General features: G+C 55.0%; 56 protein-coding genes, 1 other RNA gene and 1 riboswitch (2 of these 58 only partly in view). Of the genes, 43 read left to right on the top strand and 14 right to left on the bottom strand.

Annotated elements, in window-relative coordinates:
* Positions 1-190, top strand: partial view of a M1 family metallopeptidase gene (locus C8P63_RS00535; protein WP_108021377.1) — the end only. It extends 1253 nt beyond the left edge of the window; the window shows 190 of its 1443 coding nt (coding positions 1254-1443); the start codon falls outside the window, past its left edge; the stop codon is at positions 188-190.
* 30 nt (positions 191-220) lie between these two features.
* Here C8P63_RS00535 and C8P63_RS00540 read toward each other — a convergent pair whose 3' ends face one another.
* Positions 221-424: a spore germination protein gene (locus C8P63_RS00540; protein WP_108021378.1), complete on the bottom strand. Its 204-nt coding sequence runs from the start codon at positions 422-424 to the stop codon at positions 221-223.
* Between the two features lie 208 nt (positions 425-632).
* On the opposite strand from C8P63_RS00540, the gene C8P63_RS00545 reads away from it, so the two are divergent.
* The 7 genes from C8P63_RS00545 to C8P63_RS00575 all read left to right on the top strand — a co-directional run bounded on the left by C8P63_RS00545 (position 633) and on the right by C8P63_RS00575 (position 5670).
* Positions 633-1412 carry an endonuclease/exonuclease/phosphatase family protein gene (locus C8P63_RS00545; protein WP_108021379.1) on the top strand — a complete coding sequence of 260 codons (780 nt, stop codon included), beginning with the start codon at positions 633-635 and terminating at the stop codon, positions 1410-1412.
* A gap of 14 nt (positions 1413-1426) precedes the next feature.
* The gene (locus C8P63_RS00550; protein WP_170109409.1) at positions 1427-2158 is read left to right on the top strand and encodes a tRNA (adenine(22)-N(1))-methyltransferase; all 732 of its coding nucleotides are present in this window, start codon (positions 1427-1429) and stop codon (positions 2156-2158) included.
* A complete protein-coding gene (locus tag C8P63_RS00555) occupies positions 2134-3243 on the top strand; it encodes a Nif3-like dinuclear metal center hexameric protein (RefSeq protein WP_108021381.1) in 1110 nt (369 codons plus the stop codon). The genes C8P63_RS00550 and C8P63_RS00555 overlap by 25 nt, the downstream gene beginning before the upstream one ends.
* Positions 3244-3313: 70 nt before the next feature.
* Positions 3314-3735: RNase P RNA component class A (gene rnpB, locus C8P63_RS00560), an RNA gene on the top strand.
* Positions 3736-3932: 197 nt separating this feature from the next.
* Complete coding sequence (locus C8P63_RS00565; RefSeq protein WP_108021382.1) at positions 3933-4751, top strand: GDSL-type esterase/lipase family protein; 819 nt, start codon at positions 3933-3935, stop codon at positions 4749-4751.
* Between the two features lie 59 nt (positions 4752-4810).
* On the top strand, positions 4811-5323 hold the full coding sequence (locus C8P63_RS00570) for a hypothetical protein (protein ID WP_108021383.1): 513 nt from the start codon (positions 4811-4813) through the stop codon (positions 5321-5323).
* 56 nt (positions 5324-5379) lie between these two features.
* Positions 5380-5670 (top strand): hypothetical protein, encoded by a 291-nt coding sequence (locus C8P63_RS00575; RefSeq protein WP_108021384.1) that lies wholly within the window; start codon positions 5380-5382, stop codon positions 5668-5670.
* A gap of 191 nt (positions 5671-5861) precedes the next feature.
* Here C8P63_RS00575 and C8P63_RS00580 read toward each other — a convergent pair whose 3' ends face one another.
* Complete coding sequence (locus C8P63_RS00580; RefSeq protein WP_170109410.1) at positions 5862-9473, bottom strand: heparinase II/III family protein; 3612 nt, start codon at positions 9471-9473, stop codon at positions 5862-5864.
* Between the two features lie 189 nt (positions 9474-9662).
* Between C8P63_RS00580 and C8P63_RS00585 the strand changes: the two genes are divergently transcribed.
* Entirely contained in the window at positions 9663-10793 is a 1131-nt protein-coding gene (locus C8P63_RS00585) for a mandelate racemase/muconate lactonizing enzyme family protein (RefSeq protein ID WP_245920608.1), read from the top strand.
* Between the two features lie 31 nt (positions 10794-10824).
* Here C8P63_RS00585 and C8P63_RS00590 read toward each other — a convergent pair whose 3' ends face one another.
* On the bottom strand, positions 10825-12189 hold the full coding sequence (locus tag C8P63_RS00590; RefSeq protein ID WP_245920609.1) for a helix-turn-helix domain-containing protein: 1365 nt from the start codon (positions 12187-12189) through the stop codon (positions 10825-10827).
* 153 nt (positions 12190-12342) lie between these two features.
* On the opposite strand from C8P63_RS00590, the gene C8P63_RS00595 reads away from it, so the two are divergent.
* The 13 genes from C8P63_RS00595 (at position 12343) to C8P63_RS00655 (ending at position 28378) form a co-directional block, all read left to right on the top strand.
* Positions 12343-13266: a Gfo/Idh/MocA family protein gene (locus C8P63_RS00595; RefSeq protein ID WP_108021387.1), complete on the top strand. Its 924-nt coding sequence runs from the start codon at positions 12343-12345 to the stop codon at positions 13264-13266.
* Complete coding sequence (locus tag C8P63_RS00600) at positions 13263-14963, top strand: polysaccharide deacetylase family protein (RefSeq protein ID WP_108021388.1); 1701 nt, start codon at positions 13263-13265, stop codon at positions 14961-14963. Before C8P63_RS00595 ends, C8P63_RS00600 begins: the two co-directional genes overlap by 4 nt.
* Positions 14964-15138: 175 nt before the next feature.
* The gene (locus C8P63_RS00605) at positions 15139-16374 is read left to right on the top strand and encodes a DegT/DnrJ/EryC1/StrS family aminotransferase (RefSeq protein ID WP_108021389.1); all 1236 of its coding nucleotides are present in this window, start codon (positions 15139-15141) and stop codon (positions 16372-16374) included.
* 28 nt (positions 16375-16402) lie between these two features.
* Positions 16403-17635, top strand: a complete 1233-nt coding sequence (locus tag C8P63_RS00610; RefSeq protein ID WP_108021390.1) for a DegT/DnrJ/EryC1/StrS family aminotransferase — start codon at positions 16403-16405, stop codon at positions 17633-17635.
* A complete protein-coding gene (locus C8P63_RS00615; RefSeq protein ID WP_108021391.1) occupies positions 17632-19527 on the top strand; it encodes a beta-N-acetylhexosaminidase in 1896 nt (631 codons plus the stop codon). Before C8P63_RS00610 ends, C8P63_RS00615 begins: the two co-directional genes overlap by 4 nt.
* A 124-nt stretch (positions 19528-19651) precedes the next feature.
* Positions 19652-21211 (top strand): extracellular solute-binding protein, encoded by a 1560-nt coding sequence (locus C8P63_RS00620; RefSeq protein WP_108021392.1) that lies wholly within the window; start codon positions 19652-19654, stop codon positions 21209-21211.
* Positions 21212-21306: 95 nt separating this feature from the next.
* Positions 21307-22323, top strand: a complete 1017-nt coding sequence (locus C8P63_RS00625) for an NAD-dependent epimerase/dehydratase family protein (RefSeq protein ID WP_108021393.1) — start codon at positions 21307-21309, stop codon at positions 22321-22323.
* A gap of 2 nt (positions 22324-22325) precedes the next feature.
* Positions 22326-23393: a dihydrodipicolinate synthase family protein gene (locus tag C8P63_RS00630; protein ID WP_108021568.1), complete on the top strand. Its 1068-nt coding sequence runs from the start codon at positions 22326-22328 to the stop codon at positions 23391-23393.
* Between the two features lie 16 nt (positions 23394-23409).
* A complete protein-coding gene (locus tag C8P63_RS00635) occupies positions 23410-24039 on the top strand; it encodes a YesL family protein (RefSeq protein WP_170109411.1) in 630 nt (209 codons plus the stop codon).
* Positions 24040-24056: 17 nt separating this feature from the next.
* Complete coding sequence (locus tag C8P63_RS00640) at positions 24057-24959, top strand: ROK family protein (RefSeq protein WP_170109412.1); 903 nt, start codon at positions 24057-24059, stop codon at positions 24957-24959.
* Positions 24960-24988: 29 nt separating this feature from the next.
* Positions 24989-25900, top strand: a complete 912-nt coding sequence (locus tag C8P63_RS00645) for an ABC transporter permease (protein WP_245920619.1) — start codon at positions 24989-24991, stop codon at positions 25898-25900.
* Positions 25901-25913: 13 nt separating this feature from the next.
* A complete protein-coding gene (locus tag C8P63_RS00650) occupies positions 25914-26789 on the top strand; it encodes a carbohydrate ABC transporter permease (protein WP_108021397.1) in 876 nt (291 codons plus the stop codon).
* A 23-nt stretch (positions 26790-26812) separates the two neighbouring features.
* Entirely contained in the window at positions 26813-28378 is a 1566-nt protein-coding gene (locus tag C8P63_RS00655) for an extracellular solute-binding protein (RefSeq protein WP_146172073.1), read from the top strand.
* A 41-nt stretch (positions 28379-28419) separates the two neighbouring features.
* On the opposite strand, the gene C8P63_RS00660 is transcribed toward C8P63_RS00655, so the two are convergent.
* The 5 genes from C8P63_RS00660 to C8P63_RS00680 form a co-directional block, all read right to left on the bottom strand.
* The gene (locus tag C8P63_RS00660) at positions 28420-29361 is read right to left on the bottom strand and encodes a 1-phosphofructokinase family hexose kinase (protein ID WP_108021399.1); all 942 of its coding nucleotides are present in this window, start codon (positions 29359-29361) and stop codon (positions 28420-28422) included.
* Complete coding sequence (locus C8P63_RS00665; protein ID WP_108021400.1) at positions 29358-30224, bottom strand: class II fructose-bisphosphate aldolase; 867 nt, start codon at positions 30222-30224, stop codon at positions 29358-29360. The genes C8P63_RS00660 and C8P63_RS00665 overlap by 4 nt, the downstream gene beginning before the upstream one ends.
* A gap of 3 nt (positions 30225-30227) precedes the next feature.
* Positions 30228-31286, bottom strand: a complete 1059-nt coding sequence (locus C8P63_RS00670; RefSeq protein WP_108021401.1) for an SIS domain-containing protein — start codon at positions 31284-31286, stop codon at positions 30228-30230.
* Between the two features lie 67 nt (positions 31287-31353).
* Positions 31354-32082, bottom strand: a complete 729-nt coding sequence (locus tag C8P63_RS00675; RefSeq protein ID WP_108021402.1) for a GntR family transcriptional regulator — start codon at positions 32080-32082, stop codon at positions 31354-31356.
* A 90-nt stretch (positions 32083-32172) separates the two neighbouring features.
* Positions 32173-33858, bottom strand: coding sequence for a hypothetical protein (locus C8P63_RS00680; protein WP_146172074.1), 1686 nt, complete (start codon positions 33856-33858; stop codon positions 32173-32175).
* Between the two features lie 164 nt (positions 33859-34022).
* Here C8P63_RS00680 and C8P63_RS00685 point away from each other — a divergent pair, with 164 nt between their 5' ends.
* The 11 genes from C8P63_RS00685 (at position 34023) to C8P63_RS00735 (ending at position 42190) form a co-directional block, all read left to right on the top strand.
* Positions 34023-35087, top strand: a complete 1065-nt coding sequence (locus tag C8P63_RS00685; RefSeq protein ID WP_108021404.1) for a M42 family metallopeptidase — start codon at positions 34023-34025, stop codon at positions 35085-35087.
* Between the two features lie 163 nt (positions 35088-35250).
* Positions 35251-35985, top strand: coding sequence for a cysteine hydrolase family protein (locus tag C8P63_RS00690; protein ID WP_170109413.1), 735 nt, complete (start codon positions 35251-35253; stop codon positions 35983-35985).
* Positions 35986-36009: 24 nt separating this feature from the next.
* Positions 36010-37107 (top strand): NADH-quinone oxidoreductase subunit D, encoded by a 1098-nt coding sequence (locus tag C8P63_RS00695; RefSeq protein WP_281258656.1) that lies wholly within the window; start codon positions 36010-36012, stop codon positions 37105-37107.
* 187 nt (positions 37108-37294) lie between these two features.
* Positions 37295-37900, top strand: coding sequence for a DedA family protein (locus C8P63_RS00700; protein ID WP_108021406.1), 606 nt, complete (start codon positions 37295-37297; stop codon positions 37898-37900).
* A gap of 121 nt (positions 37901-38021) precedes the next feature.
* Complete coding sequence (locus tag C8P63_RS00705) at positions 38022-38504, top strand: COG2426 family protein (RefSeq protein WP_108021407.1); 483 nt, start codon at positions 38022-38024, stop codon at positions 38502-38504.
* Between the two features lie 35 nt (positions 38505-38539).
* Complete coding sequence (locus C8P63_RS00710; RefSeq protein ID WP_108021408.1) at positions 38540-38896, top strand: DUF488 domain-containing protein; 357 nt, start codon at positions 38540-38542, stop codon at positions 38894-38896.
* 25 nt (positions 38897-38921) lie between these two features.
* Entirely contained in the window at positions 38922-39221 is a 300-nt protein-coding gene (locus C8P63_RS00715; RefSeq protein WP_108021409.1) for a 2Fe-2S iron-sulfur cluster-binding protein, read from the top strand.
* A 68-nt stretch (positions 39222-39289) separates the two neighbouring features.
* Positions 39290-39393, top strand: a riboswitch (TPP riboswitch).
* Between the two features lie 80 nt (positions 39394-39473).
* Positions 39474-40088, top strand: a complete 615-nt coding sequence (locus C8P63_RS00720) for a thiamine phosphate synthase (RefSeq protein ID WP_170109414.1) — start codon at positions 39474-39476, stop codon at positions 40086-40088.
* On the top strand, positions 40085-41212 hold the full coding sequence (gene thiO, locus C8P63_RS00725; RefSeq protein ID WP_108021410.1) for a glycine oxidase ThiO: 1128 nt from the start codon (positions 40085-40087) through the stop codon (positions 41210-41212). Before C8P63_RS00720 ends, thiO begins: the two co-directional genes overlap by 4 nt.
* Before the next feature lie 6 nt (positions 41213-41218).
* A complete protein-coding gene (gene thiS / locus C8P63_RS00730; RefSeq protein WP_108021411.1) occupies positions 41219-41422 on the top strand; it encodes a sulfur carrier protein ThiS in 204 nt (67 codons plus the stop codon).
* Between the two features lie 3 nt (positions 41423-41425).
* Positions 41426-42190: a thiazole synthase gene (locus C8P63_RS00735; RefSeq protein ID WP_108021412.1), complete on the top strand. Its 765-nt coding sequence runs from the start codon at positions 41426-41428 to the stop codon at positions 42188-42190.
* Between the two features lie 125 nt (positions 42191-42315).
* On the opposite strand, the gene C8P63_RS00740 is transcribed toward C8P63_RS00735, so the two are convergent.
* Positions 42316-43194, bottom strand: coding sequence for an ATP-grasp domain-containing protein (locus C8P63_RS00740; protein WP_108021413.1), 879 nt, complete (start codon positions 43192-43194; stop codon positions 42316-42318).
* 95 nt (positions 43195-43289) lie between these two features.
* Positions 43290-44462 (bottom strand): putative lipid II flippase FtsW, encoded by a 1173-nt coding sequence (gene ftsW / locus C8P63_RS00745; protein ID WP_108021571.1) that lies wholly within the window; start codon positions 44460-44462, stop codon positions 43290-43292.
* Between the two features lie 148 nt (positions 44463-44610).
* Between ftsW and rodA the strand changes: the two genes are divergently transcribed.
* The 3 genes from rodA to C8P63_RS00760 are packed head-to-tail and all read left to right on the top strand — an operon-like array spanning position 44611 to position 46358.
* A complete protein-coding gene (gene rodA / locus C8P63_RS00750) occupies positions 44611-45759 on the top strand; it encodes a rod shape-determining protein RodA (RefSeq protein WP_108021414.1) in 1149 nt (382 codons plus the stop codon).
* A 55-nt stretch (positions 45760-45814) separates the two neighbouring features.
* Positions 45815-46087, top strand: coding sequence for a hypothetical protein (locus tag C8P63_RS00755; RefSeq protein WP_108021415.1), 273 nt, complete (start codon positions 45815-45817; stop codon positions 46085-46087).
* Positions 46088-46145: 58 nt separating this feature from the next.
* Positions 46146-46358: a DUF1540 domain-containing protein gene (locus tag C8P63_RS00760; protein WP_108021416.1), complete on the top strand. Its 213-nt coding sequence runs from the start codon at positions 46146-46148 to the stop codon at positions 46356-46358.
* Between the two features lie 67 nt (positions 46359-46425).
* Here C8P63_RS00760 and C8P63_RS00765 read toward each other — a convergent pair whose 3' ends face one another.
* Positions 46426-47655: a cation:proton antiporter gene (locus tag C8P63_RS00765; protein ID WP_108021417.1), complete on the bottom strand. Its 1230-nt coding sequence runs from the start codon at positions 47653-47655 to the stop codon at positions 46426-46428.
* Between the two features lie 676 nt (positions 47656-48331).
* Between C8P63_RS00765 and C8P63_RS00770 the strand changes: the two genes are divergently transcribed.
* From C8P63_RS00770 to dacB, 5 genes are all read left to right on the top strand, one after another.
* Positions 48332-49015: a zinc metallopeptidase gene (locus C8P63_RS00770; protein WP_108021418.1), complete on the top strand. Its 684-nt coding sequence runs from the start codon at positions 48332-48334 to the stop codon at positions 49013-49015.
* A 108-nt stretch (positions 49016-49123) separates the two neighbouring features.
* Positions 49124-49627: a YhcN/YlaJ family sporulation lipoprotein gene (locus C8P63_RS00775; protein ID WP_170109415.1), complete on the top strand. Its 504-nt coding sequence runs from the start codon at positions 49124-49126 to the stop codon at positions 49625-49627.
* 168 nt (positions 49628-49795) lie between these two features.
* Positions 49796-50065, top strand: coding sequence for a DivIVA domain-containing protein (locus C8P63_RS00780; protein ID WP_108021420.1), 270 nt, complete (start codon positions 49796-49798; stop codon positions 50063-50065).
* Between the two features lie 18 nt (positions 50066-50083).
* Positions 50084-50467 (top strand): DUF1499 domain-containing protein, encoded by a 384-nt coding sequence (locus tag C8P63_RS00785; protein ID WP_108021421.1) that lies wholly within the window; start codon positions 50084-50086, stop codon positions 50465-50467.
* On the top strand, positions 50464-51786 hold the full coding sequence (gene dacB, locus C8P63_RS00790) for a D-alanyl-D-alanine carboxypeptidase/D-alanyl-D-alanine endopeptidase (RefSeq protein WP_108021422.1): 1323 nt from the start codon (positions 50464-50466) through the stop codon (positions 51784-51786). The genes C8P63_RS00785 and dacB overlap by 4 nt, the downstream gene beginning before the upstream one ends.
* A gap of 7 nt (positions 51787-51793) precedes the next feature.
* Here the strand turns inward: dacB and C8P63_RS00795 are convergent, their stop codons facing one another.
* Positions 51794-52702, bottom strand: coding sequence for a C40 family peptidase (locus tag C8P63_RS00795; protein ID WP_108021423.1), 909 nt, complete (start codon positions 52700-52702; stop codon positions 51794-51796).
* Between the two features lie 126 nt (positions 52703-52828).
* Between C8P63_RS00795 and C8P63_RS00800 the strand changes: the two genes are divergently transcribed.
* Positions 52829-54442 carry a peptide ABC transporter substrate-binding protein gene (locus C8P63_RS00800; protein ID WP_108021424.1) on the top strand — a complete coding sequence of 538 codons (1614 nt, stop codon included), beginning with the start codon at positions 52829-52831 and terminating at the stop codon, positions 54440-54442.
* Positions 54443-54484: 42 nt separating this feature from the next.
* On the opposite strand, the gene C8P63_RS00805 is transcribed toward C8P63_RS00800, so the two are convergent.
* Positions 54485-55066 (bottom strand): YqaA family protein, encoded by a 582-nt coding sequence (locus C8P63_RS00805; RefSeq protein ID WP_211308215.1) that lies wholly within the window; start codon positions 55064-55066, stop codon positions 54485-54487.
* 178 nt (positions 55067-55244) lie between these two features.
* Between C8P63_RS00805 and C8P63_RS00810 the strand changes: the two genes are divergently transcribed.
* Positions 55245-55814: a hypothetical protein gene (locus C8P63_RS00810; protein WP_108021425.1), complete on the top strand. Its 570-nt coding sequence runs from the start codon at positions 55245-55247 to the stop codon at positions 55812-55814.
* 138 nt (positions 55815-55952) lie between these two features.
* On the opposite strand, the gene selB is transcribed toward C8P63_RS00810, so the two are convergent.
* Positions 55953-56860, bottom strand: the final stretch of a protein-coding gene (gene selB / locus C8P63_RS00815; protein WP_108021426.1) for a selenocysteine-specific translation elongation factor. It continues 991 nt past the right edge of the window; only the last 908 of its 1899 coding nucleotides appear in the window; its start codon lies off the right edge, out of view — the gene reads right to left on this strand; the stop codon is at positions 55953-55955.

Consider the following 56860-nt stretch of genomic DNA (forward strand, 5'->3'; position numbering starts at 1 on the left):
GGTGGATAAACTGGGGAAAGACAAGGTGCTGGAAATCATGAGCACCTATTACGACCGTTACCGTTTTCAGACGGCCACCACCCGGGACTTTATCCGGGTGGCCAGCGAAGTGGCGGGTCAAGATCTCGAACCTTTTTTTGACCGATGGCTCTACTTCAAGAAGGACCGGGCACCGGAAAAGAAGAAATGAAAAGGGACCGGCTGCACCGGTCCTTTTTTCTTAAACCTGGTCCACCAGGTCGGGATCGATCAACTGGTTGCCCCCGCCCTGCACGTTTGTCGCGAAATCGCCGATCGGAACGGATCCCGCCATATCGATCACGTTGAAGGACTTTCCCACGTTGACACAATCACCGATGTTAATGTTTCCGGCTTGGGAAACCTTCAAAAGTTTGGCGTTGAAGATTTGATTGGAAACACCCATGGGGTGATTTCCTCCTCTTTTTTATCCACGATATGCGGAGGGCGCCCAAAGGTGCCGGTGCAGCAATTTCGGGAAACGGGGGTATAATGTTCGTTTGGGAAAAGGGGAAGCGTTAGGACAGCAGCCGGAGCGGCTTTGGGTAAATGCTGCCGCTCACTTTTTCAACGCTTATAGGGGTGATGGGGGCAGGAAAGGGAGGGGGTCAGGCATGAAAGTGATGACTTACAACATTCGTCATGGTCTGGGTGGGGACCTCAGGGTGGACCTGGAACGAATTGCTTGCGTCATCGAGGGGGAAAACCCCGATTTGGTGGGGTTGAATGAAGTGGATGTCTGCTTTCACAAAAGGAGCGGTTATGAGAACCAGTTATCCCGGCTGGCGGAGCGGTTGGGTATGGAAGCCGTTTTTGGCCCCGCGATTGAAAAGCCGGCCCGTGAGGGGGCGGCAGGCTACGGGAACGGCCTTCTGTTAAAGGGAGAGGTGTGCGATTTCCGGAACATCCGGTTTACCCAGCGGGGAGAAGAGCCCCGGTCTCTTTTGGTGGCGGATGTGATCCCGGCCGGATCGCCTTCGAAAATCCGGATGTTGGTGACCCACATGGGACTGACCCCGTGGATGCGGCGGCAACAGGGAACGATTCTGTTGGAACAGTTGGAGGAAACGGATTTGCCGGCGGTGGCTGCGGGAGATTGGAACGTCACCCCGGGCCGGTCCGCCGTCACCCGCTTGGCGCCCGCCCTCCGGGATGTTTTGGCGGTATGCGAAATCGATTCCGCCACCTTTCCCTGCCGCTTTCCACGCATAAGGCTCGACTACATCTTCTGCACCTCCCATTTCCGTCCCGTAAAAGCCGCGGTGGTGGCCACCCCGGGCTGTCCATCCGATCATCTTCCCGTTGTGTGCGAATTGGAATGGACGGATCCAAAAGGCAGGCCCCCTGTCAACCCTCCCGTCATCCGTTATAATAAAAAGGACAGGGACAGTTGAAAGGGGGGAGAAGGGTGGAAAATAGGGTGTCCGCCAGGATATCGGCGCTGGCCGACCGGATTCTTCCCGGGCGCACGGTGGCTGATATCGGTTCCGACCACGCGCAGCTCCTGGTGACCCTTGCGGAACGGGGAGCCCTGAAAAAGGGAATCGCGGGGGAACTTAACCGGGGACCTTACCAAAACGCAGCCGACCGCATCCGGGAGGCAGGATGGACGGAATCGATCGAGGTCCGTCAGGGAGACGGTCTGGAGGTGCTCCAACCGGGGGAAGCGGAAGTGATCGTGTTGGCGGGGATGGGAGGTGTCCTGATCACCTCGATCCTCTCCCGGGGGAAAGAAAAACTGTCCGGAACGGAGCAGTTGGTACTGCAACCCAACAACAACGGGGACCGGGTCCGGAAATGGCTGAAAGATCACGGGTGGGAAATTGTCGAAGAGGAGCTGCTCAAGGAGGGCGGTATCCTGTATGAGATCATTTCCGCCCGGCGGGGGGAGTCGGAACGCCCCTACAAGAACCTTCCCCTCCGGCCGGAGTTGCTGTTTCGGTTGGGACCCCTGCTCTGCCGCGACCGGCACCCCCTTCTGAGGGAAAGAGTAAGGGAAGAAGCGGCCGCTCTGAAACGAATCCTGAACAGCCTCCGCTCGGCCCGCACTCCCGAAGCGAAGGAGAAACAAGCCGAGGTGGCGGCCCGACTGGAAACATGGAAGGAGGCAGAATTATGGCTGTCACGGGAAACGAGCTGATCCAGGTGATGGAAACCTGGGCCCCTCAGTCCCTCGCCGTGGAGAACGACCGGATCGGACTGCAGGTGGGCACACGTGACTCGGAAGTGAGAGGGATCGTTCTCACACTGGATGTCACGGAAAAGGTGGTGGACGAGGCGATTCAACGGGGAGCCAACTGGATCGTCGCGCATCATGCGTTGATCTTCCGGCCGCTGAAGGACCTCAGGACCGACACACCGGCCGGCCGCATTTACGCCAAGCTTTTGAAGCACGATATCAACGTCTATATCGCCCATACCAACCTCGACGCCGCGTGGGACGGGGTCAACGATGTGCTTTGTGAGAAACTGGGTGTGAAGAATACCGGAGTGATGATCCCGACACACACCCGGAAACTGAAAAAATTGGTGATCTTTATTCCCAAAGACCACCATGAAGAAGTGCTCCGGGCCGTCGCCCGCGCCGGTGCCGGCTGGATCGGGAACTACAGTCACTGCACCTTCAACCTGGACGGAACGGGCACGTTCCGTCCCGAAGAAGGAACCAATCCGTATATCGGTAAGCAGGGCGAGTTGGAAAAGGTGGAGGAAATCCGTCTGGAAACCGTGATCACCGAAGACATCCAGAATACCGTCGTGGAAGCGATGTTCCAGGCTCATCCTTATGAAGAACCGGCTTACGACATCTATCCCCTGGATCTCCCCGGCAAAGCGGACGGAATCGGGCGTGTGGGAGAACTCCCTCAAGCGATGAAATTGAAAGAACTGGCTCGTCTATTGAAGGAAGCCTACCGAATTCCCGGACTTCGGATGGTGGGAGACGGGGAGCGGAAAGTGAGCCGGGTCGCCGTTCTCGGCGGATCCGGGGGCCGGTATTACCCCGAAGCTCTGAAACAGGGAGCCGATGTTTACATCACCGGGGATCTGGATCACCACACCGCCCTGGATGCCTGGGCCGATGGGCTGACGCTGTTGGATCCGGGACATCATGTGGAGCATCTTGTGCTGGAACGGATCGCCCAAAAGCTGCAGGAAGACAGCACCCTGAAAGAAGTCCCGGTTCAGGTGACCGAAGTGGATACCAATCCCTTCCAATTTATCTAGAGTTACCGTTAAATGGATATTGCAACGAAAGCATGTATCTGATATAATATACCTTGTCGCTTGTTTAGGGAAAGTAAACTAGGCAATCGCCGGTGGTGTACCGCAAGGTCCCACGGGAGGAAAGTCCGAGCTCCACAGGGCAGGGTGCCGGCTAACGGCCGGTGGAGGCAACTCTAAGGAAAGTGCCACAGAAATGCAGACCGCCGATGGGAACGTGACCGTTCCACAGGCAAGGGTGCAACGGTGCGGTAAGAGCGCACCAGCAGCATGGAGACATGCTGGCTAGGTAAACCCCACCCGGAGCAAGACCATAAAGGGATCGGCGCCTTGACGGGCGCAGCTGTGGCCCGCAGTGATCCCGGGTTGGTCGCTTGAGCGGTGCAGCAATGCATCGCCTAGACAGATGATTGCCACTCCAATCGGTGGGAGGCGTTCCGACAACGCCGCGTAACCACTTGGAGGACAGAACTCGGCTTATGGTTTGCTTTCCCATTATATATGTAAATGAATGAGGTCGATTGAAAAACGGCGTATCCACGCCGTTTTTTTGTGTCTTATTTTGTAATCAAAAGGTGATCTTGGTGTGATTTTGCTGTCGGGGTCACGTAATGTTTTCCTGTTAAGCTTGGAATAAATAAGAAGCGAAGCGGTGTTTGGAACACAGGACGGTAAAAGGAGGGGCCGCGCCCATGAAAAAGTGGATCCTGATCATCATCAGCCTCTCCCTGGTTGTACTCAGCATCCGCTATTATCCACTCATCCGGTTCATGGTGGCGGAAAAGCCAGAGGAACCGATCATGGTTTCCGACGTAAACATTCTCTCAAAGCTGAAAGAAGCAGCCAAGGAACAAGAAACGTTGAATTACCTGGTGCTCGGGGATTCCGTGGCCCGGGGTTTTGGCTCCGAAAAAACAGGGCCCCATGGCTACAGTTCCCTTGTGGTGAAAGGGCTGGGACAGGATGAGATTTCTTTGAATCTGGTCAACAAGGGGGTGGTGGGTCAAACCTCCACCAAACTGCGGAATTACATTCAAAAAAAGGATATCAGGGAGAGTATTGCAAACGCCGATCTCATTTCACTGACCATCGGCGGGAACGATTTGTTGAAAGTGGCTTTGAAGGAAAACAATCCCTTGCGTGTGATCTCCGATTTTAACCGCATTCAGGCACAATATAAAGAGAACCTTTCGGGGATTTTGAAGGAAATCCGTTCTCTGAACCATGAAGCGCCGATTTTGATCACTTCCCTGTACAATCCCGTCTCCAAGGGAGAACCTTTTTACCGGATTTCCAATCATCTGCTGAACCAGTGGAACGTCGGTTTGAAACAGATGGCTTACGGATATTCCCTCACCCTCGTGGTGGACGTGGCCGACCGGCTTCCAGCGGGTAGCAGAAATTGGCTCTCCGATCAGATCCATCCCAATGACCGGGGTTACCGTTTGATCGCCGACGGCATTCTGGACGAAATTCGTTCCAGCCGGCCCACCTCCGCCAGTGCCCGCTGAACACGGCCCAGGATCCTCTTGCATATCGATGTATCATCACTTCCAAAGGGGAATCCGGGATGGGCGGAGACGTGTGGACGATCCTGTTCACAGCCCTGGTCGGCGGATTGACGGGATTGTTGCTGAACGAAATAAAAGAAGCGGTTCAACGGAGAGGGAAGGTGGCCGGCATCCTTCTCTCCCGTCGTATCCGGTCATACACATGGGCCGATGAAGGCAAAGGAGCGTTGAAGACGGCTTCTTCCCGTTCGTCGGCCCTTGTGTTATTCATCGAAGCGGACATCCGTTGGTTCAACCGCTCAAAAGCGGCGGTGACGCTGGACCGGATTCTGCTCGAGTTGGAAGCCGGAAGCGAAGTTCAGCGTTTTACCTGTATGATTCAAGGGAACGGACATTCGTTTGCGGCCGGTCGCATCCCTCCGGGAGATGCCGTCGTCACTCGGTTGACGGCCCGGGTGAACCGCCGGGCGGATACGGCGTTTTTTTTCCAACGAAGTCCGGTTCGGATGCAGGTGAAGGCGGAGACCTCACGTGAAAAATCATGGACACTTTCCCTGGGCAACCTTGAATAAGGGAACCGGGAAACCGGCAGTCTAAAACCAACCACAAGGAATAAAGGATGAATTCGATGCCCTGCGATTTTTCCACCTACGAGGCTTATTTGGATCGTTACCGGACTTTTTGGTCCGAAGAAGGGGACGGCCGACCCGACCTGTTGTCGGAAGAAGGGTTTGAAACCACCTTCCGATTGCTCCAGGAAAGCTATCAAACCTACCGTGACATGATGAACCAGGGTATGGAAGAAGAAGCGGCCCATTATTACTCCAACGTCATCAACTTTTTGGAAAACGAACTGGCCATCGCCGACGGGTACGATAACTTTTTGGACGACGGGGATCCTGGTTCTCCCTCATTGTAAACCGGACAACGTATAAACTGGGTGAAGGTACGGAAAAACTATGGGCAAAGTAAACGTGAACATGGAGTGAATTCGGATGTGGTGGATCCTCGCTTATTTTTCCGGCGTTGTTTTGGGCGCCCTCGCGGACGTTTTGTCCTGAAAGAACAAAAAGACCCTGCTCAGAGGGTCACGTGATCAATGAATCCGTTTTAAGGGGTGGACCATTCGGCGGACAGAGGGATCCGCCAGGTCTGTCCTTCTTTGATGTTGTAAACAAATCCTTTGGACATGTTTTTCGGATCTTTGGTTTTACGGATCAGTGTGGAACTTCCGATGTCCAAGGTATAACGATTTCCCTGTAGATGCCGGATTCCTTTGATTTCATAGGCTGCGTTTCGTTCTCCATCGTTATCAATAAATATCGTTCGCCCGATCACGGATTCCGGAGAGTGGAGTTTGTCCTTCAGTTTCACCGTGATTTCGTTACGGATACTCAGCTCTTTGGTGAATGTGAGAATCGTGCCTTTTATACGGGCTTTTTTATTTTGTAACAGCGGCTTTCCGGCAGGGGATATGAACTTCCCATCGTTCAGATAGGCATAGACCGGCTTGCCGTTTTTTTCACTGTAAACGCCGAAAAAACCTTGAAAACGCAATTTTTCGCCAATGGTGTAGGTGACATCAGGATCCAGGGAATTGACGATGGTATCCACTCTGCCGTTTTTCAATTCCACTTTCAAGGCGCATGCTCGATGGTGGGTCACCTTTTTTCCGTCAACAGTCAGTTCCACCGGAGTAACCGAACGGATAAAACGTTCATCCTGGTATGCTTCAAGGAGTGACACAAATTGGCTTTTCAGGTTCTTTCCCTCCCGGTGTGCAATCAGATAGCGAAGTCGCTTGGGGTTTCCGGGCAACCGGGGAGGAATTCCGTCGGCCAAAGCGGCGTCATCCACTTGATTTAACAGGGTGAGGCGAAGATGAATGTTTTTTTCTTCCGGAAGAACGGACCACGTATCCCTTATCTTCCAATCGACGCTGAAAGGCCCGTTTGGATTTTGAGCCCGTTCCACATTGGTGAGGTAATGAAATCCGCTTCCGGCATATTCCCAGCCGGAGGGTTGATCCGGCTCTTTTTCCCCATAATGAACATCTTCACCGGCATAGGTTCCCCGCTTCTGTTCCGTGAGATTTAAGCCGTCAACGGTTGTTAGACCTTCCGCTCCGTGAAAACTGAAATGGTGATGGTCACCGCCTTGGATTCGGAAGAAATCGACTGCATAGGAATTTTGATCGTCGACGCGGATCATGGCCGTTGTTCGGCGATACTGCTCGGTTTGCGGGTAAACATGGGGTGCGTCCACATCAATGAGTTGGACGCGGGAGGAACTGTCGAAATGGTGAGGGATTGAGGAGAGGGAGTCATGTTGCTTGGTTTGATCGACGACCACGGTGTTATGACTGACGGTATTGCTGACCCATTCCGTCCGGTTTTTGAAGTTGTCGGGATAACCCAGATCGGGGCTGAGGTCCAGTCCGAAAGCATGGTAACCGATGTTTAATGTGTCCTTGTGTCCATGACGTCCCACCAAATTTTTGCCGTAGTACATCCAAAGTCCCCGTCGTTTCGAATTCCCCCCGGAGGAGGTTTTGCTGTCGGAGGCGGGCTTCAGAGCCATGCCGGTCAGGCCCAGTTTATACCCGGTCGCCCGGGGATTTTTCCCCCGGTTGATAAAGGTAAGCGTGTGTTCTCCCTTCTCCAGCTTTAAAGAACCGACAGATCGACTTCCTCCCTTGTTTCCCGATCCGTAAAAATCGTGTGTGCCGACCTGCTTCCCATCCACTTTGAGCTCATAAATGCCGTAAGAGCTGGCTGAAAGAGGCATCAGCTCCAGGACGTAGTTCCCCGTTTGCGGGGATTTGAACCGGAAGGAGATCCGATCGCCTCTCTTTCTGGATTCCAGCTGAATCGAACCCGTTTCGGCGTAATAGTCCTCCGGGATGTCAAAGGCTTCGGGATCCCGTTTGCCCCATTCATCCGTTTCCAGGTGAATGGGCCCTTGATGTTCGATAACCTCGGCAGTTGATTCCAGCCGTTTCAGATTGGAAAAGAAGAAAAAGGAAGTTTCTTGATGTGTTGAAGGGACATTTCCCCCGTCCCTCAATGCGGCGAACCCGAATCCGGGAAGATGGGTTTCTCTCTGTTTCAACGGCCCCTCTTCCTCGAGGACCTTCCGGATATCCCGGGACACCTGTTCCGGATCCGCATCGAAAAGACTTCCGTGGAGTCCATCGGTCGAGTTTCCATTCAAAAGGTAGGCCATTTGGGCGTAAACGGGCTTTCGGTATCGTGTGAATGCGTCCACATGTTCCTGAACCGTCCCGACAATACCGGGATTTCCCGTTCTAAAGGAATCCCCGATCTGGGGGGTGTACCGGTTACCCATCACCAGAGGGTAACGGGTGTCAAACATCTTTCGGAACTTGACGTTTTGGTACAAATCGGCCTTCGGATAACGGTCGTAGCCTTCCAGGATGTCAGCCACTCCCTGGATTTGCGTCAACCAATAACTGTTGTACTGGGTCGAGGGCTCGTCTCCGAATCCATCCCGATCCACCTGGTTCAACAAGGTCGCCATCACATTGCCCCCGGTTAAATGCCAATCCGGTTGGGATCGGAGTTCACCGGGTTGAAACACCCAGTCGATCCATTCCTCCGAAGTTCCCGGCTCGTCCAAGACCACCGCGGCCATGGCAAGTGTCCGCTGGTGCATACCGAAGTTTCCCCGAATCTGAGCGTTCTTTACGGCCGGATAGATCTCGCGCAGCAATCCGTCCTCAATGTTTTTACGGATGGCGGAGACGGTGTTTTTGGGATTATCCATATGATATTTCTGAGCCTTTGCGTTCAAAAAAGGGATCACGTCCGCTTCTTCCATCCCGGGGAAGAAGGCGTCATAAGCGGACAGGTAGTGGATTGCAGCTGTTGCTTCCCAAATGCTTCCCCGAACCTTTCCTTTCCCGGTTCCGCCGTGGGAATGGAGAAAACCGTCTTCCCATTTGTAGACGGATACATCCATTTCAGGGTAGACATCCGCAATCCGGTCCAGCAGAATGGTGCCCGCCTGTGCATATTTCACATCCCCTGTGTACAGATAGGCGTCGCGGAACGCCCGAAGCGCCTTGTCCACCACTCCGCCGTGCCAAACGTGCCAGTGGTTGTAATACGCGACAAAGGTCCAGCGGTTGCCGTCCTCATCCACCCAACCCGTGCCGTCGTCGACGCCCCAATATTTACCTTTTTCAGGATAGAGCTCATTCACCAAATATCTCTTGTCCGCTTTTTCGGGGTCGAAATTGCCATGCTCGTCCAACCCGCTTTTGTAATAAGATGCAAAGTCATTGGTGGGGAATTTGTAACCGCTGCTGGGGTCTGTCAGTTTCCAGGGTTCATTCAGGGGATCCGCCTGCCATCCGCGGTAACCGTACTTTTCGTTGAATTCCTTGCCGGTGATGGGAGACCCCAGTTCCAAATTGACGGCGAAGCTACGGGGGAGGTTTTGAGTGGTCACCGCATTCCACAGATTCTCCACTCCGAAATCCAGATACTTTTCCGCATCCAAGACGGCATGATTCTTGATTTCTTTGGCCCAATCGTATTTTTTCACGTTTTTCCTGGCGTTGGCCACTTTTTTCGGAGTGTAGAACGTGCTTCGGGTCTTTACATTTTTCCATTCGGGATCGGCCCTCGCGGGAAGCGTCCCGAAAAGGGCGGCGCTCAATGTCAACAACGCGACGAGAAGGAGGATGGAACCTTTCATCGGACTTCCCCTTCCTGAAAAATTTTCACTATTTTGACACAAGATTATAATCCTCAATCTGGTAAGACAAGTCTTTTTATCGTCCAAAATCCTTGGCGGCATTCTTGTGGAAATTCTCCTTTTTGAGACGTGCGGTTCCCTCTATAATAATTTTTAACCTGAAACCAAAAACAGGGAGGGGTGTGAACATTGATAATTGCCCATGTTGACGTGTTTCCGCTGAATCTTCCCATGAAACGGAGTTTGTCCACATCGGGAGGGAAGGTGGGAGACAAGGCCCGAGGTGCTCCCCATGTCTATGTCCGGGTCCGGGACCGGGAGGGAGTGGAAGGGTGGGGAGAGGCACGGCCCAGTCACCGCTGGAGTTACGAGACAGTCGAATCGGTTGTTTCCACGATCCGAAATTATTTTGCCCCGCGGCTGATCGGCATGAAAGTGCAGGATTTGCAATCCGTTCATCGCATGATGAACGGTGAAATCAAAGGGGGAGTGAATACCGGACAACCGATTGCCAAAGCGGCGGTGGACACTGCCCTGCATGATCTGATCGGACGTCGGGAGAATAAAACCCTTCCCGGATTGTGGATGGCTCCCGATCGTGACTTCATCCATCTCTCGTGGTTAATCAGTACGACAGACCCCGATGAAGCGGCCATTCAGGCCGGGAAAGCAAAAGAGGAGGGTTATCGGGGGGTGGATGTCAAAATCGGATTGGATCCGGTCACCGATCAATCGGTATTGGAAGCGGTGAAAACGGCTGCGCCCGATCTGTTTTTCCGCGTTGATGCCAATCAGGCCTATACTCTCTCTCAGGCGATTTGCATGTCCCGATGGTTGGAAAAGTTGGGGGTGGATGTGTTTGAGCAACCCTTGGCCGCCAACAATCTGCCGGGGCACGCGGAATTGCGGAGAAAGACCCATCTGCCGGTCGCCTTGGATGAAAGCGTGTGGACATCCGCTGATTTCATTCAAGCGTTGCGCTTGGAAGCTTGTGACGCTGTGGTGATTAAATGCACCAAAATGGGGGGGGTGTATGGGGCAAAACGTTGCGGGGAGATGGTACGGGAAGCCGGGTTGGACCTGTTGGGGGGAGGGTTGACGGAGTCGGGTCTGGGATTGGCTTTCAGCGCCCATCTTTTCAATTACCTGGAAATCATGACTCCCGTGGATCTCAACGGCCCGTTTTTTCTGGCGGAGGATCCCCTCGCCGAAGGGCCGATCCTCTGCGAAGGTGGAGAGGTTCGTCTTCCCGGAGGATCGGGGGTTGGATGTGTGATTGACGTTGATCGTCTCAGCGAATTTCGAAAGGAAGTCACCTGAGAAATCGAAGAAGCATTTTGTCCGGGGATGGTTATACAGGGTCGGGGAACAAATTTCTCTTTTGCATCTGCTCTTTCACGAAGGACAGTCTGTAAATTTGGCGGGGCCGGCCTCTGGTCGTGACTTTTTCTTCTCCGACGATCTCCACCAGACCGGCATCAATCCACTGCAACAGGATTCGGTGAGTGCTGCGAACCGTGACACCCAGGATAGTGGAAAGTTCCTGGGCGGTGTAATCGGATTTCCCATGACGGGCGATCCGTCCGACCAACCGGCTCATATACACCGCCGACATACCCGCTTTTTCGGCTTCTTCCAGAAGTTCGTGATCCGTTACCGTCAGTTCATAAATCATGGGTTGGGTGGTTTCCACCGGACCGATGACACTCCGGTCTTCCCGGACGATGAAACAAATGTTTCCGCCGGCTTCCATCGACTGGCGAATGGCCAGCCGTGCGTGGGATCCGGCATCCGTCGCCGAGCGGCCGAAACCGATGCCGATACTCAGGGTGATACCAAGGGATCGGGGGGTTTTCTCCAGCAGGGGGATGTATTTGTAGCCCCGGGTCTCCCGCTCGAAGACTCCCCGTGTCGTGAAAAAAAGGTACTCCCCTCCCCCGGCGTTGATCAAATGGCCGTCCAATTGCTTGACATACTCCAGCAGTTGTCGGTGAATGTCCAATTCCATCCGTTGGATCTCATGTTCCGTGGTGAACCGGTTTGCCGCTTCCCGGTAATCGTCAATGTGAATGATCCCAACCACGATCTGCGACTCTTTGTTTCTGCGGGTTTCCGTCGACAGGAGGGCCCGCTCCAGAGTCACGATTAAATCCTGCTGCGTTGGAGTCACCCATTCGGAAGGGACGGACATTTCCCTCAGGATTTCCGAGACGGAATGGATCCCCGTCATGGCCACATATCCAGCATCCCGCAGAAAGTGATCCCGGTGAAAAGCCGCAATCTGATCCGATGACGCCGTGGAGGAATCCGGAACATAAACCAGGTCCATGGGGGTTTCTCCTAATTCCGAAAAAATCTGATTCACATAATTCGGGGAAATGGTGTCCACCGACAACCGTTGAAAGGAGTGGATATTCTTCAAACGAAAAATGGAACGGTATAATCCGGTACCCATCAAGGGGACATAGTGGGAAGGGGTCCGCGGATTCAGTTTTTCCCTGGCTTGTTTATAGCCTCGGTACTCGGAGAAAAGAAGCACCTCGGCTTCGTCCGTTACACTTTGAACCCCCTCCAACAACGCTTGGTCCGAGGAACAGGGGATCAGCCTGGGAATAAAGGAAGGGAAAAGTTTTAAGGCTTCTTCCGTGCGTCTCACCAAGGGTTTCGGTCCAATCACAGCGATGACGATTCCGTTTTCCGATGTGGAACGGCTCATAATATGCATTCTCCTTTGTTTCGGAAGATGGGTACTTGTGTATCAGTTTACCTGGATTTAAAGACAATTAACAGACTTGTCTAAAAATAGTGCATATTTTATAATGAGTTGTAAATATCTGTGAATTCAGGCCGTAAGGGGGTCCGTCAATCCATGAGAATCGGGATGATCGGTCTGGATACATCCCATTGCAGTGCCTTTACCCGATTGCTGAACGATTCAGGAGCAGCCTTTCATGTCCCCGGCGGAAAAGTGACGGTGGCTTATCCCGGTGGTTCCCCCGATTTTGAGTTGAGTCGATCCCGCGTGAAGACGATCACGGAGGAGCTGGAAAAAGGTTTCGGGGTTGAAATGAGGGCCAGCTGTGAAGAGGTGGCGGAAAACGCGGATGCCATCCTTCTTACTTCCGTGGATGGTCGGGTGCATGCGGAACAGTTTGAAAGGATTGCCCCGTACGGACGACCGGTTTACATCGACAAGCCCTTGGCGGTTACTGCCCGGGACGCGGCCGGAATCATGTCCATCGCCCAGCGATACGGTGTCCCGGTCATGAGCACCTCGGCACTCCGTTACGCGGATCCTTTGGTAACGGAGTTCAAACGATCGAACGGGAGTATCTTCGGTGTGGACTGCCATGGTCCGATGCAATTGGAGGAAACGCAGCCCGGATTCTTCTGGTACGGCATACACGGCGTGGAGATGCTGTATGCCGCCTTGGGTGGGGGTTGTGTCCGGGTCACAGTCGTTTCCGGTGAAGAGCAGGATGTTGTCGTGGGTGAGTGGGGGGATGGACGAATCGGCACATACCGGGGGAACCGGATGGGGAACGCGGAATTTGGCGCGGTGATTCACCGCCCGTCCGGTTCCGGCCGGATCAACGTCTCCCGGAGTGAAAAACCGTATTATGCCGGATTGTTGGAACAGGTAATGGTGTTTTTCAAGACCCGGAAGAGTCCGGTGGATATAGAGGAAACGACGGAAATCATCCGATTTTTGGAATCGGCGAACGAAAGCCGAAAAACCGGAAAGCCGGTTTTCCTCCGACAAGAGGAACCCGGGAAAGGAGATCACAGGTGAAAGCGGTACGGATTGGTGTGTATCGGGATCGGGGAACGGAAAAGGAGACCTGGTGCCGGGGAGAGAATGTGTTTACCCGCTACATCGAGGAAATTCTCTCCCATGCGGGGATCACCTTCGACCGTTTGAACGAAATCTCCCAAATGGAACAACAGCCGCCGGATGTATTGTTTGTGACCGCTGCAGGGGAACCGGCATGGGAGGCCGTGTTGCGTTTGGCGGATCAAGGGGGGGAAGTGATGATCTTCGGCGGAGGGCCGGATCTGGCCCGGCGGTTGGGAGCCGCAGCGGGTCCGGCCTTTGGTCCGGGTTATGCCGAGGTGTCTGGGTTGAAAACTCCTCTTCTGCGTTTTCTGAAGGGGGTTCCCTGGCATTTGCCTTCCGACTCGTCTGCGGCGGAAGAGGGATGCTTACGGGCCGGTTCACCGGACGGCAAGCATTCCGGAACCCTGATTACCCGGTTTTCCGTCGGAGCAGGATGGGTGACACGTTGGGCGATTGATGTTCCAACGACGGTGGTTCATTTACAACAAGGGAAGAATCCGGTGACAGCGGACGGTCATCCCGCCCCGGATGGAACAGCCGACTTGGATGAAGGCATCTTGAAAGCGGATGACGGGTTTGCCCTGGATTGGGAATGGGATCGCTCCGACACTGAGACCGGAGAGCGATACTTTGCACACCCTTACGCCGATCTATGGAGGGAAACCCTTCTTCGGGATCTGTTCAACCGTGTCAGGGTGCGGGGATGGACGCTTCCCTTCATTGATCGTTGGCCCGGTGGGGTTTCCCAGGTGGCGATGATCTCTCTGGACAGTGACTCAAACCTGGATGAGTCGGCGGAAACCACTTTGAAACTTTTGGATGAATGCGGGGTTTGTGCCACTTGGTGCATGATGGAACCGGGCTACCATCCTTCCGTTTATTCCTGTGCGGTGGGGGAGGGACACGAAATGGCCCTCCATTACAACGCCTTTGATCGCGACGGGGGTTCCTGGGGGGAGAAAGCATTCGCCGAGCAGCTCCGCTGGCTGAAAGAGGCAATCGGATGTGAACGGGTGGTTTCCAATAAAAATCATTACACCCGCTTTGAAGGTTGGGGGGAGCTTTTCCGGTGGTGTGAAAAGTACGGCATGGAGTCCGACCAGACGAGGGGGCCCAGCAAAAAGGGAAATATCGGCTTTTTGTTCGGTACGTGCCACCCCTATTTTCCCATTGCGCGGGGGGATGAAGAGAACCGGTTTTACGATGTTCTGGAAATCGGCTTTCTCACCCAGGATTTGAACCTGGACCGCCTGGCGGACACCAGCGTGATCGTGCCTTTTTTGCAAGCCGTGGAACAAGTCCGGGGCGTGTCCCATTTTCTTTTCCACCCGATCCATCTCCACCGGGAAGAGGCGGTTCGAAATGCCCTTCGCACCGTGGTTCGGGAAGCAGAAAACCGGGGGTTCCGTTTTTGGACCGGTCAGGCGATCAACGGTTGGGAGCGGAGTCGGAGGAAACAGCGGATTACCGGTGTGGATGATCAAAGGCGACCGGTGATGACCGGGGTTCCTCCCCGGGACAGCGTGGTGATGGTCCCTCTTCTACGGGATGAGGAACCGCATGAAGAACCGGTGGAGATGAGATTTGGGGTTCCATGCCGAAAATGGTTGTCCCATCAGGTCCTGGTGGAGAGGACTCTGCCGTTTCCCTAGAAGCGTTGTGAATGGATGGTCAGGCTCAGAAGTAGGGAAGCGTTCACCCGAAACAGCGACTTTGCTGTCCTGCCCGGCGGAGAATAAGCCAGGGCGTTCAGGGGCCAAAGCTTCTCTGTGTTGCATCCTCAGGCGTTTGCCCCTGCCCGCAGAGAGATCTGAAAGGAGGAGGGCGATGGGAAACGAACAACTGGCGATTCACGGGGGGCCGAAGGTAAAGACAAAGCCTTTCGGCACCGGGAAACGGTTCGGAGACGAGGAGATCCGGGAGTTGAAGGAAGCCCTGGACCAAAACACGCTGTTTTATCATTCGGGAAACAAAGTGAAAACCTTTCTCGAACGTTTTAATGAGCTTTACGGAATCCGATACAGCGTGGCCGCATCCTCCGGTACGGCTGCGATCCATGTGGCTCTCGGTGCTGCCGGTGTCAGTGTGGGGGACGAAGTGATCACCAGTCCGATCACTGATCAGGGGACGTTGATCGGCATTCTTTACCAAAATGCGATTCCGGTTTTTGCCGATTTGGATCCGCGTACCTACAACATGGATCCCAAATCCATTGTCGATCGGATCACACCAAAAACCAAAGCGATTTTGGTGGTTCATCTGGCGGGAAATCCCGCCGATATGGATGCCGTGATGGACATCGCCCGACGATACAAACTGAAGGTGGTGGAAGACTGCGCCCAGAGTTACATGACCCGTTACAAAGGGCGTTGCGTGGGTACCATCGGGGACTACGGCTGTTTCAGCACCAATGATTTCAAACACATCAGCACCGGGGACGGAGGACTGGTAACCGTCAATTCGGGGAAGGAAGAGGATTTCCGGGTGGTTCACGCCTTTGCGGATAAAAACTACCAACGGCTCCAAGGTGAAGTGTTTCGGGAACTGAATTATTTGGCACCCAACTACCGTATGACCGAACTCCAGGGGGCGGTGGGCATCGCCCAGTTGAAAAAGCTGCCCGAAATATGTGAAAAGCGCCATCAATACGGAGAAAGGATGACAGAGGGAATTCGGGATCTTCCGGGAATTCTTCCTCCGAAAGTGACGGAAGGGGGGTGGTCATCCTATTGGTTTTACATGTTGCGGTTGGATGGGTCCCGTCTGAATTGCACGAGGGAAGTATTTTCAAGTGCACTCGGGGCGGAAGGTATCCCGAACCATCCCGGTTACATCCCTGAGGTCGTCTATCGGCAGCCGCTGTTCCAAAAAAGGCAAGCCTATCCGGGGAGTGATTTCCCTTTCTGTCTTTCCGAAACTTCCTATCAACCGGGGATTTGTCCCGAAGCGGAACAAATTTTGGCCACCGCCGTCCGCCTTCCGATCAGTGAGTTTTTCACGGAATCCGATATTGAAGACATGGTCCGCGGGATCCGAAAAGTGGCGCTTCATTACGCCAAGTGAACCGCTGGACGGAAGGAGGTCTCCCGACATGGAGAAACTGGCGATTCACGGGGGGGATCCGGTTCGGACGGAACCCTTTCCCCGCTGGCCGGTCTGGGGAGAAGAGGAGAAAGAGCTGTTGCTGGAGGTTCTTCATTCCGGGAAGTGGGGAGGAACCGGCCGGGTTTTGACGGGGGAAGGCACCTCCAAACTGGAGGAGCTGGAAAAGCGATTGACAGCATTTCAAGGCGCCCGCCACGGCATAACCACAGTGAATGGCACCATGGCCATCACGGTGGCGCTGCAAGCAGCAGGTATTGAGCCCGGCGATGAAGTCATCATGCCCCCTTACACCTTTATTGCCACCGCAACGGCGGCTCTTCTCTTCGGAGCGATTCCGGTATTTGCCGATGTGGAGGAAGAGACGCTTCTCCTCGATCCCGCAAAAGTGGAAGAGGCGGTCACCCCCCGTACGAAGGCCGTCATACCGGTTCATTTGGCCGGGGCTTCGGCCGATATGACCCGGTTAAAGGAAACGGCCCGCCGGTACGGTCTGTCGATCATTGAAGATTCCGCCCAGGCGGTGGGGACCCGCTGGGAGGACAAAGGGGTGGGGGCCCTTGGGAATTTGGGCACGTTCAGCTTCCAGTCGGGCAAGAATCTGACTGCCGGTGAAGGGGGATTCATTCTCACCAATGATGAGAGGTTGGCGCAGAAAGCATGGTCGCTGGCCAATGTGGGTCGGGTGAAAGCGGGGGGCTGGTATCAACATGAGCGGATCGGATGGAACCTCCGGATGACTGAATGGCAGGCTGCCATTCTTCTGGCACAGATGAATCGGCTGCCGGAACAGTTGAAAAAAAGGGAACAAAACGCCCGCATATTGGATCGCTTGCTCGGCAAAATCAGCGGGATCGAACCGGTGAAAACGGATCCGAGGGTGACCCGACACGCGCGCCATCTGTATTTGTTCCGGATTCAATCTTCGGTCATCCCCATGAATAAAGAAGAGTTCCTCCGGGCGGTTCAGGCGGAAGGGATTCCCTTGTCACCAGGCTACGTCTCACTGAACCGCCATCCCGCCGTCCTTCGTTCGATCCGGAAATGGACCGGGGAACATCGGGTGAATCCCTGTCCGGTTGCGGAGAGGATGGCGGACCGGGAAGCGTTTTGGCTGGGACAGAATATTCTCCTTGCCGATGAACGAGCCATGTTTCAGATCGCACGGGCCATTGAGAAAGTCATCGCCTACCTCGGTTCTCGAAAGGAGGTGAAAGGATGAAGGTTTTTCTTTCAGGGGATTTGAAAGGACTGGAAGGCGGACTGAAAGAGTTGGAGAACGACCTCTCTTTTGTGAGAGATCCCTCGGGAATTCCGATCCAGGTGAGCCGGATAAAAGAAAACCGGTTGCGTGTGACACTGGGGAAAGATGGAGGGGAAATCCACTATCACCAGCCGATCCATTTCTTCCGGGGCGTGGGATGGGTGTTGGAGGCAATGACGGACCGCCGGACCATCGCGGTGGAGGAAGAACCCCAGTTCACCATGAACGGGGCGATGTTTGATTGTTCCCGCAATGCCGTGTTCCGACCGGAAACCCTGAAAACGGTCATCCGGATGATGGCCTTGATGGGTTTAAACATGCTGATGCTGTATACGGAAGATACTTACACCGCAAAGGGGGAATCTTACTTCGGTTACATGCGCGGCCGCTACACCCCGGAAGAGTTGAAGGAACTGGATCATTATGCGTCTCTCTTCGGAATTGAGATGATTCCCTGCATCCAGACCCTGGCTCATCTCGCCTCTTTTTTGCACTGGGATCGGGCGAATGAATTGCGGGATACAGAGGATGTGCTGCTGGCAAATTCGGAGGCAACCTATCGGTTTATCGACCGTTTGATTTCTTCCGTCGCCGGTTGTTACAGGAGCAAACGAATTCATATCGGAATGGATGAGGCTTTTGGCCTTGGAAGAGGACGTTTTCTGGATCGTTTTGGTTATCAACGGCCCTTTGACATCATGGCCCGACACTTGAACAAGGTGGTCGAGATCACGGATCGTTATGGTCTGTCACCGATGATCTGGTCGGATATGATGTTTCGGATGGGCTCAAAGGATCACCGTTATTACGACCTGGATGCGGTGATCCCTGAAGAGGCGTTAAAGATGATGCCCGATGGGCTCCAATACGTTTACTGGGATTATTATCATACGGATGCCGATTTTTACAGAAAATTTATCAATCAACATCGAGCGTTGGGTTCCATCCCCGTTTTTGCCGGCGGGATCTGGACATGGGCCGGCCCTGCCATCCATTATGAAAAAACCTTCAAGACAACCGATGCGGCCCTGTCCGCCTGCAAGGCGGAAGGGGTTCGGGAGGTCTTTGCCACTCTTTGGGGAGATGACGGGGCGGAAACCAACATGCTGAACGGGTTGTTGGGCCTTCAACTGTTTGCGGAGCATGGGTATGCACGGAAGCCGGAAGCCGGTCAGTTGCGGAGACGGTTTGCCTCCTGCACCGGGGGGAACTATGAAGCGTTTCTAAGGCTCGGGAAGTTTGACACGTTGCCCGAAGCGGATCAATCCGGATTGATCCCGGACAATCCATCCAAATTTCTGCTGTGGCAGGATCCGCTCCTCGGGTTGTTTGATCGGCATGTCGAAGGAACCCGGGCGAAAGAGTTTTACACCCGGTTGCATCGGGAATTTCAAGAAGATTTTCGCAACGGGGACCGGTGGCGGGAATTGTTTGAAGTGCCCCTTTATCTCAGCTCTGTCCTCATGCGGAAAAGTAATCTCGGGCTTCGCATCAAAAAAGCCTATGACCAACAGGATGTCCACTTATTAAAACGGATCGCGGGGGAAGAGATCCCGGTTTTGGCCCGTGAGGTGGAGAATCTGAGAAATGCCCATCGAAAACAGTGGATGGAAACCTTCAAGCCTTTCGGATGGGAAGTGCTGGACCTCCGTTACGGGGGATTGTTATCGCGGTTGGATACCGCAGGACAACGCCTGCTGGACTTTTGTGGCGGAAAAATCAAACGGGTGGAGGAGTTGGAAGAAGACCGCCTCGGCTTCGACGGCTTCCAGAAAACGGATCAACCCGGTATGGGAAAGGCGGTTCTTTATTCCCGGATTGCTTCGGCCTCCGTCATGGGATTTCGTTGAGCGCAGGGAAGGGATTTAAAGACCATATAAAGACTTGTCCAGATTTAACTGTTAATTATAATGGAAGAGACAAATGATACAGAAATTTCAGATTAAAATACTTTTGATTCAGGGAGGGTGTCTGATGAAAGCTTGGAGGAAGGGTTGGATCCTGTTTTTGGTGGTCATTCTGGCCGGAGGTTTGCTGGCCTGTTCTTCAAAAGAAGCAACGGATACGGATTCCAAGGATAAAAAGTACACGATCACATCCCTGGACTTTTTGTACACCGATATCCCGCCTAAAGACGGGAAAGGGATCAAGATGATTGAGAAACGCTTCAATGTGGATTATAAGCGGGAGTACGGGATCTACACGGACTACAAAGAAAAGCTGACCTCCCGGGTGGCTTCCGGGGATATTCCCGATGTGATGGGCTTCACAATGGAAGAAGACAAGGCCAACTACTTTAAATGGGCGAAACAGGGGGCATTTTTACCCCTGAACGAGTATATTGACGAGTACCCCAGCCTGAAGAGGGTTCCCAAAGAAGTGTGGAATTCCGTTTCCATTGACGGAAAAATCTATGCCATCCCGAGGTACTTCCCCAAAAACTACCTGAACTCTCCGATTATCCGAAAGGACTGGCTGGATAAATTGGGGCTTGAAATGCCCACCAATTACGATGAGCTGAAGAAGGTGGCGATCGCTTTTGCCAAGGAAGATCCGGATGGCAACGGAAAGGATGACACGTATGGGCTGGTTCTGGGCGAAAAGGGCTATCCTTTCTATCATTTCGGCACCTACTGGGATGCGGATGCCTGGTACCACAAAAACGACAATGGGGAGTATATTCCCGGTGTCATCTCCGAAGCCCGGAAACAATCGATTGAAACAATGGCAGAACTGTACAAAGAGGGGGCGATTCAAAAGGAGTTCATTCTGCTGAAACCCAATGAAGCCAACACCAAGGTGTTTTACGCCGGCAAGGCCGGAATTTTCATCGGATCTCCCCGCGGGATGGCTGAAGATTACATGAAAGCGTTGAAAAAGATCGACTCCAAAGCGGAATTGGCTGCCATACCGCCATTCGAAGCACCGGACGGGTCCAGGGGCTACACTTCGGGGTCAGGTTATTACACGGTGAATACCCTCTCCGCAAAACTGGCGGATGATCCGGGAAAAGTGCGCCGGATTCTTGAGATGATCGATTTCGGTCGCAAATTTTATCCCCTGGAAGAGCGTACCCCCCAAAACAAGGATTTTGACTGGCTGTACGGTCATGAAGGTAAAGGTTACGAGATGGCGGACGGAAACGCCATTCCCGAATCGGGAACCAAGGGTCTCGCTCCCTGGCACTATCTTCTGGATAACAAGATGTGGGCCCCCAATGACGAGGCGAATGAATACTCCAAGACATACAAGGATCCCACACTGAAAAATCTGGTCAAAGATTTGGAAAAGATGCATACGGAGATCGAGCATTATAACAATCCCGTGCATCAAGTTTTTTCTCCGACGCTGGTGAACAAGGGACGGGAGATCACCGACCGGTTGTTAAACGAACAAGCGAAAATGATCACCGGCGACCGACCGCTCTCCGATTGGGATCAAGTGGTTCAAGAGTATCTGAAGGACGGGGGGGCGCAGATGATTGAAGAAGTGAACCGGGGAATCAAAGAGAAAAACATTCAACCCGGTTGGTAATCGAATGTGTGCTGGTTTTTTCTCCCGGAGATCGTTTTCTCCGGGAGAATTCAAATCAATCGTGTTCATCGGTGTAAGGCGAAAGGGGCTTACGAATGGTTACTGTGGAAGAGTTGGAGAGAGTATTGACGGAACCATCGGAGAAGCTGATCCGGGATCTTGCGGAGTTGGAGGGGGATCTGCTGGTTTTGGGAGCGGGTGGGAAAATGGGACCCAGCTTGGTCCGGTTGGCTAAAAATGCGTTTCGGGCGGCCGGCAGGAAGAACCGGGTGATAGCCGTTTCCCGCTTTTCTTCCACTACGTTGCGTCAGGAGCTTGAATCCCACGGGGTGGAAACCATATCCGCCGATCTCATGGTGGAGAAAGAACTGCAGAGGCTTCCCCTATCCAAAAATGTGATCTTCATGGCCGGTCGAAAATTCGGGACAAAAGGACAGGAACATCAAACGTGGGCGATGAATGCTTACCTTCCGGGAAGAGTGGCCCAAAAGTATGTCGGTTCCCGTATGGTCGCTTTTTCCACCGGCAACGTTTATCCCCTCATTCCGCTCGCTTACGGCGGTGCTTCGGAAGAGCATGCGGTGGATCCGATCGGGGAATACGCCCAATCCTGCCTGGGAAGGGAAAGGATATTTGAACACTTCTCCCGGAAACACGGCATTCCAATGGTCTTTTTCCGATTGAATTACGCCATCGATCTGCGTTACGGGGTATTGTTGGAAATCGCACGGTCGGTGAAAAACGGACAGCCGATCGATCTCCGGATGGGAAATGTCAACGTGATCTGGCAAGGAGATGCCAATGAGATGGCGCTCCGCTCCCTCCTTCATTGTGAATGTCCCCCCAAGATTCTCAATGTGACGGGGCCCGAGAGCGTCTCCGTCCGCTGGGTGGCCGAACGGTTTGGAGCCCGGTTCGGAAAGAAACCCTTGTTTGTGAACGAAGAGGAACGCAGCGCCCTCTTAAGCAACGCATCCGCCGCTCATCAATTGTTCGGCTATCCGAACATCTCATTGCGGCAGATGATCGACTGGACCATCCGTTGGATCGAGTCAGGGGGAATCACGCTGAATAAACCGACCCATTTTCAAGAGAGGGAGGGAGTGTTTTGAACATGAAAGCACCGGCCCTTCCCGCAAAGGTTCAACAGGCCCTGCAAGACGGAGCGGTGATCCCGGCCCATCCGCTGGCCCTGGATGCCGACCGGCGCCTGGATGAAGGTCGGCAGCGCGGATTGACCCGTTACTATCTGGACAGCGGCGCCGGCGGGATTGCAGTCGGGGTCCACACAACCCAGTTTGCCATTCGTCACCCGGATGTGGATCTGTTGGAGACGGTTTTGAAATTGGCGGCCGAAGAGACCCGGCGGTGGGGGTGCAAACGCCCGGTGATTCTTGTGGCCGGAATTTGCGGCCCGACGGAACAGGCGGTCCGAGAAGCGGAGTTGGCCCGCCGGTTGGGGTATCATTTGGGTCTTTTGAGTATGGGGGGGCTGGACGGCTGGGACGAGGAAGCTTTATTGGAAAGGGCCCGACGGGTGGGAGAAGTGATCCCTTTGTTCGGGTTTTATCTGCAACCGGCCGTGGGTGGACGGGTGCTTTCCTTTGATTTTTGGAGAGAATTGGCTGAGAACAGGGCGTTGCAGGCGATCAAAATCGCTCCTTTTGATCGGTACCGGACCTTGGATGTCGTCCGGGCGGTCTGTCACTCTTCCCGCCGGAACCAAATCGCACTGTACACGGGAAACGATGACAATATTGTCCCGGATCTATTGACCGTCTATCGCTTTCGCGTAAAAGGAGAAACCGTGGAAAAGCGGATCGTCGGTGGTCTGCTGGGACAGTGGGCGGTCTGGACACACCGGGCGGTGAAACTGCTGGACCGGATAAAAAAACTGCGTGAGACAGGAGAACCGGTCCCATTGGATCTTTTGACGCTCGGGGGAGAATTGACAGACGCGAATGCCGCCATCTTTGATTCCATCCACCATTTTCGTGGCTGCCTCCCCGGAATTCATGAGGTGCTTCGGCGGCAAGGGTTCCTGGAAGGTCGTTGGTGCCTGGATCCGGACGAAGAGTTGTCCACGGGGCAACGGGAAGAGATCGAACGGGTGATCCGGGATTACCCGTACTTGAGTGATGATGGGTTTGTCCGGAGCCGGATTCACAGTTGGCTATCCTGAAAATCGGAGGGATGGAATGGAAATCCAAGGCTGGGCAGGACGGCTGATGCAGGTGGGAGATTGGATGATGCGACTCTGTTATGTCAACCTCCTTTGGTTTGGGTTCACCCTGTTGGGCCTGGGGGCCCTGGGCTTGTTTCCCGCGACGGGCGCAATGTATTCCGTCATCCGGAAATGGGCGATGGGTGAAGAAGGCCTCCCCGTCTTCAAAATTTTCCGGGAAACGTTTTGTCGGGATTTCTGGCAACTGAACGGATTGATGGCCGGGTTTGCTTTGATGGGGTTGGGTTTGGTACTGGACTTCCGGTTGGTTCGGATGTGGGAGGTTCCGGGCTGGGCCCATCTCCTTCTGTTCTTCGTTCTCGTCATCTATTTGATTTCCCTTTTGCAACTGTTTCCTCTGTTTGTCCATTTTCGCATGAAGCTTCCGGGTTATTTCGTGCAGTCGTTTCTCATCACCCTTCATTTTCCTTTGATTTCATTTCTGTTGGGGTTCACCGCCTTGCTTTGTTATGGCCTGTTTCAGCTGCTTCCGGGGTTGCTCCCTTTGATCGGGGGCAGTCTTCCGGCGTATCTGTTCCACAAAATCGCCCATCGAATGTTCAGCACGCTGGAAAAAAGAGAGCTCTCCCCGGATCAGGGATGAAAGGAGGAAGGGAAACGATGGCCGTGGCTGTCGGGGTGGATATCGGGGGAACGAAAGTGGCCTGTGGTCGGGTGGATGATAATGGCCAATGTTTGGACTATGCGGAGCTGCCCAGCATGCCACACGATGAAGAAAAGATGTTTCTTCAAGTGACGGAGTGTATCCGGGAGGTTTGGCCGACAACGGGTGCCAGCCAGAAGCCGCCGGTCGGAATCGGTGTGGGGGTTCCCGGGAAGGTGGATGCCGCGAGGGGAGTCGCGGTGATGCAAAACAACCTCCCATGGGTCAACTTCCCGCTCCGTAAACGGCTTCGGGAGCGGTTTTCCGTGGATGTCATTCTGGACAACGATGTCTGTATGGCCGCTTATGGGGAATGGATCGAACGGGGGGGAGAGCGGGAAGAAACCTTTGTTTATTTCACGGTCAGCACCGGGATCGCATGTTGCACCATCCACAAGGGGGAATACCTTCGTGGAGCGGGCTTTGCCGGGGAGATCGGACTCGTTCCTTTTTCGGGAGGGGACCGACTGGAAAGAAAGGCAGCGGGCCCGGCCATCGGAGGGGGCGGGTTGTCCCCGCGTGAAGTGATGGAAGCTTACCGGAACGGGGACACCCGGGTGTTGCAACGGGTGGAAGACGTATTGGAAGAATGGGCCCGGGGGGTGTATGCGTTGGTTTCCATCCTGGATCCTCATCATCTGGTGTTGGGAGGCGGGGTGATGAACCGGAACCCCTTTTTGCTGAATGAAATCCGGGGAAAAATGGATCCTCTTCTGCTCCCGGTGCAGAAGAGTGTTTTAAATCGGCTGTCCCTCAGCCGTTTGGGAGCGAAAGCCGGCTGTGTCGGAGCGGGTTTAAGGATGCTTAACTGGAGTTCCGATTCCGGGAAAGGGGTGTCCATATGGAACCAAAGCCGGTGACGGGTCGGCTGGTTCGGTTTTCCGTCCGAATGAAAAGGCGCACGCAAAGAATCAGGCGACCCCCTCATGACCGGTATTTGTATCTGTTGATTCTCCCGGGTTTGCTGTATTTTCTGCTCTACAAATACCTTCCAATGTTGGGTCTGGTGATGTCTTTTCAGGATTACAGTCCGTTCCTCGGTTTTTGGGACAGTCCCTGGGTGGGGTGGAAACATTTCCGGACCATGTTTGCTGAACCGGAAGCCCTCCGCGTCATCCTGAATACATTGGAAATCTCGTTTTTGCAGATTCTGTTTGCTTTTCCCTTGCCCATCATCCTGGCCATCATGATCAACGAGGTTCGGCTGACGCTTTACAAACGGTTGATTCAGTCTTTGGTTTATTTACCCCATTTTCTTTCGTGGGTGGTGGTGGTCGGCATTTTCGTGGTGTTTCTGAAGAGCGATGGAATCGTCAACAACCTCTTGAAAATGGCCAGTATCCAACCCATACCCTTTCTTACTTCTCCCGAGTGGTTTAAACCGTTAATCGTCTTTCAGGTCATCTGGAAGGAGTCGGGATGGGGAACCATCCTCATTCTGGCGGCGTTGGCGGGGGTGAATCCCCAACTGTACGAGGCGGCGGTGATGGACGGGGCCAACCGTTGGCAGCAGATTTGGCATATCACGCTGCCGGCCATTCGCAGCACCATCGTCATTCTCTTGATTTTGCGTTTGGGATCGGTGATGGACACCGGTTTTGAGCAGATTTTTCTCATGTTGAACCCTTTCACCATGGAAGTGGGAAATGTGTTGGACACCTATGTTTACTTTAAGGGGATTCAGCAGGGAGATATCAGCTTTGCGACCGCGGTGGGGATGTTTAAGGGAGTTGTGGGATTGATTCTGGTGGTGATTGCCAACCGGTTGGCAAGGAAGTATGGCGAAGGCGGCATTTACTGAAAGGAGGGAGAAGATGAAATACCGGGGTGTTACCGGTCGCATAGCAGATGGAATCAATGCCGTGGCTCTTCTTTTGATCGCTTTCTCGATGCTGTTTCCGTTTTTCTACATTTTTGCTGTCTCCTTTTCCAGTCTGGAAGACGTCATCCGCAGCGATCTTCTGCTTTGGCCGACGGAGTGGGTGACCGATGCCTACGAATATGTCTTGAACTCCGATCAGTTTGTCCGTTCCTTCTTTGTCACCGTTTATGTGACGGTCGTGGGAACCTTTGTCAACATCCTGTTCACAGCCACCATGGCTTACGGGTTGTCCCGCCCGGTCCCGGGACGGAGGATCATCCTGTTTATGGTGGTGTTCACCCTTCTTTTTCAGGCGGGGATGATTCCCACCTACATGGTCGTGAAAGAGACGGGATTGATCGACACCCTGTGGTCCTTGATCCTGCCGGTGGCCATCAATCCTTTCAACCTGATCGTGATGAGACAATTTTTCTTAAACATCCCGGAAGAACTTCATGAAGCGGCCATCATCGACGGGGCCAATCACCTGCAAATCTTCTCCCGGATCATCCTTCCGTTGTCCAAACCGGCTCTTGCCGCCTTCAGTCTGTTTTACGCCGTCACCCATTGGAACAACTACTTTTCTGCCATTCTGTACATTAACGATCCGGCCAAGTGGCCGCTTCAGGTGGTTTTGAGGCAGATTGTGATCGTCAATGAACCGGATGCTGCATTGCGGGGGGCGCAACGCATGATGGAAAACCCCCCTCCACCGGAAACGGTGCAGATGGCGGCGATTTTGTTGACCACCTTGCCCATTCTGTTTGTTTATCCGTTTCTGCAAAAATATTTCGTCAAGGGGGTTATGTTGGGGTCGGTGAAGGAGTGAACACGAAAAAGGGGGTCCGTGTTGTGAAAGCCTCATTTAAAAAAATCGTCCGTTTCATGACAGCGGTCGTTTTGTCTGTCAGCCTGTTCGCTTGCTCTTCCCCCGAAGCGGGAGAGACAGACTCCAAGGATCGGAAATACACCATCACGTCCATTGATTTTCTGTATTCCGATATCCCTCCGAAGGATGGAAAAGGGATTGAGAGGATCAACAAACGGTTCAATGTGGACTACAAAAGAGATTACGGGATTTATACGGAGTACAAGGAAAAGTTGACGACCCGGATGGCTTCGGGGGAGATCCCCGATGTGATCGGTTTTGAATCCCAGATGGACCGATCCAATTTTTTTAAATGGGCAAATCAGGGGGCTTTCCTTCCCCTCAATGATTACATTGACGAGTATCCCACCCTGAAATCGGTCCCTCCCGAGGTATGGAACGCAGTCACCGTGAATGGAAAGATTTACGCCATCCCCAAGTACTTTCCCGAACATTACCTGAACACGCCGGTGATTCGGAAGGACTGGTTGGATCATCTGGATCTGAAAATGCCCACCAACTATAAAGAATTGGAGGAAGTGGCCATCGCGTTCACCAAAGACGATCCGGACGGCAACGGGAAAGACGACACATACGGAATAGTGGTGGGGGAGCACTTGTGGCCCCATTACAACTTTGGGGCTTACTGGGACCCCAATGCCTGGTACCACAAAAACGGGAAAGGTCAGTTGATCCCTGGAGTCATCTCGGAGCAACAAAAAGAGACCATTCAACGGATGAGGAATTGGTATAAGGAAGGAGCCATCAATAAAGACTTTGTCCTCACCAACCCCAACGAAGCCAACACCAAAGAATTTTACGCCGGAAAAGCAGGAATTATTGTCCGGGGACCGGTTGAGATGAGGGAAGCCAATATGGAAGCTCTCCAAAAAATCCATCCTGAGGCCGAGTTGGCGCCGATCCCTCCGTTCAAAGCACCTGACGGATCACAAGGCTACACGGCCGGTTCCGGTTATTACATGATGAACGCGTTGTCAGCGGAACTGAAGGATGATCCCGGAAAAGTAAAAAGAATTCTGGATATCATTGATTTCGGTCGACGTTTTTACCCGTGGGAAAACAGGAATCCCGAAAACGAAGATTTTGATTGGCTGTACGGGAGGGAAGGGGAGGGGTATGAGATGAAGAACGGCACCCCAACCCTGACGGATCCCGTTAAAGGAAGGGCGCCCTACCACTATATGCTGGACAATAAGATGTGGGCTCCCAGTAACGAGGCAAATCATTTTTGGAAGACGTACCAAAACAAAGCTTACCAAAATCTTGCCCTCGAATTGGAAAAGATGCATAAAGAAACCCGGCATTATTCCAATCCGGTTCACCAGGTCTATTCCGAAACCGATGCCCGGAAAGGGCTGGAGATCACCCGGAAGTTGTTCGACGAACAAGCGAAGATCATCACCGGAGACCGACCGGTGTCCGACTGGAACAAGATTGTGAAAGCGTACTTGGACGGCGGCGGACAATCGATCATCGATGAGGTCAACCAAGAGGTGAAAGAAAAGAACATCGGACCGGAATGGAAATGAAAGAAACAAAAAGCCTGCCGCTTCCGGCAGGCTTTTGCAGTCTAATCGGCGGTTTTTCCGGTGGTGATGCAAACCGCTTTCATCCATGCTTTCACATCCTCCGGCCGGATGTCTCCCGCCTGGGCATGCCTGGCGTTGGAAGCGGCTGTTGCCGATGCGAGGCGGAGGACATCGGGAAGATCCTGATCCCGGTACAACCCCCCAACCAACCCGGCCAGGAACGCATCCCCCGAACCGACCGTGTTGACCGCACGGATGGAGGGGGAATGGATCCTAAGCGAATCCCCTGCGGTGGTTGCCAAGGCCCCCCGGGCACCAAGGGTGACGACGGCCAGGGAGATTCCCATCCGGTTCCAGGTTTTTAAGTGGGCACGGAGGTCCTCCTCATCGGGGTGGGCCAAACCGGTTATTCCCTGAAATTCCCTCAGATTGGGTTTGACAATGTCGGGGAGTGCTTGCATCCCGTGTCGGAGAGCTTCGCCGCTGGTATCCAAGGCCGTCCTGGCCCCGCCTTTTCTGGCCAATCGGATTCCCTCCGCATAGGCGTCCGGGGGCAGCCCCGGAGGGAGACTGCCGCAAAAAAGGACAAAACGGCTTTCACTTGCGAGTTCGGATAACACTTTTTTAAATTCCAGCCAGCGGGAAGACGAAACCGGGGGTCCCGGTTCCAAAAACTCCGTTTGTGTGGCGTTCTCATCATCAAGGATCGTCAAGCAATGCCGTGTTTCTTCTTCAACGGAAAGGTACTCATGAGGAATATTCAGTGCCGTCAGTTGTTTTCGGATCCACTCCCCGTTCGCCCCTCCCGCAAATCCTGTGACCCGGACCGGACAGTCCAGCAGCTTCAGTACGCGGGCGACATTGTTTCCTTTCCCGCCGGGTCGACGTTGAACTTCACGGACCCGGTGAACTTTTCCTTCCATCATGCGGGATACCGAATAGGTTTTGTCAACGGCGGGGTTCAGGCTGACCACGGTGATCATACCGGTCCATCCTGTTTGTTTTTTACCGCTGCCGGTTGCATCCAGGAGATTTTTTGCCGGATCACTTCTCTGAGCCTTTCACGTGCGGCCCCAAAGATTTTTCGTGGATCGTTCTCTTCGGGATGTTGGGTGAGGTAGTCTCGTAAAGAATCGGAAAAGGACTGCTTCAGTTCAGTGGAAAAGTTGATTTTGGCAATTCCGGATTGTATGGAACGGCGAATGTCCTCCATCGGGACACCGGAAGCCCCGTGCATGACAAGAGGAACCCCGGTTTGTCGAGAGATGGCCTTCAGCCTGGTCAAATCGAGACGGACTCCCCGTCGGTAAACACCGTGAGCGGTACCGAAGGCGGGAGCCAGAAAATCCGTTCCGGTGGTTTCCACAAACTCTTTGGCCTGGATGGGATCCGTATAGGAGGAGTGAGCCTGAGGTGTCTCGTTTGCGGCTCCGATGGCCCCGAGTTCCGATTCCACCGGGACCCCCACCGCATGGGCCATCTCCACCACCCTTCGAACCAAAGCGACATTCTCCCTGTAAGGCAGATGGGATCCGTCAATCATGACCGAGGTGTAACCCATCCGCAGGCACCGGGCGACAGTGGCATAGGAATTCCCGTGATCCAGGTGAAGGGCGACGGGGACGGAAACTCGCTTGGCGGCGGTTCGCACCAAAGCGGTAACGTAATCGATTCCCACCTTCTCCAGGGTGGCAGGGGTGGTCTGAAGAATCACGGGAGAGCGCATGTCGTCGGCAGCATCCACTACTGAACGGATGATATCCAAGTGGTGAGCGGGAAAGGCGGGGACGGCGAAGCCGTTTCGCCGGGCATCTTCCAACATTTCTTTTGTGGAAACCAGTGGCATTCGTCACTCCCCCTTTTTGCCCAAGCGGACCACTTGCCCCAGGTTGCGGGGTTGATCCGGGTTCAACTTCAATTGGAGGGTTTGGTAGTAAGCGAGAAATTGAAAGAAGGGGAGATAGAGGATGGACCGGCATCCGTCTTCCAGTCCCGGGGGAAGGTCGACTCTTTGCCCCGGATCCAGGGAATCCGTCGGCTCCCCCACCACCTTCACATCCGAACCTTGTTTGCGCAAATCCGGAATCAGATCGGCATCGTATTCCCTCGACGTCCGACCGCTCAAGAGAAACACCCGGCAATCTTCATTCAGCACGGAGATGGGGCCATGTCGAAATTCCAACGGGTTGTAAGCCTCACAAAACAACTGGGTCATCTCTTTCATTTTCAACATCGCTTCACAGGCCAGTCCGTAATATTCTCCCAGTCCGAGATAAATCAGATGGTTGCGGGATTCATCCAAGGCTGTTTGACGAGCTTGCTCTTCTGCTGTCAGGAGTTGTTTTTGCCCCAACCTGGGAAGCTTTTGCATATCCTCGAGGACGTTTTGGTTCTCTGACAAGAAAGCGGCGAAGAGTTGAAGGGCGAGGAGCATATTGGTAAAGGAACCGGTCATCACTACACTCTTTTCCCGCGTGTGGGGAAGGGGAATGGAGAAATCGGCCACTTCGGTCAATCGGCTGGAAGGTTCACAGGTGACGGCGAGGCATCGGGCCAACTTTCTGCGGCGCACTTCTTCCACGGCCCGGACCACCTCGGTCGTTTCCCCTGAACGGGAAGAAGCGATCAACAAAGGAGCGGGATGGGGGCGAATGACGGACGAGGGTTGCAGCATCACTTCCGAAGCGGGGACGGCATGGGCGGGAATACCCGTCTGCACCTGAAAGAAACGGGCGGCGGTCAAGGAGAGATAATAGGAGGTTCCGCATCCCGTAAACAGGACGGATTTCGGCTGATTCTCCCTGATAAAACGGAGAATCGGATCCTTTGTCTCCGACATAAAATCAAGGGAAGTCCTCCAAGTTTCCGGCTGACGCCGGATTTCCTCATAGGTGGCGTATGGTTGCAAGAAAAACCCTTCTTTTCAGAAAATTTATCCAACCACAATATACCATCGATGGGTTGATGGGTCAAGATCAAAACAGTTCAGTGAAAAACCGGCACCGGTCCCCACGGACCACGGAACGGCAAAATTCCACGGGACCCCCCTTGGAATCATAGGCGATCCGGTCCAGCAACAGGGCCGGATACCCCGCAGAGACTTGAAGCAACTTGCTTTCATATTCTCCGATCAGGACCGGTTCAAATATCTCTTTTGCACGGGTAACTGTGATCCCGTGCTCGCTTTCAAGAAAGTCGTACAAAGATTGATGTTTCAACTTCTCCCGATCCAACCGGGGAATCTTCTTTTTGGGCAGGTAAGACGTCTCCAGAATGATCGGCTCCTCCCCGGAACAGCGAAGCCGTTTCAATACCCAGGCTTCACCGGGGGTTTTCATTTTCAGGTGTTTCATCATGCTGTGTCTCACCACAGTTAACGACAGATCCAGGACATGGTCCACGGGATGAAGCCCCTTCGCCTTCAGAATCCGGCTAAAGCTGTAAAATCCGGTCAGGGATTGCTCGATTTTCGGCTGAGCGACAAAGGTTCCCTTTCCCTGCTGCCGATAGAGCAAGCCTTCCCGGACCAAATCATCCAAAGCCTTGATCACGGTGTTCCGGCTCACCCCGTAAGTGGATCGCAGCTGATGTTCGGATGGAATGCGGTCGCCCGGGGTCCATGTGCCCGATTCAATATTCTCCTTCAGAATTTCTTTCAGTTGGTGATAAAGCGGCACGACACTGTGAGGGTTCAACTGACTCATGTCCGACCTCCTCCGAAACGTCCTTTTCACATCATATCAGAAAAAAATGAACCCGGCGTGCGATCGCCGGAATTTTCTGTTCTCAACAGGTCAGGGGTGGATCACCAGGAGGTGATCCAGTTTTTTGGCCTGTTGAAGGATCCGGTTCCGTTGTTTCGGATCCAGGGTGGAGTCGGATTCCAGCCGGCGGATCAGGCGGTCGAGACGGTGACCGGATTGCTCGTTCCGGTTTTCCACCACCGACTGAAACAGTTGTTCCGCATCTTTTCGCAGCGGATCACTTCCGCTCCCTTTGATGTCCTCCCAAAGATGGTACAGCGCGAACATTTCCATGGCGGTCAGGTAGACACGCAGACGCCGTTTGGGGTCAAATACCAGGGTTTCGCCGATGATACCCGGATGGTTGGACCGGTAGGACCATCCCGCGTCTTCTTCAAATCCCGGGTTGGTGACCTCAAAGCCCTTCGGTTCCAACTGGTCAAAGCCGGTAAAGAACCACACCGGGGTCCCTTCTTTTTTCCGTTGAAGGCGGAGGGTGAGGACCGCCACTGTTTTTCCTTTCAGATAGGGGGCCAGATTCAGGTGCTCTTTTTCCCATGTTTCCGGCCGCCGGGACCGGACATCTTTTTCCCAAACCACTTTGTCGTCGATGAGAACCTGTTTGACATATTGGCCCTTTTTCAGGTTCCGGGGGTGAACGCTCAGGTGGTGAAGGTCGAGGGAATATTGATCCGATCCGTCGGTCCGGATCTGCTGTTGGATCTCCCCCTGATCGCCGGGGGAGGGGGTGTGACCGGGAGGAACGAACAGACACCCGTAACCGAAACCGCTGTAAGCGGTTCGGTCCTTTCTTTCGGGAAACCATTCCTTCTGAAGGACATAGGTGATTAAACCTTGGATGTCTCCTTTTCGAAGATGGTCCAAGCCCACCCGCATACTCGTCTGAACATATCGAACGGAAGGGTTGGAGGGGGTGGCGGAGAGTTTGCTCGCGTGGATCATCAGAATAAAAGGAAGTCCCTCTTTCTTCAACATGTCGGAGGTGTGCCGGATTTGTTTTTTCAGTTCCCGGGTCCGCTGCGTGTTGCGAAATTTTCCATCCCTGAAGGTCATCACCACTCCGTCCATCAGGGAACGATACTTTTGCAACAGCTCGGGACGGATGGCGGAGTAATAGATCTGGGGGAAGAACTTCAGTCGGGGGTTCATCTCTCTTCCGGCCTTCCTCATGGCGGACACGTATTCCGGGGAGAAAAACGACAGGTTGTGGTTGAAGTCGTCCATCACCACGCCTTTCAGGTTGGGATGGGACTGGGACAGCTTACCGATGGCGCGGAACCAGGCGATATAGTCGGTTCCGAAGGGTTCCGACTGCTTTGAACGGGCTTCCGATGGGGGGACGAGGTAGACCCAGACATCGATTCCCGCCTTTCTGGCCGCGGGGAGGAATTCCTTCCGGAGATCGTCCCAGTCGGTGGAAGCATGCCAAACCAGGTAAACGTAAGTATTGACGCCCAGTTCCTTCAGTTTGCGAACCATCCGGGTCGTGTCCACATGGCGGATCCCGTCCTTCCGGGGTCGGGGTTCCCGCAACTCCCCTGCATAATCCCCGAGAACGGAAGGGAAGGATTCTCCGGCGTACGCGGTTTTCCATCCGGTGAGCCCGACCTCCGTCAAAATCGGTCCAAATAAAGACAGACACAGGGAGGCGAGAAGCACAGGAGTCAGCAAGAGCCTCCACCGTGGATGCCTCTCTTGATGCTTTCGATGATTCATTCCCGGCTTCCCCTTTCTCTCTGTGATGGCCGGCCGTCCACTCTTCGGGTAGTTTGAAGAGGGAAAGGGTGAATTATGTACCGGTAAATAAAAAGGAAGAACGGCAAACATAATACAGGGAGAACACACGGCCGGATGTGGCCAAAGGAGTGTGAATGTCTCCCATGGAATTGTTGAAAGAGTTGACTGAAGCCAATGGTGTTCCCGGTTACGAAGGCGAAATCCGAAGCATTCTGCGCAGGGAACTGGAGCAGCAGAACACCCGGATCCTGACCGACGGGGTGGGAAGCATTTTCGGTGAAAAAACCGGCACCTCGGGTCAGCCGAGAATCCTTTTGGCCGGTCACATGGATGAAGTCGGGTTTATGGTGACGAAAATCCACAAGGACGGCTACCTGTACTTCACCCCTCTGGGCGGTTGGTGGGATCAGGTACTGCTTTCCCAGCGGGTCACGGTGATGACGGAAAAGCGAAACTTTACGGGTGTGATCGGCTCCAAACCGCCGCACCTTCTGAAAAGTGACGAGCGAAGCAAAGTGTATCCGATGCGGGAAATGTTCATCGATGTGGGGGCCAGGGACGCGGACCAGGTGAAGAAATGGGGGATCAAGGTGGGAGATCCGGTGGTGCCGATCTGCCCCTTCGAAGTCCTGCCGGATTATGACACCATCCTGGCCAAAGCTCTGGACAACCGTTTCGGTTGTTATCTCGCCCTGGAAGTGCTGAAAAAACTGAAGGACGAACCCCATCCCAACACTGTGGTGGCGGGGGCGACGGTTCAGGAAGAAGTGGGGCTCCGCGGAGCGGCCACCACGCCTTATGTGGCCGAACCCGATATCGCCTTCGCCCTTGACGTGGGCATCGCCCAGGATGGTCCGGGCAGTGATCGGGCCAATAAACCCCATCTTGGCGGCGGCCCGTTGATCACCTTCCTGGACGCCACGATGATTCCCAACATCCGCCTGCGGAATCTGGTCATCGATACGGCGGAGGAGCACCAGATACCTTATCAGGTGGAAACGATGACCGGCGGGGGCACCGACGCCGGAAAGTTCCACCTTCACCGACGGGGGGTTCCTTCCTTGGTGGTCGGTGTGGCGGCCCGTTACATCCACAGCCATGTCTCCATGATCAGTAAAAAGGACGTGGAGCATGCGGTCCGTCTCCTCGTGGAAGTGGTGAAGCGACTGGACAGCCAAGCGTTGGAATCTTTCGGTTTTAACGAATGAATCAAACGCCTGCCGCCTTCGGGCGGCTTTTTTACGGCTGTTCCGATTCCGCGCCGGGGCGGTGAAAGAGAGAGTGTGACCTTGAAGAAGTTGGCCCGGATGGAAAGAGAATCGCTTTCATGGTAAGATGAAGGTCGAAAAATCCAACAGGGAGAGGAACCGGATGGATCGTCGGGACGCTTTTCTGAATGATGTGGAGGAAGATCTGGCCGGGTTGCCTTCCATATCCGCTTCGGCGCTGGTGGAAGAGGCCGGAGGGACGGACCGGCTGTACCTTGTTTTTGTCGACATCCTGAAGGGGTTTTGTGAAGAAGGCCCCCTCGCCTCGGAACGGGTGGCGGAAATGGTGGACCCGGTTCGCCGTCTGGCAGGGACGCTGGTCGAAAAAGGCCTTCCTGGACGCAACCTGGTATTTTTGCAGGACGAACATGCCCGGGAGGCCGCGGAGTTCAGCGCTTTTCCGCCCCATTGCATCCGGGGGACGTCCGAGGCGGAGACCGTGAAGGCACTGCAACCTTTTCTCCGGATGGAGGGAGCCCGGCTGTTCCGCAAGAACGCGACCAACGCCCTGTTCGGGAGGGACGGATCCGGGAGGCGTTTTTTTGAATTTTTGGAAGAGGGCTTTCGCCAAGGTCCCGCCACCTTCGTGGTGACGGGAGACTGTACGGATCTTTGCATCTACCAGAACGCCATGGGGATCCGTCTTCTGGCCAATGAACATAACGCCGATGTCCGGGTGGTGGTGTCAAAGGAACATGTCCGGACCTACGACACTCCCGTGGAGACGGCACGGGAAGCTGGAATTCCCGCCCATGACGGGGAACTGATGGACGCACTGTTTCTGTATCACATGAAGCTGAACGGCATTGAAGTAGTGCAAACGATTACGGCGGGCTGAAGGGTCAAGGGGGGAACAGACAAGGTGAGAACGGAAGAAATGCTCTTGAATGTGGGGCCCCAGCACCCCAGTACTCACGGGGTGTTCCGGTTGGTCCTGCGGATCGACGGGGAAATCATCCGGGAAGCGACTCCCGTGATCGGTTACCTCCACCGGGGAACGGAAAAGCTGGCGGAAGATCTGACTTATACCCAGATCATTCCCTACACCGACCGGATGGACTATGTGAACGCCATGAACAACAATCACGCCGTGGTCCTGGCCGTGGAGAAGTTGATGGGCCTCGAGATCCCCGAACGGGCGGAGTACCTTCGTGTCATCGTCACGGAGTTGAACCGGGTGGCCAGCCACATGGTCTGGTTCGGGACCTACCTTCTGGACATCGGCGCGATGAGCCCGTTCCTCTATGCTTTCAAAGACCGGGAAAAGATTGTGGAACTCTTCAATGAACTGTGCGGGGCCCGTCTCACCTACAATTACATGCGGGTCGGGGGTGTCAAGTGGGATGCCCCGGAGGGATGGCTTCAGAAAGTGAAGGATCTGATCCCGTACCTCCGCTCCCAGCACAGGGAATACATGGATTTCGTCGGCGGAAATGAAATTTTCCACGCCCGTGTGCAGGGGGTGGGGCGGTACGATGCCGGCACCGCGGTCCAATACGGCCTGTCGGGGCCGGGACTCCGGTGCACCGGTGTGAAACGGGATCTCCGTACAGGTGGGGAGTCCTATTCCATTTACGACCGGTTTGACTTCGATGTTCCCACCTCCACGGAAGGAGATTGCAAAGCGCGTTTTTTTCTCCGGATGGAAGAGATTCTACAGTCGCTTTCCATTGTGGAACAGGCACTGGAAGGGATTCCGGAAGGCCCGGTGATGGCCAAGGTGCCCCGGGTGCTTCGGCCTCCGGATGGAGAGGTGTATGCGGCGGTGGAAAATCCCCGCGGGGAACTCGGGGTTCACCTGGTCAGCAAGGGGAAGGATAAACCTTGGCGGATCCATTGGAAGCGTCCTTCCTTCAGCAACCTCCAAATCCTGCCCCGGCTTCTGGAAGGGGAGAATGTGGCCAACCTGATCGCCATTCTCGGGGCGGTCGATATCGTGTTGGGGGACGTGGACGCCTGACCGGCACTCCCCTGAGACTGTCGGGCGGTGAAAAACCCGCCTGTTTTTTTGGCAATTTCTTCACGCGGTTTTAAAGAAATCGCCGCTGTACATATACTGGTACCAGCCGGCACGTCCTTTCGGTTTTTAGCCGGGGGGAGTTATGTTATTCTATAGGTATTGCCAAAGAAGAAAACGGGGTTGAACCATGGAACAGACAATGTTTGACATTCTATCACAATATGGATATCTGGGCATCTTTTTCTTCCTGATGCTGGGTATCGTGGGTCTTCCCTTACCCGATGAGATCTTGATGACCTTTATCGGTTATCTCGCTTCCATCGGGAGGCTGAATCTCTTTTTCACCTTTATCAGCGCCCTGAGCGGTTCCGTCTGCGGGATTACCGTCAGTTACTTTTTGGGAAGTCGTCTCGGCTATCCCTTCCTCAAGCGATATGGAAGTAAGATCTTCATTACTCGGAGGCGGCTCAGGATTTCCCAATTTCTGTTTCGCAAATACGGAAACTGGGTTCTCTTCTTTGGTTATTTCATCCCGGGAGTACGCCATGTGACCGCGTACATGGCGGGGATCTCCAACCTTTCTCCCGGACGTTTTGCGGCCTATGCCTATACCGGGGCGCTGACTTGGTGCACCACCTTTGTGGGTCTCGGTTATCTTTTGGGAGCCCACTGGGAAAATGTATTTCACGTCATGCACCGATACGGCGTTCTGTTTCTATGGATCGCGATCCCGTTGTTTTTGGTCTGGGTTGGCCGCGTGATTTACCAGCAGCGCAACCGGTTCAATGCGTGAGAATTTGAGAACGTGCGGGTGGGGGTCCAACCCCCGGACCCTTCATTCACATAGGATATAAGAAAAGGAACACCAGAGATAAACGGATGCCGTGTTTAGTGGAGAGGAGAAGAAAAACCTGATGCTTGAATGGTTGGCCTTGTTTCCCAAGCAATTGCAAGTGTTATTTCTTGCGGGCCTGCCCTTTATCGAACTGCGCGGAGCGATCCCCTTCGCCACCCTGATCGGCCTTCCTTATTATCAGGGTCTTTTTTTCGGCATTATCGGGAATTTGCTCCCCATCGTCCCGCTGCTGTACTTTTTTGAGCCCTTGATGGAACGGTTATACCGATTTTCCCCCCGTTATCGGAGGTTCTTTGAACGAATTCAGAAGCGGGCGGTGGAAAAAGGGGGCCCCATCCGCAAGTACGGGGCAGCCGTCGGTCTTTTTCTGTTTGTGGCTGTTCCCGTCCCGGGGACGGGTGCTTACAGCGCCTGTTTTGCCGCTGCTTTCTTTGGCGTGCCTTTTTGGATCTCCGCCGGGTCGATCGCGGTGGGCACCGTCTGTTCCGGTCTGCTCTTTGCCACACTGAGTCACTATGTGCTGGTTTTTTTCGGGTGGTGACCGGTATAAAACCCATTCCCGAAGGGGTGAGCCGAATGGAATTCCGTATCAAACGCGTATATGAAGAACCGGAAGTTGCCGACGGAACCCGGGTGCTGGTGGACCGGCTCTGGCCGCGGGGCTTGAGCAAAGAAAAAGCCCGGGTCGATCTTTGGCCCAAGGAATTGGCACCTTCGGACGAGCTCCGCAAACGATTCCACGAAGACGGGGATTTCAACACTTTTGAAAAAGATTACCGCGCCGGGATCGATCCCGAAGATTTGGATCGCCTGCTGAACCGGTTGGAGGGGGAACGGGTGACACTCCTGTTTGCCAGCAAAGATGAAAAAGAGAACAACGCACAGGTTTTGAAGAAAATGCTGATGGAAAAAAGCGGACAGCAAAATCGATGATCGAAGTCGACAGGAGGGAATCCATATGCCACAGGTGGCAGTCAAAATCGGACCCCAGGAAAAATCCTTCGAATGTCAGGAAGGGGAAAACCTTCTTTATGAAGCGATTTCCCGTTCCATCATGATTCCTTTCAACTGCACATCGGGCCGTTGCGGATCCTGCCGGATCCGCGTGTTGGAAGGAGCGGAGAAATTAAGCGAGGTCGGGGACCGGGAGATCCTCCGACTGGGGGAGGAACAGGTGGAAAAAGGGTTCCGGCTCGGCTGTCAGACCTACGTGTACGGGGACGTTCGGGTGGAAGTTCCCCAACCGAGGCTCTACTGAACCAGCCGGATCCTTGGTTGACCCCGGGACGGGGGGTTGTTAAAATAATGAAAACTTCATCTCTTTGACGGTACCACTGGGGGTGCACGGAAGTGCTGAGAGAGGCCTGTGGCCTCAACCCTTTGAACTTGACCTGGTTCATGCCAGCGTAAGAAAGTGGGGGCCGACCGCATCCGATTTCGTGAAGATCGAGTGGCAACCGGCATCCCCAGGGGATGCCGGTTTTTTTGTGGGCATAAGAGGGGGGATGGCGTGGGAGAGCTTCATTATGTGAGTGCCCCGCACCAGACGCTGGATCAACTCCTTTGGCTCTGCCGGCGCATCGGGCCGTGGGTGGACCGGATCCACCTCAGGAAAAAGGAAGGGTCGGCGGAGGCGCTTTTCCGATGGGCAAAAGCACTCCTCGAAGAAGGAAGGGTCAAACGGGGGCAGCTGGTGATCAACGGAAGCCCGGAAGTGGCCCGAACCCTGGGTTGTGCAGGAATCCACCTGCCGGAACGGGAGAAGCCGGAAGCGGGAATCGCCGACCGCGGACGGCTTCAGGTGGGGTGCTCGGTCCACTCGGTGGAATCGGCGGTGAAGAAGGAGCGGGAAGGGGCGGACTGGTTGTTTTTCGGTCATGTTTTTCCAAGCGGGAGCAAACCCGGTCTTCCGCCGAAAGGAACGGCCCGTCTTCGGGAGGCGGCGGGGGCCGTCCGCATTCCGGTGCTCGCCATCGGGGGCATCACCGGGGAACGGGTGCCCCTGTTATCCGGAACCGGCTGTGCCGGCGTGGCGGTAATCTCGGCTTTGTCCAATGCGCGGGATCCCGGGGCGGCCGCCCGGAGGTTGAAAGAAAAGATGCGAGTTTGGGAGGAGGAAACATGAACGTCAAAACGCCGGAGGTTGCCGTGATCGGCGGAGGCGTGATCGGTTGTTCCATCGCCTATCACCTGGCAAGCGAAGGGGTGTCGGTCACCCTGCTGGAAAAAGACCGCATCGGGGAAAAAGCCTCTTCCGCGGCGGCGGGGATGTTGGGGGCTCAGGTGGAAAGCGGGTTTCCAGGACCGATGGTGGACCTGTGCCTGGCCAGCCGAGAGATGTTTCCATCGCTGGCCCGGGAGCTGAAGGAGAAGACCGGCCTGGACATCGAATGGGACGGGACGGGGCTTTTGCGCCTGGCCGGGGATCCGGCGGAGGGGGAGGAGCTTCGCGAGCGGGGAGCATGGCAGCGGGAACAGGGAGAGACGGCGGAATGGTGGGACCCCAAGACCCTCCTCCGCCGGGAGCCGGCCCTTGGGGAGGGGGTGGCAGGCGGCTTGTTCATCCCCGGAGACAGCCAGGTTTCCGCTCCGCGCCTGGTCCAGGCACTCGCCCGCGGCGCGAGCCTCACCGGCGCCGAGCTGCTGGAAGGGGCTGAAGTGCGAAGGTTCCGTTGCGAGGGGGGGCGCATCCGGGAGCTGGAGACCTCGGCGGGCAGGATCCACCCTGAGAAGGTCGTGTTCGCCGCAGGAGCCTGGAGCGGAATCCTGGCCGAAGCCATCGGTCTCCGGCTTCCCGTGGTGCCGGTGAAGGGAGAGTCCCTGGCCCTTCGCTGGCACCGGCCGCTCTTTCGCCGCACGCTGTTTGCCAAGGGGTGTTACCTCGTCCCCAAGGCCGACGGACGGGTGATTGTCGGGGCGACGGAGCTTCCGGGGGACACCTCCCCGGGGGTGTCGGCCAAAGCCGTTCACGGGTTGCTCCGTGAAGCCGTCCGGCTGGTTCCCGGGCTCGGGGAGGCGGATTGGGAGCGGGCCTGGTCCGGACTGCGGCCGGGCACGCCGGACGGGCTCCCGTACCTGGGGCGTGCCCCGGAGCACGAAAACCTGTGGGTTGCCTGCGGCCACTTCCGGAACGGGATTCTCCTGAGTGCCGCCACGGGCCGGGGACTGGCGGACCTGCTCCTGGGAAGGCCGGTTCCCCGGTTGAACCCTTTTTCACCCGGGCGGGTGTTGGCGGGAGAAAGGAGGTAGGAAAGGATGCGAGTCCGTGTGAACGGAAAAGACCGGGATTTCCCTTCGACGGTGCGTACGGTGGAGGACCTGGTGGCCCACCTCGGCCTTGCCGACCGCATCGTGGTGGTGGAGAAGAACCGGGAAATCGTGGATGGAAACCGGCGGGAAGAGGCCTTTCTTGCCGACGGGGATCGTGTGGAGATCGTCCAATTTGTGGGGGGAGGATGAAGCATGCTCAAGATCGGACCATATGAATGTCAATCCCGCTTGTTTTTGGGAACAGGGAAGTTTTCGTCCCTCAAGGTCCAGGCGGAAGCGGTGGAAGCGTCGGGGACCGATGTCCTGACCTTCGCCCTGCGCCGGGTCAACCTGGACCACCCGGAGGAGCCGGGTTTTCTGGAACGGCTGAACCGGAAGCGCTTCCGGTTTCTTCCCAACACCGCCGGGGCGAAGACGGCAGAGGAAGCGGTCCGTCTGGCCCGGCTCGCCCGGGCATCCGGCCTGAGTGACATGGTGAAAGTGGAGGTGATCGGGGATGAGGAAACCCTTCTCCCCGATCCGGTGGGAACCCTGAAGGCCACCCGGCAGTTGGTGGAGGAAGGCTTCATTGTCCTTCCCTACACCAGCGACGACCCCATCCTGGCCCGGCGGCTGGAGGAAGCGGGCGCCCATGCCGTCATGCCCGGCGCGTCCCCGATCGGATCCGGCCAGGGGATTCTCAACCCCCTGAACCTGAAGCTGATCATCCGCCGGGCAAAGGTCCCGGTGATCGTCGATGCCGGTATCGGCTCCCCTGCCGACGCCGCCCGGGCCATGGAACTGGGGGCCGACGGCATCCTTCTCAACACCGCCGTCTCCGGCGCCCGCGATCCCGTCCGGATGGCCCGGGCCATGAAGCTGGCCGTGGAAGCCGGACGCCTGGGATATGAAGCCGGCCGCATCCCCAAAAAAGAAACCGCCTCCGCCAGCAGCCCGGCAGAGGGAATGGTGACCTGAGAGGGTGGTTACAAAGGATTAGCCCGCAAGGGCTCATTTTTTTGTTTTATTTGGTCGAAAGCAGGGGGAAAAAGATAACAGTACGGTCAGGACTAACAAAAAAAGGATTCGATGCCGGATCCTTTTCATGCACCCGTCTTCGCTTTTTCTCTCAGTCGTTCCAGTTCCTTCCCCAGGGTTTCCGCGATCGCCCGCATGCCGAATTTCCCGGCTTTGGTTTCGGCGTCGGAGTTGTAGTTGGTGTTGGTGTTGACATCGTAGGTGAAGAGTTCGCCGTCCGCGTTGCGGATGAATTCGATCCCGGCGAATTGGATGCCGTTGGCCCGGAGGAATGCTTCGTATTTCTCCAGAACCGGGTGGTAAAAGCCGATGATCTCAAACTTGGGCCGGGGGTCTTCCGTGGTGGGGCAGAAGGCGTCGTCGATCCGGCAGGCATCCGCCGGGCAGTGTTCGAAGCCTTCCGAGGTGTCCACCCGGACGGCGTAGAAGAATTTCCCGCCGATGAATTCGCACCGGGTGATGGTGGAGTCGGGGGATTCGATGTATTCCTGAAGCAGAGTGATCCCGTCGATGGGTTCTTCAAAGGCGGGGCTGTGGACGTAACGTTCAAGGGCTTCCGCGCTGTGGAACAACTGAACCCCCAGCCCCTTGCCGGCACGGTTGTGTTTGGTGATGAAGGGACGGGGGAAGGACCGGGCTGCTTCCAAGAGGTGTTCTTTACCGACGGCGGCCACGGTGTGGGGTGTCCGGACGCCATGGGCCCGCAGGGCCTGATACTGCGCCACTTTACTCACTTCCAGCGAAAGCGCCCGGCTGTCGTTCAGAACCAGGCGCCCGTGGGATTCCAGCCAGGAAAGAACGGCGGCGGTCAGCTCCGGTGCGAAGCGGTGCTCCCGGGTATGGGAAGAAGCGCTCATCCGGTTGTAAAAAACGCCTTCCGGCGGGATTTCGGAGAGGTCCAGGTTGCCCTGGTCGAGGTGCCAGTCCTCATGGGGAAGTCCCAACCGTTGATTTCTATTTCAGTATAATGGTTCCGATGAGATGACTCAATTTTACGGGTTGTAAAAAAGCACTCCACTGAGGGGAGTGCTTCAAGCGGTCATATCCGAAAGGGTCGGGAAGGGGGGACCAGTTGCGGCCGGGGGTACCCGGTTTTTTCTTTGGATTTTGAGGTGGCGGCGGCGGTTTGGTAACGGGAGATGTTCAACAGGATCCCCGCGGCCATCATGGAGATGACCAAGGAGGAGCCTCCGTAGCTGATGAAAGGCAGGGGTACCCCCGTCACCGGCAGGATGGCCGTGACCACCCCCAGGTTGAAGAGGGCCTGCAGGGCAAACATGGTCACGATCCCGATGCCCAGGAGGACGCCGAACTGGTCCGGGGCCTTCAACGCGATGCGGATGCCGCGGATGACGAAAGCGATAAACAATCCGATCAGAAACGCGCCACCGACAAAACCCAGCTCTTCGGCTGTCACGGCAAAGATAAAATCGGTTTGTGGCATCGGGAGGTACGCCAGCTTCTGAATGCTGTTTCCCAACCCTTTGCCCAACAAGCCGCCGGGTCCGATGGCAAAGAGCGACTGAATCGTCTGGTATCCGCTTCCGGTTTTGTCTTTCCAAGGATCGAGAAAGATGAGGAGCCGTTGCAGCCGATATTCTTCGAACACCATCACCCAGATCAGGAGGGGGAGGCCGGCCGAGGTCAAAAGGAGAAGGTGCTTGATCCGGGCTCCCGCGCAAAAAATGACGGTCATACAGGTTCCGATCAGGATGACGGTGCTGCTGAAATGGGGTTCCAGGACGATCAAGGAAGCCATCAGTCCGAGCACGATCAGGGGAGGAAGCAGTCCCTTCCGGAAGCTTCCCAGAACGTCCCTCTTTTTCACCATGATCGACGCGGTGTAGATGACAGCACCCACCTTGGCCCATTCGGAGGGCTGAAAACCGATGGGCCCCAGCTGGATCCACCGGGTTGCCCCGTTCACGGTCTGGCCGATTCCGGGAATGAAAACGAGACTCAGCAGTGCCAGGCTGCTGAGAAGGATGGCTCCCACATGCCTGCGGTACAGGGTGTAGGGAATGTTGGAGAAGACGAAAAAGAGGAAAACCGCTCCCAAGGCCCAGAACAACTGTCGTTTGAAATAGTAGTAACTGTCGTCGTAACGGATCAGACCATCGTAGTAGCTGGCGCTGAACACCATCACCAGCCCGAATCCCGTCAGCAGGAAAATGATGAACATCATCCAGAAATCAGGTTTGCCCCGTGACATAACGATCCCCTTCATCCAGAATGTTCGGTGCCTCCGGTGGTGGAATCCGGCTTCAATCCGTGATTTTTGGCGGTTCCAAACCCCGAAGATGTTGCGTTATACTTGTCATGTAAGCCAATTTACCAAACAAAATCGGGTGTTGTGAAGGATGAAGCCCAGCCGCATGATCCGGCAACTGGATTTCCCTTTGATCTTATTGCTCCTGGTATTGGCCATCATCAGCATTGTTGCCATCTCAGGCGCGACCCACTCCTCCAATCCGTCTTACGTGGAACAGCAGGTGGTTTGGTACCTTGTAGGTATTCTATCTTTGGTGGCCGTCCTCCTGTTTGACTACCGCGTTCTGATGCAGGGAAGATTCGTTTACATTTTGTACGGCCTGGGGATCCTCCTGCTTCTGTTGGTGATGGTTCCCGGTGTGGGCGTCACGGTTAAAGGGGCGCAGCAATGGCTTCGGATCGGGGGATTTCAGTTCCAGCCGTCGGAATTGATGAAGCTTTTTTTGATCGTCACGTTGGCCAAGGTGACGGCCGAGGTCCCCACCCTCCCCATCCGGGGTTGGAGGGAAATAGGTAAGGTGCTGGCCCTCTTTGCTCTTCCGTTTATCCTGATCCTTCAGCAACCCGATCTCGGGACGGCCTTGGTTCTGATCGGGATCGCGGGCAGCATCCTGCTGGCTGCGGGATTGGACTGGCGGATCTTTCTGGCGGGGATGATGGCGGCAACGCTTGTGATCGGCGGGATTCTGTTTCTGTTTTTTACCGAGCACCCGCTCCTCCGAACGATTCTCGCGGATCACCAGATCCAACGGATCGAAACCTTCATCAATCCGGCTTCCGACCCCAGCGGAGCCGGGTATCAACTGACCCAGTCCATGATTGCGGTCGGCTCGGGACAGCTGTACGGAAAGGGGCTTCACAACGGGACCCAGGCTCAGGGAAAATGGATCCCCGAGCCCCATAACGATTTTATCTTTGCCGTGTGGGCGGAGGAATTCGGTTTTATCGGCGGGAGTATCCTGTTGTGCACCTTCATCTTTTTGGTTTATCGCATCATCCAGGTGGGAATCAACAGCGGGGACCCCTTCGGAGCTTATATCGTTGCGGGGGTGGCCGGCATGGTGGTGTTCCAGGTGTTCCAAAACATCGGGATGACGGTGGGAATGCTCCCCATCACCGGCCTTCCCCTCCCCTTTGTCAGCTATGGGGGGAGTTCGTTGATCACTCATATGATGGCGATGGGCCTCGTATTAAACGTGGGGATGCGAAAAGAAGGGGATTTCCTGTTTATGGACTGAACCCCCGGAAGATTGTGGTATACTGTTGGACAGCAAAGGCTGAAGGAGGTTCATCGTGAAAGTAACCAGTGTGTTACTCAACATTAAGGAAGAAGACTACGATCTCTACGAGGAAGAACTGACCCGGTTGGGGTGGAAAAAAATCGGGGACCAACCCGTCTTCCGCAAAAAGTATGGAGAAACGGAAGTGGAAGTGAAGGAGCACATCCCCACATTCAGTGCGGATGTCTACCTGACAGTGTCGGCCCGCAACGAACGCGGCATCACCTTCGAGTCGATCAACGAAATTCTCAAAGAGCTGCGGGAAGCGGACAAAACCCCGGATTAATTCGCCAGCTATAGATTGCCTCTCCCTGGCCCATAATGAGGGACAGGGGGTGAACAGAATGACTCAGGTGAAATGCAGTGTCGCCAATTGCTCCTATTGGGAACCGGGGAACAATTGCGGAGCCGATGCGATCATGGTCGACATCGACGAGCACGCCGATCGTGAGTACGAGGAAACAATCGGTGGAGAAGCGGTCGACACCCAACACCAGGATTATTCCGCAAAGGACTCCGCGGAAACCTGTTGCCACACCTTTAAACCGAAACATTGATCGATCTCCCGAAATCCACGAAAAACGCCCGCATCTTTCGATGTGGGCGTTTTTCGTGTCTTGTATCTCAGGAATCTTGTTTTGCGGTTTTTTTGGAACTGAAGATCCCTTTCAGCATCGGCGGCGTGACCAGGGTGGTTACCAACACGATGATCACCGTGACGGTGAAGAGTTCGTTGTCGATCAGACCGCGGGTGAGACCGATGGATGCGACAATCAGCCCCACTTCCCCGCGGGCGACCATCCCGGCACCGATCCCGGCGGAGCTTCGCCAGTTGAATCCGGCCATTTTGGCTCCAAGCCCGCCTCCGATCAGCTTCGAGAGGATGGCGACGATGGACAGCACCACCATCAGCATCACGATTTCCGCGGTGAGACCGCTTACTTTGGCGGTGACCCCGATACTGACGAAGAAGATGGGGACGAAGAAGGAGAAGGAAACGATCTCCACGCGTTCAAACAGTTCCGTCCGGAATTTGGTCAGGCTGAGCATCAGGCCGGCGAAATAAGAACCAACGATGCCCGCCAGTCCGAACATCTCGGCGAAATAGGCGAAGCCGAGGGCGGAGATGATGCCGAAGGTGAGCAGCACTTCCGATGTCATCAGGTTGGCCGCCCACCGGAACAGGCGGGGAAGTAAATGGCGTCCGATGAGGGCGGTCAATATGAAGAACAGGACAATCTTGCCCAAGAGGATGACGATGTCCAGGACGCTCCCTCCACCGCCGCCACCGGCGGCAAAACCGACGACTACGGAGAGAATGATGATCCCCAGGACGTCGTCGAGCACCGCGGCGCCCAGAATGGTAACGCCTTCCTTGCTCTGCAGTTTCCCCAGCTCACGCAAGGTTTGGACTGAGATGCTCACGCTGGTGGCCACCAGCAGGGTTCCGATGAAGATCGAGGTGTGGGTTTCATATCCGAAAGCGAGACCGATGCCAAAACCCAAGATCAACGGGAAAAGCACTCCGCCCACAGCCACGAGGGAGGATCCGTAAGCCGTCTTTTTGAATTCCTCCACATCGGTTTCCAAACCGGCCAGGAACATGAGCAGAATCACCCCGATTTCCGCCAGTTCCTTGATCAGCCCCGGATGTTTGGGATCCACCTCGATCCAGCCCAGGAGCGCGGGCCCGAGGATGATCCCCACCAACAGCTCGCCGAAAACGGAGGGTTGGCCGATTTTCTTACTGAAATGACCGGCCAGTTTGACGGCAACCAGGATCAGAACGAGTTCCCAAAGGAAGTGAAATTCTTTCAGCTTGTCAAAGTCCACGAGTTTTTCTAACAGGTCCATCTCTTACCTCCTTCGAAGGAATCCTTCCCCATTCTATCAGAGTTTGAAAAAGTGTTCATGGGATGGACAAGGGATGTTCATGGGATGTTTACAATTGTTTTACACTGATATATTCTACAGGAAAAAAGGTGATGTGGAGGGGTTCCCGTGGGAAAATCCAATATCGGCCTCTGGATTGTCCTGTTGTTGGCGGTGATTTTGATCGGCGGCCTCGTGATGAACTTCGTGACAGCCTCCTGAACCTTTTCCCCGGCGGGGGAGGAAAGAAACACGGTTTACCGGATATGATATAATAATACCAGGAACCGATCATACCTATGACGGGGGGATGGACATGGTTCAACGCAATCTGTATCTTCTGGTTTTCGCCGTTTTATTCGTCTTGTCCCCCGTCGAAATGGAAGCAGCTTGTCCTTTCCCGTCTGCTCCTTCCAAATGGCTGGAACGGGAATGGTTCAGGCGTCCGGCTTTGATCCGGAAGACCAAAACCCGTCTTCCGCACAGATACCGCCAATGGTATCGACAGTTGTTACTCACGTGTGACGATATACAGTATCGACTAAGAGGGATTTGGACTATACCCCGACAATATCAGGGGGTCACATTCTGAGGGAGCGGATGGGAACATACAGCAGAGCGAACCTACACCAATCATCAAAAAAGGGGAAATGCGAAAATGAACATCAACCTGATCATGCTCCTGGTCGTTTTCGCTGCGTTTGGGCTGGTGATCTGGGCCCAGTTCCGGGTCAAAGGCAGTTTTAAAAAGTGGTCCAAAGTCCAGGCTTCTTCCGGGATGACGGGGCAGGAAGTGGCCCGTCGCATCCTGGACCAGAACGGCCTTTACGATGTGGCGGTGGAGCCGGTCCGCGGACGGTTGACCGATCATTACGATCCGATCTCACGGACGGTCCGGCTGTCGGAACCGGTGTACCACTCCAACTCGATTGCCGCCGTGTCCGTGGCAGCTCACGAATGCGGCCACGCCATTCAGCATAAAGAAGCTTACGGGGCCCTGGTGCTCCGTCACCGGTTGTTCCCTGTCGCCAACTTCGCCTCCGGGATTGCTCCCTTCCTGTTGATCGGAGGGTTGCTCATGGGAGCGATGGGGCTGTTCGGTCTCGGTATTCTGCTTTACTCCGCGGCGGTTGCCTTCCAAGTGATCACCCTGCCCGTGGAATTCAATGCCAGCAGCCGGGCGAAGGCCATCATGGTGAAGGAAGGGTTCATCCGCAACGTCGAAGAGCGGGGAGTCAGCAAAGTGTTGAACGCAGCTGCCCTCACCTATGTGGCCACCACTCTTTACGCCTTGCTTGAACTGCTGCGCTTCGTTCTTCTGTTTATCAGCAGCGACGAATAAGCGTTATCGAAAAAAACCGTCCGTTCCGGGCGGTTTTTTTTGAGTACATATTTTTTTCTTCTTCGTCGGATACTAGGCCTGACTCTTCATGAAAAGGAGAGAATGAATATGCGCAAGCTTTCCAAAGGATTCGTTCTGCTGACCGCCCTCGGTCTGGTCGTCACCGCTGTCGGCTGTGCCACGCAGAACCGGCCGGAAGAATCCCGCCAAAGGGATATGGGGACACAGCAGGTTCGTTATCAGGATCGGACGGATCCCGGACGGACCCAGGTTGCTCAGAACATGCGGGTCGCCGATAACGTGGCTGAGTCCGTCACCCGGTTGGATTCGGTTGATTCCGCCACCGTCATGGTGACGGACCGGACGGCTTATGTCGGGGTCATGATGGAGAAAGACTACAACGGGAGACTGACCAATAAAGTCAAAGATCAGGTGTCCAAAAGGGTGCGTCGGGTGGATCCCAGCATTGACCGGGTGTTTGTCTCTGCCAATCCGGACTTTGTCAAACAGTTGGGGGACTATGCACGGGATGTCCGGAACGGTCGGCCGGTCTCCGGTTTGATGCAGCAGTTTTCGGATCTGGTGGAGCGGACGTTCCCGGCTGCCAGATAACTTGAGACCCTCGTACCCCGGTTTCCGGGGTTTTTTTTGTTGCGTGAAAAGGGCCGTTGGTTGAACTCCCGTGAAATAGGTCGTTATGATAAAATAAGGTAGTTCCGTTTTTCACGCCTTTCTGAAAGCGGGAGTCCCGTTCAATATATAAAAGAGGGAGGAGTTCAGATGCGACTGACACCGCGGGATATATTCGATAAAGACTTCAAAACATCTCTTCGGGGCTACGACGTGGATGAAGTGAACGAATTCCTCGACCAGGTGATCCGCAGCTACGAAGATGTGCTGGAGGAAAACGAAAAACTGAAACAACAGCTCAAAAAGGCGAATCAAAATTCCAAGCGCCATAAACGGGCCATGCCGGATGAAGACCAGGACCGGGTCATCCAGGAGATTCTTCAGCGGTTGGATCGGTTGGAACAGATGATACGGCGATAAAAGGGGAGAAGACGTGTCATGTCAGGGTTGAAGCGCATCATCACCGGGGTGGCGGACACCTCGGACCGGGCGGCGGAGCCGGACTTTCGAACCCGCCGCTACCGAGGGCAGGCGAAAGAAGCCGCAGAATGTCTGAAAAAGCTTCCTTCAGAAGACGGCGCTTTTCGTCTGGTGCACGTGGACGCCGAGCGGGGAGAAATCATGATCGAGTTCAAAAACCACTTCGGCTTCAAACACGATGTCGTGGTCACCGTTTTTTCGGAGTCACCGGTTCGGATGGCTGTCGACATCCATGCCGCCACCCGGGGACGGATGTTGGATCTGGGGGGCAACCGGGAGCTGGTTCGGCGGATCTACCGCTATCTGGACCGTCACCTTGAACGAACGGGGGATTCCGGATGAACCTGCCGGAGAAAATGAATCGTTTGATCGGAGCTTGGGCCGCCCGGTCAGGGGAGAAGGGCGCACGGGTCGGGTGCGCTCTCTTTTGTTTCCGCACCGGCCGCCGGTGGGATTTGGACGGGGAAAAGCGGTTTGTTCCCGCTTCCAACAACAAAATATGGACGACGTTGACGGCCCTGGAAGAGCTGGGCCCCGAACACCGGTGGTACACCCGGTTTGCCGCGGAGGAAGGGGGCCGCTTATGGATACGGGGGGGCGGTGATCCTTCCTTTGACGTGAACGCCGCAACCGAGGTGGCAAGGGCCCTTCGGAGGCAGGGGCTGACCCGGCTGGAAGGCCCGGTCCTGCTGGATGACGGGCTCAACCGGGATGCTCCCTGGGGGAGGGGGTGGGCGTGGGACGATTTGGCCCAGGGTTATTCGGCCCCTGTCCATGCCCTGAATATGGAGCACAACCGGATCGCATTCCGGTTTGACCCCTCCTCCCCCACCCCGGAGGTGATCGGCTTTTCTCCGGTGCAATGCCGGGCCGGGGCCGAAGTGCGTTTGAGTTGGAGCGAAGATCCGGACGCGGAGATTCGCATTTTTCGGACGGAGGGACCGTACGGTTTCCGTCTGGAAGGGGAGGTTTTCCGGGGGGATCCGGAAGTCCGGGCAGCGGTGGCATCCGGGCCGGAATTTTTTGCTCAGGTCTTCCTGGAGGTTTTGCGGGAGGAAGGAATCCGGGTCCCCCGGGGTGGGGAAGTGAGGACGGGACCTTTCCCCCGCCAGCCGTCGATCCGGGTGGATCAGGCGTCACGTCCCCTGGTTGAGGCCCTGTCCCTGGTCAACGGGGAAAGCGACAATCTGGTGGCGGAAGTCTTGCTCCGGTCCCTGGGACTGAAAGAAACCGGTTTCCTTTCCCAGGAGGCCGGGATCCAAAAGGTTCTGGGTCGCCTGGCGAAGAGAAGGCTTGTCCCGCCGGAGGTAATGGCCGACGGGTCGGGTCTTTCGATGTACAACCTTTCCACCCCGTCTTCCCTGAATCGGGCATTGGTTTGGGCCCGAAAAAAACATCCCTGGTTCACCGCCTGGTTAAAGAGTCTCCCCCGCTACGGAAAAAGCGGCACGCTGCGGGACCGACGCGCGTTTCTTCCCGACGGGGTGGAGGTGGCAGCCAAAACCGGCACTCTGTCCGGCGTGAAATCCCTGAGCGGTTATCTGCTGAGGGGGAAGGAACCGACGTTGGCCTTTTCTCTGCTGGTCAACGGCCTGCTGGATGAAAAAAACGGAGAAAAGCTGCAGGATGAGGTGCTCCAGCTTTTCTCCGCCATCGGATGAGTGGAGGTTATTTGGGTATTTCGCCGCCCCGGTACCGGGTACCCCAGCAGAATTCGCCATGGTAGGGTTCGTCGGTGAGCCGGTTGATCCGAATCGGATTTCCCGTATGGGGGGAGTGAATGAAGGCTCCTTCCCCGATGTACATCCCGACGTGATGGATGGTCCCTTTTCCTTGTTCGTAGGCGAAAAAGACCAGATCACCCGGAGCCAGCTCTTCCCATGAGACCCGTTCACCGCAGGTGGCCTGGATGTCCGCGTCCCGGGGAATGCGGATTCCGCCGGATTCGAAGATGCGGTACATAAAACCGGAACAGTCAAAACCGAAGGAGGACATCCCCGCCCAAAGATAGGGGAGGCCGATGAATCCTTCGGCGGTCCGGATCCGGTCTTCGGGGGATTGAACCGGGGTTTGGCCGATGCGGACATCTTCCGCGGGAAGACGCCCCGCACGGCCGTCCGGAGTCAGCACCACCACTTCCCCGTCAGCTTCTCCGATTTTCGGCAGCTTGGTCATAAAGCTGATTTCCACCCGTTCTCCCGATGCCAAAATCAACCGGGAGCGGTCGGCTGTAACCCGAACCAGGGGTTCCCTTTCCAGGGCATGGTGGAAATCGGGGTCATATCCCAACTGGGCGCTCGGGATCCAACCCGGGTATCCCCGGGGGTCTTTGGGGGTGAATTGCCCCGGCACGGAGACCCTGGACCACCCGTCGCGCTCTTCGTCAACCAAGACCGGTTCTCCATAAAGCACCTGGGACTCCAGCCTTCCCACGAGATCTTTCCGTTCCTTCAAATCCATCTCCATCCATTCGTGAAGCTGTATGGGAGACCCGAGTGCCGGCCGGTCCGCCTCGCGAACGGTTTCCGGCTCCAACCACAGGTTGGCGACGATCTCTTTTACGTAACGAATGTTCATGTTTTTCCTCCTTCGCACGCCGGTTGGGCAAGGATTGGTCCCGTTAAATTTTATTATAAAGGAGGAATGGCGATTTCGTTGATAGAAAATATTTAGAAAAGAAAATCGCTTAAGGGGGCATGGAAGATGAAAAGATCTTGGATGGGTCTTTTGGCCGTATTGCTGGCTGTCAACGTGTTTCTGGCGGGTTGCGGGGGTGAGGAGCAACCGGATGCCGACACAGCCAAAAGTCCGACGTTAAAGCTGAATCTGTCCAACGGGGAACCCACCTCAATCGACCCCGCTCTGGCCTTTGACAGCGACTCGATGGAAGTGGTGAACAACCTGTTTGAGGGGTTGACGCGCCTGGACAAAAACCATCAGGCCCAACCCGCGGTGGCCGAAAAGATTGACAAATCGGAGGATGGCCTTACATATACCTTCACGCTCCGGGACGAGGCCAAATGGTCCAACGGAGAACCGGTGACGGCCCATGATTTTGAATATGCCTGGAAACGGGTCATGGATCCGAAAACCGCCTCCAGTGCTTCATTCCTCATGTTTTTTATCAAGAATGCGGAAAAGTACAACGCCGGCAAAGCGAGTGCCGACGAGGTTGGCGTAAAGGCGAAGGACGATCACACTTTGGTGGTGGAACTGGAACAACCGACTCCCTTTTTCGAGCAGTTGACGGCGTATACTCCCTTCGCTCCGGTTTATAAAAAAGGGGTGGAGGGCCAAGAGAATCCCTTCGGCGACGACAAGAACTACGTTTCCAACGGCCCCTTCAAGATGAAGAGCTGGAAACATGATGAAAAAATCGTGGCCGTGAAAAATGAACACTACCAGGATGCCGACAAGGTGAAGCTCCCGGGTGTCCAATGGTCCATGATCGCCGATGCCACCACGGCATATCAGATGTACAAGCAGGGAAACCTGCACTTGGGCGTGGCTCCCCCGGATCTTCAGGGCAAGGTGATCGAAAGCGGGGAAGCCAAAGTGATGGACGGGTCAGGACTTGAGTTTTACCGTTTCAACACGGAGAAAGAACCTTTTACCAATAAAAAAATCCGAAAAGCTCTCGCTTTGGCGGTTGACCGGAAGACCATCGTGGATCATGTGATCCAAGGGAAACAAAAACCCGCCTATGCCTACGTGGCTCCGGGAACCCAAACCGAAGCGGGGGACTTCCGGGAAAACGGGGAGACCTATATCGAAGACGCTCAGTTGGACGAAGCCAAAAAGCTGCTGGAAGAAGGAATGAAGGAAGAAGGCTGGGACAATCTTCCGGAAATCAGCATCCTTTACAATAAAGACGATACGCATAAAAAAGTGGCGGAGACCATCCAGGATATGTGGCGGAAACATCTGGGCGTCAAAGTGAAACTGCAGGCCCGGGAAGTGAAAACTTATTTCGACGACCAGAAGAGCGGCAACTACATCGTCTCCCGTTCCAGCTTCCTGCCGGATTACAACGACCCGTACAATTATCTGGAAAGCTTCCAGACCGATCACCCGATGAACCGGACCGGTTGGAGCGACAAGGAGTATGATAAGCTCCTTTCCCAGGCCCGTAATGAAACGGATGAAGACAAGCGAATGGAGGTTCTTCACAAAGCGGAAGAGCGCCTGTTTGAAGAAATGCCTCTGTTCCCGATTTACTATTACAACACCATCGTGTTGCAACAGCCTGAAGTGAAAAACGTGCTGCGGCACACGGTCGGACCGAATGACTATCGTTTCACCGAAATTCAGGGTTGACTCCCACCTGAAAGCACCCGGCTCACCAGGCCGGGTGCTTTTTCAATTCCGCTTTTTTCGTTTGACGAGATGCCAGATCAAAGCGGCCAGAAGTGCCACCGCCACGACGGATACGGTGAGTGCGCCAAAATACCGTTCGATGAAAGCACCGGCGGCTTTCCCCAAAATAACGATGATCAGGGCCTCCAAAAAAAAACGTCCGCCCCTTCCCAACAACGACCAAAGGATGACTTCCCGGATCCGGACGTTGCATAAGCCGGAAGCAATGGTGAAAACTTTGTACGGGATGGGAGTGAATCCGGCTATGGCCAGGGAAAATCCGCCATACCGATCAAAATAATCCTCCACTTTTTCCACGTTTTCCTGTTTGAAAAAACGGAGCATAACCGGACGCCCCAGTTTTTTGCCGATCCACCGCCCCAAAAGTGCTCCGGCGACCGAAGCCAGTGTGGTGATCAAGGCGTACCACCAAGCCAGTTCCGGCTGTGCAATTCCCATCGGGATCAGAAGAACGTCCGGCGGAATCGGAAAAAAAGAGGATTCCGTAAAGGAAAAGAGAGCCAGTCCCCAGGTGCCGTAGGATTGAAACCATTCAATCGTTGCTTCCACCCATTGTGAAATCATGATGTCCGTGCCTCCCCCGAGTCGAATCGACTTTTTCATCTTAGCACGTCTGCTCCCCGGGGAACACCGTTTGAAGGGTAATTTAGACCGGAGGGAGTAGATGTTGAATAAACTGCCAAAATACCCTCCGCCGGCCGGTCGCATACTATGGATAAGCCCGAAGAGGGGAGGGTTGAATATGAGTAAGCATAAAAATAAACGTCGTAAAAAGCGGAAAATCAATCGATCCGCTGACGAGGTCGAGTTTGCCCGGGAACCGGGAGCGGCGGATGATATTGAGTTCAAGGGAGGAGACGTTCCCGATTTCGCCGCCGATGAAGTGAAATTTACTCCGGAGCCGGGAGCCGCCGATGATGTGGAATTTACCCGGGAGCTTGAAAATGAAGTCGAGTTCGGTCGCGAATTGGAAGCTCTCGGGTCCTTCGACCAGGTGGGCGTCACCCCCGGTCCCAATCCCACAGATGCCGTTGAATTCCAGGGGGCCATGAAAGCCGACGATGTGGACAGAGGGGAAGAAATCCGGCAAAAGCACCGGGGTGACCGGTTGAGGGAAGAGGAGACGTGGAAGCCGCCGCCGAAGTTTCTCCCGTGGCCGAGCCCATCCGCAGGGAACGGAAGGAAGAGGATGCCGATGGGGAAACCCGTGACGAAGGAAACGGCTTGGGGGCCATCAGTATCATCCTGTCGGTCTTATCTTTTTTCTTCGTCCCCTTTTTGCTGGGCTCCGCCGGAATTGTACTGGGAGTGATCAGCGGCCGTCGCGGCAGCCGTCTCGGCTGGTGGGCCGTGGGCCTGGGTGCGGTTTCCGTTATTTTGACAGCGTTTCTGGCACCAATCGCAGGTTTTTGATCCAGAAAGGCTTCCGATGTTGGAAGCCTTTTCCTCTTCAGGATTTCGTCAGCACCCGCTCATTACCTTTTCGGCGCGTGATCCCTTCCTGGTCCATCCGTTCCAACAGAGGGATCAGATACTTTCGGGAGAGACTGAACTCTTTTTTGGCCTGTTGCATGGTGAGTGTTCCATTTTGGTGAATGATCCTTTTTACAGCGGCCGCAGCCCCGTCGAAGGAATCCCGGTGAATCAGGAGGTCTGCCGTCAGCGGCACCAGCTTTTTCTGTCGGATGAGGTAGCCGCGAAGATCTTCTCCTTCTTCCGGATCGAGATCGGCCTCCGCTGACAAAAGGGACCATTCCGACGGCGACAGCCCCTCGCGTCGCAGACGTTCCAGGAGCGATTGCGCTTTTGGCTTCAGTCGTTTCGGAAGAGAAGGGACAAAGGAAGCGAGGGCGACCGAGTCTCCCTTGAGGTGGATCCATCCTGCTTCTTCCCAATGTTCCAACAGCGTGTTCGCGTCTTTGGAGCTGAGGGAAGGCAAAAACCGGGAAGCCCATTCCGCTTTTGGGATCCCGTCGTACATGGGGTGGTTTTCATGATATTCTTTTAACCCATCTTTCAACTGTTTCTCCAACACACCCAATGCCTCGGCTGAGGCATAACGGTCCCCCAGTTTTAGAGCCGAGCCCTCCCGGTTCAATGCTTCCAATTCCGTGGAGACGGCATCGACCGATTCCCCGGCCGATCGGGCAATGTCCACGGCATCCAGAAGAAGCGCATGCTTCAACATTTCCAGAATCCGCTGAGGCAAAGGGGAAAAATGCAATTGACGAATGGTTTCCGCGGCAGAGGAGCGAATTTTCCGCTTGGGAGCCCGGGGCTCCACCACCTCCCCGCCGCCGAGGGTGGTGGCGGGCGTGGGGCGCCGCAGAATAAACCGGTCCCCCCGGCCGGCCACCA

It is taken from the genome of Melghirimyces profundicolus (genome assembly GCF_003054245.1).
Lineage (GTDB): Bacteria > Bacillota > Bacilli > Thermoactinomycetales > DSM-45169 > Melghirimyces > Melghirimyces profundicolus.

Excerpts from the sequence above, each read along its gene's own strand:
- C8P63_RS00800 (WP_108021424.1), top strand. The coding sequence starts at position 52,829 with ATGAAAAGATCTTGGATGGGTCTTTTGGCCGTATTGCTGGCTGTCAAC.
- C8P63_RS00545 (WP_108021379.1), top strand. The coding sequence starts at position 633 with ATGAAAGTGATGACTTACAACATTCGTCATGGTCTGGGTGGGGACCTC.
- rodA (WP_108021414.1), top strand. The coding sequence starts at position 44,611 with ATGAAGCCCAGCCGCATGATCCGGCAACTGGATTTCCCTTTGATCTTA.
- C8P63_RS00760 (WP_108021416.1), top strand. The coding sequence starts at position 46,146 with ATGACTCAGGTGAAATGCAGTGTCGCCAATTGCTCCTATTGGGAACCG.
- C8P63_RS00805 (WP_211308215.1), bottom strand. The coding sequence starts at position 55,066 with ATGATTTCACAATGGGTGGAAGCAACGATTGAATGGTTTCAATCCTAC.
- C8P63_RS00615 (WP_108021391.1), top strand. The coding sequence starts at position 17,632 with ATGAAGGTTTTTCTTTCAGGGGATTTGAAAGGACTGGAAGGCGGACTG.
- C8P63_RS00565 (WP_108021382.1), top strand. The coding sequence starts at position 3,933 with ATGAAAAAGTGGATCCTGATCATCATCAGCCTCTCCCTGGTTGTACTC.
- C8P63_RS00735 (WP_108021412.1), top strand. The coding sequence starts at position 41,426 with ATGCTCAAGATCGGACCATATGAATGTCAATCCCGCTTGTTTTTGGGA.
- C8P63_RS00700 (WP_108021406.1), top strand. The coding sequence starts at position 37,295 with ATGGAACAGACAATGTTTGACATTCTATCACAATATGGATATCTGGGC.
- C8P63_RS00570 (WP_108021383.1), top strand. The coding sequence starts at position 4,811 with ATGGGCGGAGACGTGTGGACGATCCTGTTCACAGCCCTGGTCGGCGGA.
- C8P63_RS00625 (WP_108021393.1), top strand. The coding sequence starts at position 21,307 with ATGGTTACTGTGGAAGAGTTGGAGAGAGTATTGACGGAACCATCGGAG.
- C8P63_RS00770 (WP_108021418.1), top strand. The coding sequence starts at position 48,332 with ATGAACATCAACCTGATCATGCTCCTGGTCGTTTTCGCTGCGTTTGGG.
- dacB (WP_108021422.1), top strand. The coding sequence starts at position 50,464 with ATGAACCTGCCGGAGAAAATGAATCGTTTGATCGGAGCTTGGGCCGCC.
- C8P63_RS00650 (WP_108021397.1), top strand. The coding sequence starts at position 25,914 with ATGAAATACCGGGGTGTTACCGGTCGCATAGCAGATGGAATCAATGCC.
- C8P63_RS00685 (WP_108021404.1), top strand. The coding sequence starts at position 34,023 with ATGGAATTGTTGAAAGAGTTGACTGAAGCCAATGGTGTTCCCGGTTAC.
- C8P63_RS00775 (WP_170109415.1), top strand. The coding sequence starts at position 49,124 with ATGCGCAAGCTTTCCAAAGGATTCGTTCTGCTGACCGCCCTCGGTCTG.
- C8P63_RS00605 (WP_108021389.1), top strand. The coding sequence starts at position 15,139 with ATGGGAAACGAACAACTGGCGATTCACGGGGGGCCGAAGGTAAAGACA.
- C8P63_RS00715 (WP_108021409.1), top strand. The coding sequence starts at position 38,922 with ATGCCACAGGTGGCAGTCAAAATCGGACCCCAGGAAAAATCCTTCGAA.
- thiS (WP_108021411.1), top strand. The coding sequence starts at position 41,219 with ATGCGAGTCCGTGTGAACGGAAAAGACCGGGATTTCCCTTCGACGGTG.
- C8P63_RS00635 (WP_170109411.1), top strand. The coding sequence starts at position 23,410 with ATGGAAATCCAAGGCTGGGCAGGACGGCTGATGCAGGTGGGAGATTGG.
- C8P63_RS00705 (WP_108021407.1), top strand. The coding sequence starts at position 38,022 with ATGCTTGAATGGTTGGCCTTGTTTCCCAAGCAATTGCAAGTGTTATTT.
- C8P63_RS00540 (WP_108021378.1), bottom strand. The coding sequence starts at position 424 with ATGGGTGTTTCCAATCAAATCTTCAACGCCAAACTTTTGAAGGTTTCC.
- C8P63_RS00610 (WP_108021390.1), top strand. The coding sequence starts at position 16,403 with ATGGAGAAACTGGCGATTCACGGGGGGGATCCGGTTCGGACGGAACCC.
- C8P63_RS00590 (WP_245920609.1), bottom strand. The coding sequence starts at position 12,189 with ATGAGCCGTTCCACATCGGAAAACGGAATCGTCATCGCTGTGATTGGA.
- C8P63_RS00580 (WP_170109410.1), bottom strand. The coding sequence starts at position 9,473 with ATGAAAGGTTCCATCCTCCTTCTCGTCGCGTTGTTGACATTGAGCGCC.
- C8P63_RS00645 (WP_245920619.1), top strand. The coding sequence starts at position 24,989 with ATGAAAAGGCGCACGCAAAGAATCAGGCGACCCCCTCATGACCGGTAT.
- C8P63_RS00640 (WP_170109412.1), top strand. The coding sequence starts at position 24,057 with ATGGCCGTGGCTGTCGGGGTGGATATCGGGGGAACGAAAGTGGCCTGT.
- C8P63_RS00665 (WP_108021400.1), bottom strand. The coding sequence starts at position 30,224 with ATGCCACTGGTTTCCACAAAAGAAATGTTGGAAGATGCCCGGCGAAAC.
- C8P63_RS00780 (WP_108021420.1), top strand. The coding sequence starts at position 49,796 with ATGCGACTGACACCGCGGGATATATTCGATAAAGACTTCAAAACATCT.
- C8P63_RS00675 (WP_108021402.1), bottom strand. The coding sequence starts at position 32,082 with ATGAGTCAGTTGAACCCTCACAGTGTCGTGCCGCTTTATCACCAACTG.
- C8P63_RS00595 (WP_108021387.1), top strand. The coding sequence starts at position 12,343 with ATGAGAATCGGGATGATCGGTCTGGATACATCCCATTGCAGTGCCTTT.
- C8P63_RS00710 (WP_108021408.1), top strand. The coding sequence starts at position 38,540 with ATGGAATTCCGTATCAAACGCGTATATGAAGAACCGGAAGTTGCCGAC.
- C8P63_RS00660 (WP_108021399.1), bottom strand. The coding sequence starts at position 29,361 with ATGATCACCGTGGTCAGCCTGAACCCCGCCGTTGACAAAACCTATTCG.
- C8P63_RS00630 (WP_108021568.1), top strand. The coding sequence starts at position 22,326 with ATGAAAGCACCGGCCCTTCCCGCAAAGGTTCAACAGGCCCTGCAAGAC.
- C8P63_RS00810 (WP_108021425.1), top strand. The coding sequence starts at position 55,245 with ATGAGTAAGCATAAAAATAAACGTCGTAAAAAGCGGAAAATCAATCGA.
- thiO (WP_108021410.1), top strand. The coding sequence starts at position 40,085 with ATGAACGTCAAAACGCCGGAGGTTGCCGTGATCGGCGGAGGCGTGATC.
- C8P63_RS00575 (WP_108021384.1), top strand. The coding sequence starts at position 5,380 with ATGCCCTGCGATTTTTCCACCTACGAGGCTTATTTGGATCGTTACCGG.
- C8P63_RS00555 (WP_108021381.1), top strand. The coding sequence starts at position 2,134 with ATGGCTGTCACGGGAAACGAGCTGATCCAGGTGATGGAAACCTGGGCC.
- C8P63_RS00690 (WP_170109413.1), top strand. The coding sequence starts at position 35,251 with ATGGATCGTCGGGACGCTTTTCTGAATGATGTGGAGGAAGATCTGGCC.
- C8P63_RS00785 (WP_108021421.1), top strand. The coding sequence starts at position 50,084 with ATGTCAGGGTTGAAGCGCATCATCACCGGGGTGGCGGACACCTCGGAC.
- ftsW (WP_108021571.1), bottom strand. The coding sequence starts at position 44,462 with ATGTCACGGGGCAAACCTGATTTCTGGATGATGTTCATCATTTTCCTG.
- C8P63_RS00680 (WP_146172074.1), bottom strand. The coding sequence starts at position 33,858 with ATGAATCATCGAAAGCATCAAGAGAGGCATCCACGGTGGAGGCTCTTG.
- C8P63_RS00620 (WP_108021392.1), top strand. The coding sequence starts at position 19,652 with ATGAAAGCTTGGAGGAAGGGTTGGATCCTGTTTTTGGTGGTCATTCTG.
- C8P63_RS00765 (WP_108021417.1), bottom strand. The coding sequence starts at position 47,655 with ATGGACCTGTTAGAAAAACTCGTGGACTTTGACAAGCTGAAAGAATTT.
- C8P63_RS00795 (WP_108021423.1), bottom strand. The coding sequence starts at position 52,702 with ATGAACATTCGTTACGTAAAAGAGATCGTCGCCAACCTGTGGTTGGAG.